Genomic DNA, 55,917 nt, shown 5'->3' with positions numbered 1-55,917 from the left:
GGTGCGCGTACACCGCACCTGCGGCGTCGTGCACCGGGCTCGCGCTGACGCCCTTGAGGACGAGAGTCGTGCCGATCACGCTGTGCCAGTCGCCGACCGTGAGGGCGCCGGCACCGAGCTGCGCGGCGCAGCCGTCCGTCGTCCCGGCGACGACCGGGGTCGCCGCGGGGATGCCGGTCTCGTTCGCCCAGGCGGTGCTGGTGACGCCCAGGACCGAGCCTGGCGCCACCACGTCCGGGAGCACGGCGGGATCGACGCCGAGCCGGGCGAGGACGTCGGCTGGCCACTCGAGAGCGAGCAGGTCGTACCCGCTCTTGAGGGCGTTGCTCCAGTCGGTCGCGACCAGGGTGCCCGTCATCGCGGAGGCGACCGCGTCGGTCTGATGGACGATGTGTGCGCCCGCAGGAAGACCCTCGCGGACGAGCCACACGATCTTCGGCAGCGCCCACGACGGCTGCATGCGGTAGCCGAGGCGTGACCACAGCGCGTGACCGGCGCTCGCCACCTCGTCGGCGAGCGTCGCCGCACGTCCGTCGTCGTACATGAGCCCGGGTCCGGTCGCCCGGCCGGCCTCGTCGAGCACGGCGAGGGTGCCGGACGTCCCGTCGAGGGCGATGCCAGCGATCCGCCCGGCCGCGGCGCCGAGGTCGCGAGCGAGCCCCGCCAGGGTCGTCCGCGCGGCGGCCACCCAGTCGGCGACGCGCTGCTCGTGACGGACGCCGTCGCGCGTGCCCGCGATCGGTGCCTGGGCCGAGGCGTTCACCACTCCGGCCTCGTCGACGGCGACCGCCTTCGCGCTCTGCGTCCCGAGGTCGAGCCCCACCCACAGTGCGTCGCTCATGACGCCGCCCCCAGACCGGACGACTCGTGGCCCCACGACGTACGGGCGAGGGCGAGGTCGTCGAGGTAGCGACGGTAGCCGGTCTCGTAGCCGGGCGCCGCGGCCGAGGGACGGACCACGTCACGGTCGGCGCGCCACGCCTCGACGTCGACGGCGACGCCGAGGGAGTTCCAGGCGACGAGGGCGGCACCGCGGGCACCGACCAGCGGTTCGCGGGGGACGTGGACGTCAGTGCCGAGGACGTCGGCGAAGATCTGCAGCCAGCCCTGCGAGCGGGTGCCGCCGCCGCACGCGGCCACCTCGCCAGAGAGCCCGAGACGGTCGAAGCAGTGCCGCGCCGCGTACGCGACGGACTCGCAGACCGCCCGGACGAGGTCGGCGGGGGTCGTCGCCAGCGTCATGCCGTCCAGCCGGCCCCGGGCGCGGGGGTCGACGAACGGTGCCCGCTCGCCCGCACCGGAGTAGTAGGGGAGCGCACGTACACCGCCGGCACCGGGCGTGCTGTCGGCGAGGAGGCCGTCGAGCGCGCCGACCTCGAGGCCGAGCGTGCGCAACGCCCAGTCGACCCCTGCGGTGCCCACCATCGAGGGCATGACGTGCAGGTACGTGGCGGGGTCGGGCGTGCAGAGCCACATGCCCGCAGGCTCGTCGCCCGGCCGTACCGTCGCGTCGGTCGTCAGGACCTGGCACGCGAGCGTGGTGCCCACGACCATGGTCGCGTCGCCCTCGTCCACGGTGCCGGAGCCGAAGCCGCACGCCTGGAGGTCGTACGGCCCCGCGGTGACCGGGGTGCCGACGGGCAGGCCGAGCATCTCGGCGCCCGCGGCGTCGAGCGCGAAGACGGTGCCCGGGGGAGCGGGCTCGGCCAGCAGGTGGCGCCACGGCGCGACCCCGCAGAGCTCGAGCGCCTCGTCCACGTAGGCCCGGCGACGGACGTCGAGGAACGGCAGGGACGCGTCGGAAGCATCGACGGACACCACGCCGGTGAGACGCTGGAGGACGGCGTCGATGCAGTAGCCGGCGACCGTCGCGCGGTGCAGCGAGTCCGGCTCGTGGGCGGCGAGGTGGGCCAGGAGCGCAGCGTGAGAGCCGGGGAACAGCCCCGAGCCGGTCAAGGCGAAGACCCTGGCCATGACGCCGTCCGGGTCACCCTCGGCCCGCCACTGCTCGACGAGCGCCGACGCGCGCCCGTCCTGCCACGAGATCGGCGGCCGTACGGCGCGCCCCTCGGCGTCACGCAGCCACAACCCGTCACCCTGGCCGGTGAGGGCGACCGCGTCGACCGGGCCGTCGAGCCCGGCGCAGACCTCGCGGACGACCGAGGCGACCGTGCTCAGCACGTCCTCGAGGTCCTGCTCGACCTCGGTGCCGCGCCGCACGAGGCGTGACGGCGCGGCCGCCGAGCGTACGGAGCGCCCGTCGGTGCCGATGAGCGCCGCCTTCGTGACGGTGGTCCCGACGTCGACCCCGACGATCACGAGCGCCCGCTCTCCAGCCGGTCGAGCACCTCCGGGTTGGCGACGTGCAGGCAGCGCTCGCCGCGCAGGAAGCGCGCGGTCTCGTCTGCCGTGATCGCTGCGGCCCGCATCGCCGTCTGGCGGGTGGCGCCGGCCAGGTGCGGCGACAGCACGACGCGCGGACTGCTGAGCAGGGGCCAGTCGGCCGGCGGCGGCTCCACGTCGTAGACGTCGAGCGCGAGCGCGCCGAGACGTCCGCTCTCGAGCATCTCGGGGAGCGGCGCGTAGTCGAGCAGGCCGCCGCGGGCGGTGTTCACGAGCACCGCGCCGTGGGGGAGGAGCGCGAGGCGCCGGCGGTCGATGAGGTGCCGGGTCTCGTCGGTCAGGCGCGCGTGGAGGCTGACGACGTCGCTGCGGCGCATGAGGTCGTCGAGGTCGACGAGCTCGACCCCGTCGGCGTCCGCGGCCTCGACGTACGGGTCGTACGCGAGCACCTCGGCGCCGAACGCGCGGAGGATGCGGGCGACGAGGCGGCTGATCGCGCCGTAGCCGACCAGCCCGACGGTCGAGTCCCCGAGCTCGGTGCCGGCGTTGGCGTACGTGTAGTAGTCGCCGCGCCAGATGCCGGCGTGCAGCTCTGCGTCGGCGCTGGTCAGGCGGCGCATCGCGGCCAGGATCATGCCGACGGCGAACTCAGCCGCGGCGGCGGCGTTGCGGCCGGGCGTGAAGGACACGACGACGCCGGCCTCGGTGGCGGCGGCGAGGTCGACGTTGACGGGCCCTCCTCGGCACACCCCGACGAAGCGGAGCTGGGGGCACGCACGGAAGACCTCCGCGGTGAAGGCACCCATCTGGGTCACGGCGATCTCGGCGTCGCCGAGGGCTGCGATGATGTCCGCCGCCGTCCCGCTGGCCTCGAGCACACCGTCGACGGGGCCGAAGGGCTCGATCGGCCACTCGAGCGTGAGCGGGACGACCTCCACGTCACCGGCGACCCTTGCACGCAGCGCCTCCTCGAACATCTCGGGGAGGACGAAGTGGTCTCCAGCGGCGAGGATGCGTGTCATCGGCTTCTCCTTCTCCGGATCCCCGGAGTCCCTTGTGACGTACGTCGCGCACCGTAACATAGGGGATGTTAAAGATCCCAAACTGCACGTGAGGACGTCCGTCTTCTGCTAGGCAGGGTTCACGCCAACGCAGCGACGTGTACGCGGGTCTGCTCACGCATGGCCTGCAAGACGGTCGGCGGAGCGTCGTCGGTGACGATGACGTCGGTGAACTCCGAGAGCGCGACGAAGCGGTGGAGGCTCGTACGCCCGGTCTTGCTGCCGTCGATCATGAGCACCCGGCGCGTGCCCGCCCGCAGCATCACCCGCTTCATCACGACGACGTCCTGCTCCTGGTGGTAGGCGGTGGCCCCGTCGACCGTCGAGGTCGACTGGAAGACGATGTCGACGGCGTAGGCGTCCAGGCCCGTGTCGCTGGGTGGGCCGATGAACGAGTCGTGCGTGCGCGAGTACTGGCCGCCGATCGCGATGAGCTGGATGTCCGGCTCCTCGCGCAGCGTCTCCATGGCGAGGCGGTAGTTCGTGAGGACGGTCAGCGGCGCGGTCTGGGGGAGCAGGCCGGCGAGGGCGAGGACGGTGGTCGAGTCGTCGAGGAGGACCGACATCCCGGGCTCGACGAACTCCAGCGCAGCCTTCGCCAGCGCCGCCTTGGCCTCGGCGTTGCGCTGCAGACGGAAGTCGGAGCTCGACTCGAACACGCTCGTGGGAAGTGCGGAGACGCCCCCGTGCAGCTTCCTCACCAGACCGCGGGCGGCGAGGTCGTCGACGTCGCGGTGCACGGTCATCGCGCTCACGCCGGTCATCTCCACGAGCTGGGCGATGCTGGCGAAGCCCGACGCCAGGACCGTGTCGATGATCTGGCGCTGCCGCTGCGTCCGGGACGGACGGGACGACTTCTGGTCGGGCATCGCTTCTCCTCGTTCAGGCATGGCCTCGGTCGTACAGCGGACCGCGTCTTAACACCTTCGTTGACAGGTATAACGTACGTGATGTTAGGATCCCGGCCATTGTTGTGATGGCCCTCACAGGCTGTCCACATCATCCACGAACGAGGCCGATTTGGTCGGTGACTCGAAGGAGCGTCAATGAAGAAGTTTCCTACGCGGATCGCCGCGCTGAGCGGGGCCGCGGTGCTCGCAGCGGTGGGCGTCACGGCCTGCGGGTCGGACGATGACGGCGGCTCCGGCAGCGGTGACGCGGCCGGCAAGATCGCCTTCCTGATGCCGGACCGCGCGTCGACCCGCTACGAGGAGCAGGACTCGCCGCTGTTCAAGAAGAAGGTCGCCGAGCTCTGCGACGACTGCGAGGTCCTCTACCAGAACGCCGACTCCGATCCCGCGAAGCAGCAGCAGCAGGTCGAGTCGATGATCGCCCAGGGCGTGAAGGTCATCGTCCTGGACCCGGTCGACTCCAAGGCCGCGGCCGCGATGGTGACGCAGTCGCAGGGTGCCGACATCCCGATCGTCACCTACGACCGCCCGGTCACCGACGTCCCGGCCGACTTCTACGTCTCCTTCGACAACGAGGCCATCGGTCGTTCGATCGCCGAGTCGCTGGTCACGCACCTCGAGAGCACCGGCGCCACCGGCGGCGTGCTGATGGTCAACGGCTCGCCCACGGACCGTGCGGCCGGCCTCATCAAGCAGGGCGCCGAGGACGGGGTGGGTGACACCAAGGTCCTCGCCTCGTTCGACACCCCCGAGTGGGACCCCCAGAAGGCCCAGGACTGGGTGAGCGGCCAGATCACGAAGTACCGCGACCAGATCGCCGGCGTGGTGGCGGCCAACGACGGCACCGCCAGCGGCAGCATCGCGGCCCTCAAGGCGGCGGGCGTGACCCCGCTCCCGCCGGTGACCGGCAACGACGCCGAGGTGGCCGCGATCCAGCGCGTCATCGCGGGCGACCAGTTCAACACCATCTCCAAGCCGATCAAGACCGTGGCCGACGCCGCGGCCGAGGTCGCCGTCGCCCTGATGAAGGGTGAGGAGCCGGAGGCGACCACCGAGCTCTTCGACACGCCGTCGCAGCTCTTCGAGCCGACCGTCGTGACGCAGGAGAACGTCAAGGAGGTCATCTTCGACGGCGGCATCTACACGGCCGAGCAGATCTGCACGGCCGAGTACGCGGCCGCGTGCGCCAAGCTGCAGATCCAGTAGCACCATCAGGGCTCGGCCCCCACGCGCTCGTGGGGGCCGAGCCCTGCAGGACGAGAACGAAGGGACGCAGATGTCTTCACGACCGGTGATCCAGCTCCGGGGCGTGTCCAAGAGCTTCGGTGCGGTCGCGGCGCTCACCGACGTCGACCTCGAGGTGTCGGCCGGTGAGGTGCTCGCGCTCGTCGGCGACAACGGCGCCGGCAAGTCGACGCTGGTCAAGACGCTCGCCGGGGTGCACGCGCCCGACTCCGGGACGATCGAGTTCCTCGGCGACGAGGTGACGATCCCCGGTCCGAACGCTGCGCTCAACCTGGGGATCGCGACCGTCTTCCAGGACCTCGCTCTGTGCGACAACCTCGACGTCGTCAGCAACCTCTTCCTCGGCAGCGAGATCCGCGGGACGCGCCTCAACGAGGTCGAGATGGAGGTCCGGTCGTGGGAGCTGCTGCGCCAGCTCTCGGCGAAGATCCCGTCGGTACGGATCCCGATCGCCTCGCTGTCGGGCGGTCAGCGCCAGACCGTCGCGATCGCGCGGTCGCTGCTGCGCGACCCGAAGCTGATCATCTTGGACGAGCCGACGGCTGCCCTCGGCGTCGAGCAGACCGCGGAGGTCCTCAACCTGGTCGAGCGGCTCCGTGAGAACGGGCTCGCCGTCATCATGATCAGTCACAACATGGCGGACGTGCGGGCCGTGGCAGACCGGGTCTCGGTGCTGCGGCTGGGGCGCAACAACGGCACGTTCGCCGTCGCCGACGTGTCCCAGGAGGACATCGTCTCCGCGATCACGGGCGCCACCGACAACGCGGCCTCCCGTCGGATCGCCGCCTCGACCAGGACCGAGCAGGAGTGAGCAGCGTGAACGAACCCAGCTCCACGACTATCGCACGCGAGCTCGAGGACCAGTCCGTCCGCGAGCAGCAGGACCTCCGCGGACTCCTCTCCGGCACCTGGGGGCGGATCCGCAGCGGTGACCTCGGGGCCTTCCCGGTCCTCGTCGGCCTGGTGATCATCGCGGTGATCTTCCAGTCGCTGAACTCCAACTTCCTCTCGTCGGCAAACCTGGTGAACCTGCTCCTGCAGTCCGCCGCGGTCGGGGTCATCTCCCTCGGCATCGTCTGCGTGCTGCTCGTCGGGCAGATCGACCTGTCCGTCGGCTCGGTGAGCGGCCTGGCCGCGGCCGTCTTCGCGACGCTCTTCGTCAAGGAGGGGTGGCCGCTGGTGCTGGCGGTGGTCGGCGCGGTGGCCGTCGGCCTCGTGATCGGCTGGGTGTACGGCCAGATCTTCAACCGGTTCGGGGTCCCGTCGTTCGTGATCACGCTCGGCGGCCTGCTCGGCTTCCTCGGCCTCCAGCTCTTCGTGCTCGGTCCCTCGGGCACCATCAACCTCCCGTACGACTCGTGGCTGGTGCAGTTCGGCCAGCTCTCCTTCGTGCCGGCCTGGCTGTCGTACGTGCTCGTGGTCGTCGCGAGCGGCGGCTACTTCGTCTCGCAGTGGCTGCTGGCGCGCGAGCGCAGGCGTCGGGGGCTGGTCGCCAAGTCCGTCCAGGTGATGGCCGTCCAGGCGGGCGTGCTGCTGGTCGCGCTGCTGTTCGCCGTCTGGTACCTCAACCAGTCGCGCGGTGTCGGCTGGATGTTCGTCTTCTTCGTGGCGCTGGTCCTCGTGATGCACTACGCCCTCACCCGTACGAGCTGGGGCCGCCACGTCTACGCCGTGGGTGGCAGCGTGGAGGCGGCGCGTCGCGCCGGCATCAACGTGCGCCGGATCTACACGTCGGTGTTCGTGATCTGCTCGACCCTTGCCGCTGTCGGCGGCCTGCTGGCTGCAGGCCGGATCGCCGCCGCGTCGCAGAGCAGCGGCACGGGCGACGTGAACCTCAACGCGATCGCCGCCGCGGTGATCGGCGGCACGAGCCTCTTCGGCGGCCGGGGGTCGGCGTTCTCGGCCCTGCTCGGGATCCTGGTGATCCAGGCGATCTCGAGCGGTCTGATCCTGCTCAACCTGAACTCGTCGCTGCGCTTCATGGTGACGGGAGCGGTGCTCGTGCTCGCGGTGATGGTCGACTCGCTGTCGCGTCGCAGCCGCAGCGAGCACGGGAGAGGATAGTCACGGTCGACCTGCGGGCCTCCCGTTTGACTCCTTCGAACATGTGTTCGAACATGGAGGCGTGACGGGTGCAGCACTTCTCGACCAGCTCGCCGCGCGGGTCCGCGCGATGGAGGGCACAGCCCCTGCGCGTGACCCGCTGCCGACCCTTCCGGCGCTGAGCCGGGTCGTCCCCGGAGGCCTCCTCCGGGGCGCGACGTACGAGGTCGCCGCGTCGCTCAGCCTCTCCACCGCGCTCCTCGCCGGTCCGTCGGCCGCCGGGGGATGGTGCGCCGTCGTCGGGGTCCCCGAGCTGGGGGCCGAGGCGGCCGCCGCCCTCGGGGTCGCGCTGGAGCGGACCATCCTCGTCCCGAGCCCCGGGGAGCACTGGCCCCACGTCGTGGGCGCGCTGGCCGACGTGACCGACGCGATCCTGCTGCGCCCGCCCCTGGCCGTACGCGACGGCGAGGCGCAGCGGGTCGCCGCCCGGCTCCGTCAGCACCGGACCACCCTCGTCGTGCTCGCCGACCGTCCCGGGGTGTGGCCGCGGCCGCAGGGGCGGCTCGAGGTCAGCGAGAGCAGCTGGACCGGCGTGGGCGAGGGCCACGGCCACCTGCAGCGCCGGCGGGTCACCGTCTCGGCGACCGGACGCGGAGGGCGTCCGCACCGCACCCCGCTCTGGCTGGACACGATGGTCGAGCCGGACGCCCCTGTCGTCACGCTCCCCGGCCGGCTCGAGGTGGCGAGCTGATGACGCGCACCCTCGTGCTGTGGTGCCCGGACTGGCCGGTCCGGGCGGTGACGCACACCGGGGCCGGGGTCGATCTCCCGCGCGGGGCGCCGATCGCGCTGTTCGAGCACGGAGAGGTGCGGGCGTGCTCGGCCTCGGCGCGCGCCGACGGGGTGCGCCGCGGTCAGCGGATGCGTGACGCGCAGGCCCGGTGCCCCGACCTCGTGACCCTCGACTACGACCCTGCTCTGGACGTCCGCGCGTTCGAGCCGGTGCTGGCCGCCGTGGAGGAGATCGCGCCCGGGGTCCAGCCGCTGCGCCCGGGGACGTGCGCCGTGCGGGTGACGGGCCCGGGTCGCTACTTCGGCGGCGAGGAGCATGCGGCGGCGGTGCTGGCGGAGCGGCTCGTCGAGCTCGGTGTCGACGACGTCCGGTTCGGTGTCGCCGACGCGGTCTTCGCCGCCGAGCAGGCGGCACGCCAGGCGCTCCCGCAAGACTGCGTGGTCGTCCCGCCGGGGGAGGCGGGGGCGTTCCTGCGCGACCTGCCGGTGGGTGTGCTCGACCGGCCCGAGCTGGTGAGCCTCCTGCAGCGGCTCGGGCTGCGTACACTCGGTGCGTTCGCCGCGCTGCCGCCGACCGACGTCCGCACCCGGTTCGGCGACGACGGTGCGCTCGCGCACCGGCTCGCCCGCGGGGTCGACGACCGGCCCTTCGCGGGACGGCGCCCGCCGTCGGACCTCGAGCGCGAGGTCAGGTTCGAGCCGCCGCTGGAGGACGCGGAGGCGGTCGCCTTCAGCGTGCGGCGTACGGCGGAGGCGTTCGTGTCCGCGATCGCCGCGCGGCAGATGGTGTGCACCAGCGTCTGGATCGAGGTGCACACCGAGCAGGGCGAGACCGCCGAGCGGCAGTGGCTGCACCCGCGGTGGTTCGACGCCGGCGACCTCGTCGACCGCGTGCGCTGGCAGCTGCAGGCACGTCCGGGGCCGGCCGGTGCGGTGTCGGCGGTGGGCGCGCCGGTGAGCGCGGTGCGGTTCGTCCCGGCCGACGTCGCCCCGGTCACCGACCACGCCGAAGGCCTGTGGGGGAGCGGTGCCGACGCACGCGTCCACCGCGCGGCGTCGAAGGTGCAGAGCATGCTGGGCCGGGAGGCGGTGGTGTCGGCCGTCGTGGGCGGCGGGAGGAGCCCGTCGGACCGGCAGACGCTGGTGCCCTGGGGCGACCCGCTCACCGCCGAGCGGTCGCCGGTCCCGCCGTGGCCGGGAAGCCTGCCCGCCCCGGCTCCGGCCACCGTGTACGACCCGCCCCGTCCGGCTCGGGTGGTCGGGGCCTCGGGCCAGCAGGTCGCCGTGAGCGAGCGGGGGATGGTGACGGCGGCGCCGGCGCGCTTCGGCGTCGAGGAGCGGCTGCAACCCGTCGCGGCGTGGACGGGGCCGTGGCCGGTCGACGAGCGCTGGTGGGACGCCGAGCAGGCGGTGCGTGCGGCACGGTTCCAGATCGTCGGCGTCGACGGCAGCGCCTGGCTGCTGCGGGTCAGCGACGGCGCCTGGTGCGTGGAAGCCCGCTACGACTGAGCGGAGCCACGTCGGGACGTCATACGCAACGGGGGTCCCGACCCGCTGAACGTATGACGTCAGGAGGGAGGAGGTGACCTGACCTATGGGGTTCAACAACCCGGACATGCCCTGGTCGGAGCTCGAGCGCCGGCTGTCGGGACGGCTGCTGCCGGAGGAGCACCCGGCGCCCGAGGGCTTCGACGTACCCGACGGCGGGGACGGCCCGGCGTTCTCGCGCAAGCGCGCCCCGTACGCACCGACCGAGGCGCTCGAGGTGCCCGCACCCGACGAGCCGTACGTCGGGTACGCCGAGCTGCACGCGCACTCCGACTTCAGCTTCCTCGACGGCGCGAGCAGCCCCGAGGCGCTGGTGGAGGAGGCGGTGCGGCTGCGGCTGGCCGGGCTGGCGCTGACCGACCACGACGGGTTCTACGGAGTGGTCCGGATGGCGGAGGCGGCTGCGGTGCACGGTCTGCCGACGGTGTTCGGGGCGGAGCTGTCGCTCGGCCTGTCCGGGCCCCAGAACGGCGCCGCCGACCCCGAGGGCACGCACCTGCTCGTGCTGGCCCGGGGGCAGGAGGGCTATCACCGCCTCGCCGGTGCGCTCACCGCTGCGCACCTCGCCGGAGGGGAGAAGGGCAAGCCGGCGTACGACCTCGACGACCTCGCGGACCGGCTCGGCCGGCACGCGGTGGTGCTGACCGGCTGCCGCAAGGGCGCCGTACGCCGCGCGCTCGTAGGACCGTCCGGCACGGACGTCGACGACGTGGCTGCCGAGAAGGAGGTGCGGGCGCTGCTCGACCGGTTCGGCGCCGACCAGGTCCTCGTCGAGCTCACCGACCACGGCGACCCGTACGACTCGGTGCGCAACGACGCGCTCGCGGCGATCGCCGAGCGGCTCGGCCTGCCCGTCGTGGCGACCGGCAACGTGCACGCGGCGACACCCGAGGACCGGCGGCTCGCGGGGGCGGTCGCCGCGGTCCGGGCGCGGCGCAGCCTGGACGCGATGGACGGCTGGCTGCCCGCGGCCGGTCCGCCGCACCTGCGTTCCGGCGCCGAGATGGCGCGCCTGTTCGCCCGCTACCCCGGCGCGGTCGAGCGGACGGCGGAGGTGGCCGCGGACCTCGCGTTCGAGCTGCGGCGCGCCAAGCCGCGGCTGCCGAAGCAGAAGGTCCCGGCCGGCCACACGCCGATGTCGTGGCTGCGCGAGCTCGTACGCCGAGGTGCCGCGGAGCTCTACCGCGACGCCCCGCCCAGCACGTACGAGCGGCTCGAGGCCGAGCTCGCGGTGATCGAGGAGCTCGACTTCCCGGGCTACTTCCTCATCGTCCACGACATCGTCGCGTTCGCGAAGAGCCGCGGGATCCTCTGCCAGGGCCGAGGCTCGGCGGCGAACTCCGCCGTCTGCTACGCGCTCGGCATCACCGCGGTCGACTCGGTGAAGTTCGACCTGCCGTTCGAGCGGTTCCTGTCGGCCAGCCGCGAGGAGGAGCCGGACATCGACGTCGACTTCGACTCCGACCGGCGCGAGGAGGTGATCCAGTGGGTGTACGCGCAGTACGGGCGCCACAACGCCGCGCAGGTCGCCAACGTCATCTCGTACCGGCCGAAGTCGGCCGTCCGTGACATGGCCAAGGCGCTCGGCTACTCCCAGGGGCAGCAGGACGCGTGGTCCAAGCAGATCGACCGCTGGAGCAGCCTGCCGCGTGACGAGGCGACCGAGGACGTCCCCGAGCCGGTGCTCGACCTGGCCGACCAGCTCCTCAAGGCACCGCGCCACCTCGGCATCCACTCCGGAGGGATGGTGCTCACCGACCGGCCGGTGGGGGAGGTGTGCCCGATCGAGCACGCCCGCATGGAGGACCGCACCGTCCTGCAGTGGGACAAGGACGACTGCGCCTGGATGGGGCTGGTCAAGTTCGACCTGCTCGGCCTCGGGATGCTCGGCGCCATCCAGCACACGTTCGACATCGTGGCCGAGCACGTGGGCGAGCAGTGGAGCCTGGCGTCGATCCCGAAGGAGGAGAAGGGGGTCTACGACCAGCTCTGCCGCGGCGACTCGGTCGGGGTGTTCCAGGTGGAGAGCCGGGCGCAGATCGGGACGCTGCCCCGGCTGAAGCCGCGCGAGTTCTACGACCTGGTCTGCGAGATCGCGCTGATCCGGCCGGGGCCGATCCAGGGCGGTGCGGTGCACCCGTTCATCCGGCGGCGGACGGGGGAGGAGGCGATCACCTACCTCCACCCGGCGCTCGAGCCGGTGCTGCGCCGCACGCTCGGGGTGCCGCTGTTCCAGGAGCAGCTCATGCAGATCGCGATGCAGATCGGCGGCTGCACCGGCGACGACGCCGACCTGCTGCGGCGGGCGATGGGGTCCAAGCGGGGTGTCGAGAAGATCGAGCGGCTCCGGGCGAAGCTGTACGCGGGGATGGCCGCGCACGGCATCACCGGCGACCTCGCCGACGAGATCTACCTGCGGATCGAGGCGTTCGCGAGCTTCGGGTTCGCCGAGTCCCACTCGATCAGCTTCGCGCTGCTGGTGTACGCGAGCACGTGGCTGCGGCTGCACTACCCCGGCGCCTTCCTCGCAGGGCTGCTGCGGGCGCAGCCGATGGGGTTCTACTCGCCGGCGAGTCTCGTCGCGGACGCCCGGCGCCACGGCGTGGAGGTGCTGCGCCCGGACGTGAACCTCTCCGGCGCCCAGGCCGACCTCGAGCCCGCGAGCCACTCCGCGCGCACCCGCGAGTCACTCCTCGCGCACTCGCGGGTGACTCGCGAGGCGTCCGGCCATGACTCCTGCCTCCTGCAGGACCAGCCGCCGGTCGGCGACTTCGACCCGGACGCGCCGTTCGACCACGTGTGGCACCGCCGCGACGGACGGTTCGTCGTACGGCTCGGGCTCGCGGGCGTCACCTCGGTGGGTGAGGACGCGGCGGAGCGGATCGTCGCCGAACGCGCCCGCGGCGGAGCGTACGCGTCGATGACCGACCTCACGCGTCGGGTCGCCCTGACGTCGGCGCAGGTGGAGGCGCTGGCGACGGCGGGGGCGTTCGAGGGGTTCGGGCTGTCGCGGCGCGAGGCGTTGTGGTCGGCGGGCCCGGCCGCGCAGGAGAGCCCCGGTCAGCTCGAGGGGACGACGGTGCTCAGCGAGGCGCCGATGCTGCCGGGGATGAGCGACGCCGAGGTCACGATGGCCGACCTGTGGGCGACCACGATCGCCCCGGACAGCCACCCGATGGACCACGTCCGCGACGCGATGCGCGTACGCGGGGTGCTGCGGGTCGCGGACCTCGCGGGGGTGGAGCCGGGGTCGCGCGTCGAGGTCGCGGGGCTGGTGACGCACCGGCAGCGGCCGGCGACCGCCGGGGGAGTCACGTTCCTCAACCTCGAGGACGAGACCGGCATGCTCAACGTGATCTGCACGGCCGGACTGTGGTCGCGCTACCGACGGGTGGCCCGTGACTCCAGCGCGCTGATCGTCCGGGGGATCGTGGAGCGGCGCGACGGCGCGACCAACCTGCACGCCGACCGGCTGGAGCGGCTGCCGATCACGATGCGCACGGTGTCGCGGGACTTCCGGTGAGCACGCGTCGGGCCCGCGGATGTGGTCTGGCACACTGAGCCGCGTGCCTTAGGTCACACCGCCTGTACCGCCCCCGAGGAGCCCTCGTGACCGACCTCGCTCTGCTCGCCGCCGGCGACGTCGACGCGATCAGCATCACCTTCAACGAGTCGTCGCTGACGCTGCTCAAGATCGTCATCGGCACGATCCTGTTCGGCATCGCGCTCGACACCCGCCTCGAGGACTTCCGGGCCGCCGCCCGCAAGCCGCTGGCGATGGGCGTCGCGATCGCCGGCCAGTTCTTGCTGCTCCCGGCGATCACCTTCGTCCTGACCCTGGCGCTCAACGTCCGGGGCTCGGTCGCGCTCGGCATGATCCTCGTGGCGTGCTGCCCGCCCGGCAACGTCTCCAACATCCTCACGCACCGCGCCCGCGGCGACGTCGCGCTCTCCGTCGCGATGACCTCGGTCGGCAACGTGCTGGCGATCTTCCTCATGCCGCTCAACTTCGCGTTCTGGGGCGGCCTGCACCCCAGCGGCAAGGACTTCCTCGAGACCATCGAGGTGACGCCCTGGGACATGCTGAGCGAAGTCGTGCTCGTGATCGGCCTGCCGTTCGTCCTCGGCATCACCGTCGCGCGCCTGTGGCCGGGCCTCGCCGCCCGCGCGCACGGGATCGTCAGCAAGGTCGCGTTCCTCGCCCTCGGCGCGATCATCCTCGTCGGCATCTCGACGAACTGGGACATCTTCGTCGCCTACATCGGCGTCGTGGTGATCGCGGTCTTCCTGCACGACGCGCTGGCGATGGCCCTCGGGTACGGCATCGCGCGGAGCGCTCGCCTGCCCGACCGGAGCACGCGCGCGATGACCTTCGAGGTCGGCATCCGCAACGCCGGGCTCGGGCTGCTGCTCGTGTTCGAGTTCTTCGACGGCCTCGGCGGGATGGCGCTCGTCGCCGCCTGGTGGGGGATCTGGGACATCATCGCCGGGCTCGTCGTCGCCTCCCTGTGGGCACGACGGCCCGTACGTGAGGAGCGGACGGAGGTCGCCGCATGAGCCGTCGTGTGCTCGTCACGGGCGGCTCCGGGTTCCTCGGCTCCTCGGTCGTCCCGGGGCTCGCCGCCGATCCCGGGGTAGCGCTGGTCGTCAGCGCTGATGTCCGCGACCCGCGTGAGCGCGTCGCGGGGGTGACGTACGAGACCGTCGACGTCACCGACGCCCAGGCGGTCTCCGACGCGGTCGCCTCGTACGAGATCGACACGGTCGTCCACCTCGCCTCGATCGTGAATCCGCCGCCGGGGATGACCGACGACCTCGCGTTCCGCGTCGACGTCGACGGCACCCGCCACGTCCTCGACGCGGCCCTCGCCCACGGCGTACGCCGGCTGGTCGTCTCCTCCAGCGGCGCCGCGTACGGGTACCACGCCGACAACCCTGCGTGGATCACCGAGGACCAGCCGGTCCGCGGCAACGACGCCTTCGCGTACAGCCGCCACAAGCGGCTCGTCGAGGAGATGCTGGCCGACGCGCGCCGCGACCATCCCGAGCTCGAGCAGACCGTGCTGCGCATCGGCACGATCCTGGGGGAGCGGGTCGACAACCAGATCACCGACCTGTTCCGCAAGAAGCGGCTGCTCAAGATCGCCGGGTCCGACTCGCCGTTCGTGTTCGTCTGGGACACCGACCTCACCGCGATCGTCGTCCGGGCGGTGACCGCCGACGTGTCGGGGGTCTTCAACGTGGCCGGTGACGGGGCGCTGACGATCGACGAGATCGCCGCGCGTCTCGGCCGGGGCACCCTGCCGATCCCCGAGGTGGTCCTGCGCGCGGGGCTCGCCGTCGCCAAGCCGCTGCGCCTGACGCAGTACGGCCCGGAGCAGACGAAGTTCCTCCAGTACCGGCCCGTCCTCGACAACACCCGCCTCAAGACCGTCTTCGGCTACGTGCCGGCGTACACGTCTGTGCAGGCGTTCGACGCGTGGAGGGCCGCGCAGGGGCTGTGACGACCCGCGCTACAGCGCGGCGGCCGGCTCGACGACGTGGTCGACGACCCCGCGCGCGAACGCGACCAGGTCCGCCTCCATCGGCATCACGAACACCTCGTCGACCCCCACCTCCGCGTACGAGGCCAAGGTGTCGGTGAAGGAGCCGTCGAAGGGCACGGGACCGTTCCACAGGATGGTCTTGCGGACCTCCTCGTACGGGCGCCCGAGCGCGTCGCAGTGGTCGCGCAGCACCGCGAGCTTGTGCCGGACGCCGTCGGTCCCGGACCCGGGCTGCGCGAACAGGTTGCACGCGTCGGCGTACTGCGCGACCAGCCGCAACGTCTTGCGCTCGCCGCCGCCACCGACCATGACCGGCACCGGGCCGAGCGGCTTCGGCTCGCAGAGCGTCTCCGCGAGCCTGTAGTAGCGCCCCTCGTACGGGCCGTCGTCGTCGCCGAACATCTGCGCGACGATCTGCAGCGTCTCCTCGAGCCGCGCGAGCCGCTCGGCCGCCGGCCACACCGGGATGCCGAGCCCGAGCTGCTCGCGCTCGTACCACCCCGCGCCGATCCCGAGCGTGGCGCGACCTCCGCTGAGCACGTCGAGCGTCGCGACGATCTTCGCGAGCAGACCGGGATGCCGGTACGGGACGCCGGTGACCAGGACCTGGAGCCCCACGCGCTCGGTCCGCCCGGCGAGGAACCCGAGCGTCGTGTACGCCTCGAGCATCGGGTCGGTGGGGCCGCCCGCGTAGTGCTCCATCTGGAAGTAGTGGTCCATCACCGACAGCGTGCGCACCCCGCCGCCGTCGGCGATCGCGCCGACCTCGGCGTACGTGGGGGCGACCGCGGCGGCACCGCCCGCGACGTCGAACCGCGGAAGGTGCATCGACACGTCCATGTCAGGCCGCCGCGTCGAGCTCGGCCACGGTCTCGGCGTCGAGCACGAGGTCGGCCGCCGCCATGTTCTCCTCGAGGTGCGCGACCGAGCCCGTCCCCGGGATCGGCAGCATCACCGGCGAGGTCTGCAGCAGCCAGGCGAGGGCGACCTGCGCGGGCGTGGCGTCGTACGCCTGGGCGGCACGGGCGACCGGCCCGTCCTGCGCGGCGAGCTCGCCGGCGTCCACCGGTGCCCACGGGATGAAGCCGATGCCGTGCTCCGTGCAGTAGTCGAGGACGTCGGCCGAGCTGCGGTCGACGAGGTTGTAGCGGTTCTGGACCGTGACCACCGGGACGTAGCGCTGGGCCTCCTCGATGTCGGCGACGCTCACCTGCGACAGGCCGACGGCACGCACCTTGCCGTCCTCCCGGAGCTGCGCGAGCGTCTCGAACTGTTCCTCGCGAGGGGTCTTGGCGTCGATGCGGTGGAGCTGGAAGAGGTCGAGGACGTCGGTCCGCAGCCGGCGCAGGCTCATCTCGACCTGCTGCTGGAGGTATTCGCGGCGCCCGACCGGCCACCACTCGTCGGGGCCGGTCCGGACCAGGCCCGCCTTGGTCGCGATCCGCACGCCGGAGTCGTACGGCGCGAGCGCCTCGGCGAGGATCTCCTCGCTCACGTACGGCCCGTACGAGTCGGCGGTGTCGATGAAGTCGGCGCCGAGCTCGACGGCACGGCGGGCGACCGTGCGCGCGACCTCCCGGTCGGCAGGCTCTCCCCAGATGCCGGGACCGGTGAGGCGCATCGCGCCGAACCCGAGTCGGTTGACCGTGCCCAGTCCCTCGATGTCGAACGTGCTCATCTCACTCCTCGTCGCTGGCGGCGAGCGTCTCGTAGTACGCCCGTCCCGCAGGGTAGTAGGAGTCCCAGCCAGGTTCGACCTCTCCGGCGATCCGCGCGACGAGCCGGTCCAGCAGGTAGTCGCCGCGTGGTCCTCGCTCTCCCAGCATGGACGCGTCGACGTCGTGCAGCACCAGCTGGAGGTCGGTGGCCCCGTCGTCGCGCCCACGCAGGTAGACGTCCATGACCGCACCTTCGCCCGCACCTTCGCCCTCGCCGATGCGCACGGTCGCGTGCTCGGGCGGCTCGCTGGCGACCGCCGTGGCGTCGTCGTCGCCGAACGGGGGATCCGACATCGTCTGGTCCCAGGCCTGGGCAGGCGGCGCCGGGAGGATCCGGGTGTACACGATGTCCGCGTGGTCCTCGTGCCGGCGCATCCGTCCTGTGGGGAGGTGCTTCATCCACCCAGCCTGGCACCCGGCAGGCGTACGTACACGACAGGTGGCCGACTAGTCTGGATTCGTCATGACTTTCGCGCAGAGCCCGATCTCCTACCTCGACCACGCGGCGACCACGCCGATGGTTCCCGAGGCGATCGAGGCGATGAACGCGACGATGCTGCAGGGTGGCAACCCCTCGTCGTTGCACGGTTCGGGTCGGGCCGCCCGGCGTACGGTCGAGGAGGCCCGCGAGCTCGTCGGGCGGTTGCTGGGAGCCAGGCCCAGCGAGGTCGTCTTCTTGTCCGGCGGCACCGAGGCCGACAACCTCGCCGTCAAGGGCCTGTACTGGTCGCGGCGCACGGCCGACCCGGCGCGCCGCCGCGTGATCACCTCTGTCGTCGAGCACCACGCCGTGCTCGACCCCCTGACGTGGCTGGCCAAGGACGAGGGCGCGGTCGTCGACCTCGCCGCCGTCGACCGCGAGTGTCGTCTCGACCTCGACGCGTTCGGTGCCCAGCTCGAGCACATGCCTTCCGACGTGGCGCTCGTGAGCTGTATGTGGGCCAACAACGAGGTGGGGACGGTCCAGCCGGTCGCGGAGGTGGTCGCACGCGCCGCCGAGCACGGCATCCCGGTCCACAGCGACGCGGTCCAGGCGGTCGGCTACCTGCCGGTCGACTTCGCCGCGAGCGGGCTCGACGCGATGAGTGTCTCGTCGCACAAGATCGGCGGGCCGACGGGTGTCGGGGCGCTCGTCGTCCGCCGCGAGGTCGAGGCCGTCCCGCTGCTGCACGGTGGTGGGCAGGAGCGCGACCTGCGCTCCGGCACCCTCAACACGGCGGCGATCGCCGCGTTCGCCGCCGCGCTCGAGGTCACCGTCGGCCGGCGGGTCGCAGAGTCGGCACGCCTCGAGGCGCTGCGGCAGCGTCTCGTCGACGGACTCCGTACGGCCGTCCCGGAGGCGGTCGTCAACGGTGACCCGCAGGCGGGCCCGCAGCACCGCCTCCCGCACGTGGCGCACGTGACGTTCCCCGGGGCCGAAGGCGACTCGCTCCTCATGCTCCTCGACGCCCAGGGCATCGAGTGCTCCACTGGATCGGCCTGCACGGCGGGAGTCCCGCAGGCCAGCCACGTCCTCCTCGCTATGGGCATGGAGGAGCCCGCGGCACGCGGTTCGCTGCGCTTCAGCCTCGGGCACACGACCACCGAGGCCGACGTCGACCGGCTGCTGGCCGCCCTTCCCGGCGTGTACGAGCGGGCGTGCGCCGCCGCCCGCGTGGGGGTGAGGACCTGATGCGTGTGATCGCTGCGATGTCCGGCGGGGTCGACTCCGCCGTGGCTGCGGCACGGGCGAAGGACGCCGGGCACGACGTCACCGGCGTGCACCTCGCGCTGTCGCGCAACCCGAAGTCGTACCGGACCGGCGCCCGCGGCTGCTGCTCGATCGAGGACAGCAACGACGCGCGCCGCGCCGCCGACGTGATCGGCGTCCCGTTCTACGTGTGGGACATGAGCGAGGAGTTCCACGCCGACGTCGTCGAGGACTTCCTCGCCGAGTACACCGCGGGCCGCACCCCCAACCCGTGCCTGCGCTGCAACGAGAAGATCAAATTCGCCGCGGTGCTCGACCGTGCCCTCGCGCTCGGGTTCGACGCGGTCGTGACGGGCCACTACGCCCGGCTCGAGACCGGACCCGACGGGACGGTCGCGATGCACCGCGCAGTCGACCATGCCAAGGACCAGTCGTACGTGCTGGGTGTCCTCACCGCGGACCAGCTGGCGCACTCCCTCTTCCCGCTGGGCACCGACACGAAGGACGAGGTGCGCCGGGAGGCCGAGCGCCGTGGTCTCCAGGTCGCCCACAAGCCCGACAGCCACGACATCTGCTTCGTCGCCGACGGGGACACCCCGGGCTGGCTGCACGACAAGCTCGGCACCAAGCCCGGCGTGATCGTCGACGAGGAGGGCGAGGTCCTGCGCGAGCACGACGGCGCCTTCGCGTACACGATCGGGCAGCGCCGCGGGCTGCGGCTCGGTCGACCCGCCGCCGACGGACGTCCCCGTTTCGTGCTCGACATCGAGCCGGTCTCCGGCACCGTCACGGTCGGCCCGCGCGAGCATCTCGTGGTCGAGAAGATCGAGGGCATCCGCCCGCTGTGGTGCGCGACACCGCCGGCGGGTCGGGTGTCGTGCACCGTCCAGCTGCGTGCGCACGGCGACGAGCACCGCGCGACCGTGGAGGTCGAGTCCCGCGACGACGGCGACCGTGTCCACATCACCCTCCACGACCCCGCGTACGGGATCGCGCCGGGGCAGGCGGCCGTGCTGTACGACGGGAGTCGGGTCGTCGGGTCGGCGACCATCGCGGCGACGACCCGCGCCGCCACCGCAGGGCGCGCATGAGGGCCACCGGTGTCGGATCGATGCCGGGGGAGGACTTCCGCGGCGTCGTGCGCTTCGTGGTCGAGACCTTTGCCGGGCTCCCGTTCCTGCCCGAGCTCCCCGCCCGCGGCGACAGCGCCGGGATGGTCGCACGAGGCGCCGCCCTCCTCGACGGCCTCGGCGCCGACCTCCAGCCCGCGGGCTGGAGGTTGACGGACCGTCCAGGACTCGACCAGCGGAGGGCCCGCTCGCTGCTCGCGCACGACCTGGACGTCCTCGAGGAGGAGCTCCAGGGGTACGAGGGCGACCTGAAGATCCAGGTTGCCGGCCCGTGGACGCTCGCTGCGACGATGGAGCGACCCCGCGGCGACCGCATCCTCGCCGACCACGGGGCCCGCCGCGAGCTCGCCCAGTCGCTCGCGTCCGGGGTCGCCGACCATGTGGTCGAGGTGAGCCGCCGTGTCTCCGGCGCCTCGGTCCTCGTGCAGGTCGACGAGCCCGCACTGCGGGCCGTCCTCGACGGACAGGTCCCGACCGCCAGCGGGATCGGTCGGCACCGGCGCGTCCACGACCCGGAGGCGGATGAGGCGCTCGCCGAGGTCGTCCGGGGGATCCGTGGTGCCGGTGGCCGCCCGGTCGTGCACACCTGTGCGCCGGACGTTCCCGTCGCGCTGCTCGGCGGCGCCGGGTTCGCGGCGATCTCCTTCGACCTGGACCTCGTCGCCTCCACGTCGTACGACGCCTTCGCCGCCGTCTTCGAGGCCGGCGTCGACCTGTGGCCCGGCGTGGCCGCACCCCGCCAGGACGCGAGCGACGTACGTCGGCGGGTGGACAAGTTCTTCGCGGCGTTGGGCTTCGGAGAGGCCGACACGGTTCCGCGTGCGGTCGTCTCCCCGCCCTGCGGTCTCGCCCTGGACAGCCCTGACCAGGCACGACGCACGCTCGCTACTCTGGAAGAGGCGACGCGCCTCTGAGTCTTTCCGAGTCGCGGCTCGGAGAGGCTCACGTACCCTGCCTGGAGGGAACACACGGCTGGGGGAGCCCTCGATGACGTCTCGGACCAAGACCGCACTTGCCGTGCTGCCGACGATGGTGGCCGGTCTCGTCGCCGTACCGGTGATCGCGTGGAACGACGCGGTCGTCGTGGGGACGACACCCGATCCGCACCGCTACGCGCTCGCGGCGTACGCCGTCGACGGCGCGGACGCGGAGCCTCCGAGCACCGAACCTCCGGTCGAGGGAGCGCTCGCGCAGGACGGGACGCCCGCACCCGACCCGACCGACGAGGTGGCGACCGCGGTCGAGACACCCACGCTGCCCACCGACGAGTTCCGTGTCGCCGGGGTGACCTGGGACGCAGGCTCAGTCGACGGCGAGGTCCTCACCTACGTGCGGACGCGCGAGGAGAGCGGGTGGACCGACTGGTACCGCCTCGACGACGTCTCGGACGACGGTCCGGACCCCGGCTCGCGCGAGGCCGCCAAGGCCCGTGCCGGCACCGCTCCGCTGATCGTCGGCCCGTCGGACGCCGTCCAGGTGAAGGTCGCCACGGCCGACGGGGACGCCCCGGCCGACGTCCAGGTGGACCTGCTCGACCTCGGCACGACCACGACGACGAAGGAGTCGAAGCCGCTGGCGGCTGCGCAGGCCGCCACGCCGATGCCGACGATCCGCTCGCGCGCCGCGTGGGGGGCCGACGAGAAGATCCGCGACAAGTCCGCGCCGGACTACGGCAAGGTCCAGGGCGCCGTCGTCCACCACACGGCGGGCTCCAACTCGTACTCCAAGGCCGAGGTGCCCTCGGTGATCCGGGCGATCTACGCCTACCACGTGAAGGCGCTGAAGTGGCGCGACATCGGCTACAACGTCGTCGTCGACAAGTGGGGTCGCGCGTGGGAGGGCCGCTGGGGCGGACTCACGCGCAACGTCGTGGGCGCGCACGCGCTCAACAACAACTCGACGACCTTCGGCGTCTCGGTGCTCGGCAACTTCGAGTCCGCCGCCGCCTCGGCCGCCGTCGTCGAGACCGTCTCACGCGTCATCGCGTGGAAGTTCTCGCTCAACCACGTCGTCCCGACCGGCACCCGGACGTTCACCACCAACACCGGCAAGAAGGTCGTCAAGCCGAAGGTCGTCGGTCACCGCGACGTCGGTCAGACCGCCTGCCCGGGGCGCAACCTGTACGCGAAGATGGGCACCATCCGTACGCGGGTGAACGCCGTCATGAAGAACTCCGGCTTGAAGCCGACGATCAGCGCGTCCGCGGTCCCGACCACGTACACGGTCGGCGGCAACCGCACCGACGTCGCCGTCGCGGTCACCTCGTCCGGGCGGGTGCCGACCGGGTCCGTCCAGATCGTCGACACCGAGCGCGGCGACGTCCTGGGTGAGGCGACCCTCGACACGGCGGGCAAGGCCTCGATCAAGCTGCCGAAGCTCATGCATGCCGGCGCGCGGCGGCTGGCCGTCCTCTACAGCGGAGACTCCGCTGTGGCGTGGGGGCAGAGCGGAACCTTCGTCGTCACCGTGGTCCGGGCCGCCACCACGACCACCGCGACGTACGACAAGACGTCGGTGACCTCAGGTGACCAGGTGACCGCGCGCGTCCGGGTCGACGGGGCGAACGTGAAGCCACGCGGGACCGTGACGGTCCGGTCCGGCTCGACCGTGATGGGCCGGGCGTCGCTCACGCTGTCGTCGACCGGCGACTTCTCGACCGCCACCGTGCGACTGCGACGCGACCTCCGGGCGGGGACGCACCGGCTCGTCGCGCGCTACGACGGGCACTACGCGATCGCTCCTTCGTCGGCGACGCGCGCGGCGACCCTCGCGGTCGCGAAGGGCCGCAGCACGCTGTCGGCCTCGTACGTCGGCGTTCCGCGGTGGCGCGCGAAGCCGGTGCTGCGGGTGCGCGCCCGAGCCAACGGCCAGCACCCGACCGGGACGGTCGTCGTCCGGGAGGGCGGGACGGTCGTCGGCAAGAAGACGCTGTCCAGCGGCGTGGCCGACGTCCGGCTGACCGCCAGCCGCACCAAGCGGCGTACGGTCACGATCTCGTACGGAGGGTCGGCGAACCTCTACGCGGCACCGTCGATCGCGAAGACGGCGACCATCCACAAGGCGAAGATGAAGGTCACCCGCAAGCTCAGCGACAAGCGCGTCAAGCGGGGCCAGAAGGTCGTGCTGCGGGTCAAGGCGAAGGCGCCGGGATACACGCGCATCACCGGTCGCGTCTCGGTCTACCGCAGGGGCAAGGTGCTGCGTTCGGCGGCGATGACGAAGAGCCTCAAGAGCAAGGTGACGATCCGTATCCCGACCTCTAAGCGCGGGACGCAGAAGCTGCGGGTGCAGATCGTGCCGAACGGCTACGTCCTCCCGTACCGCTCGAAGACGCTGACGCTCAAGGTCCGCTGACCGGGCCGGGGCTGACGGCGACACCGAGCGACAGCGCGGCGAAAAACCTCGGGACGCCGTCGTCGTAGAAGGAGTCGACCGCGGCGAGCGTGAACCCGGCGGCGGTGATGCTGCCGACGATCTCGCGGGTGAGATGACAACCGCCGGCCACGCGCTTCTGGACCGGCTCGAGACGACGCTGCCAGCGGCGTACGGACGCGTCCGGGGCGAGTCCATGCTCGACGAAGTGGAGGGTGCCGCCGGGGCGCAGGACGCGGCGCAGCTCAGCGAGCGCGGCGTCGAGGTGGGGGATCGTGCACATCGTCCAGGTGCTCAGCGCCGCGTCCACCGACCCGTCGGCGAGCGGCAGCGCCTCGCCGTCGAGCCCGACCCGCCGGATCGGGACGGGGGACGCCTGGACGCGAGGCTGGGCAAGCCGCCACGCGAGGTCGGCCGGCTCGACGGCCGCGACCGAGCGTACGGCCGGAGGGTAGTAGGGGGTGTTGAGCCCGCTGCCGAAGCCGATCTCCACGACGTCGCCCGACAGCCCGTCGCACACCCGCTCGCGGGAGGCGACGGTGTTCTTCGTGCCGCAGGCGACGTCGACGAGGCGGGGGACCACGTGCTCCCGATACCAGCCCATCGCTGCCTCCTCCGGCCCCATTCTCCTCAAACCGCTGTCGGAGTCCAGAGGTAGATTGTCGCCCGTGCCCAGCATCGACGAACCCGACACGGATCAGCGCATCGAGAGCCCTCCCGACGAGGCTGCCGCACGCGCGCGCCACGCGGAGCTGAGCGAGCGCATCGAGCAGGCCCGCACCCGCTACTTCGTCGAGGACACGCCGACGATCTCCGACGCGGAGTACGACCAGCTCATGGTCGAGCTGCGCGAGATCGAGGAGGCGTTCCCTCAGCTGAGGACCCCCGACTCCCCGACGCAGACCGTCGGCGGCACGGTCTCCACCGCCTTCTCGCCGGTCCGCCACCGGCGCCGGATGGAGAGCCTCGACAACTGCTTCTCCTTCGAGGAGCTGGCCGCCTGGGGCGCGCGGGTCGAGAAGGAGGCCGGCACCGAGAGCGACTTCCTGGTCGAGCTCAAGGTCGACGGGCTCGCGATCAACCTCACGTACGAGGAGGGTCGTCTCGTCCGCGCGGCGACGCGCGGCGACGGCACCATCGGCGAGGACGTCACGGCCAACGTCCGGACCATCGAGGGCATCCCGCACCGGTTGAGCCCCTCGGGCGAGCACCCGGTGCCCGCGCTGCTTGAGGTGCGAGGCGAGATCTTCTTCCCGACGCAGGCCTTCGAGGAGTTCAACACCGCGTGGAGCGAGGCAGGCAACACGCCGTTCTCCAACCCGCGCAACGCCGCGGCAGGGTCACTGCGCCAGAAGGACCCGCGGGTCACCGCGACGCGTCCACTTCGGATGGTCTGCCACGGCATCGGTGACCGCGAGGGCTACGTCCCCGAGCGGCAGTCCGAGGCGTACGCGGCGCTCGCGGCGTGGGGTCTGCCGACCAGCGACCGGGTCAAGGTGCTGGCCACGATGGGTGAGGTCGAGGAGTTCATCGGCTACTACGGCGAGCACCGCCACGACGTCGAGCACGACATCGACGGCATCGTCGTCAAGGTCGACCAGATCGCGCTCCAGCGGGCACTGGGCTCGACGTCGCGGGCGCCCCGGTGGGCGATCGCCTACAAGTACCCGCCCGAGGAGGTCAACACCACGCTCCTCGAGATCCGCGTCAACGTCGGTCGTACGGGACGCGTCACCCCGTACGGCGTGATGGAGCCGGTCCTGGTGTCGGGCTCGACGGTGGAGATGGCGACGCTGCACAACGCCTCTGAGGTCGCACGCAAGAACGTCCGCCCCGGTGACACGGTGGTCCTGCGCAAGGCCGGTGACGTGATCCCCGAGATCGTCGGACCGGTGCTCGCGCTGCGCCCGGACGACGCCGAGCCGTGGGTGATGCCGACGACCTGTCCCTCGTGCGAGACGCCGCTGGCTCCCGCCAAGGAGGGTGACGCCGACCTGCGCTGCCCCAACACGCGCCACTGCCCGGCTCAGCTGCGCGAGCGGCTCTTCCACGTCGGCAGCAGGGGAGCGCTCGACATCGAGGTGCTGGGCTACGAGGCCGCCAGCGCGCTGCTCGACGCCGGGGTGCTCGAGGACGAGGGCCGCCTGTTCGCCCTCGGTGAGGACGACCTGCTGCGCGTCCCGCTGTTCACGCGCGCAGCCAAGAAGGCCGAGAAGGAGGCCGGTGCGGGCGACCGGGTGCTGTCGGCCAACGGGCGCCGGTTCCTCGACAACCTCGGCAACGCCAAGCAGCAGCCCCTGTGGCGCGTGATCGTCGCGCTGTCGATCCGGCACGTCGGGCCGACCGCTGCGCGGGCGCTCGCCGCCGAGCTCGGCAGCATGGACGCGATCCGGAAGGCCGACGTCGAGACGCTCGCCGCGGTCGACGGGGTCGGTCCCACCATCGCCGCCTCGGTCGCGGAGTGGTTCACCGTCGACTGGCACCGCGAGATCGTCGAGCAGTGGGCGGCGGCGGGCGTTCGCATGGCCGACGAGCGGGACGAGTCGATCACCAGGACCCTCGAGGGCCTGACCATCGTCGTCACCGGATCGCTCCAGGGCTTCACGCGTGACGAGGCGAAGGAGGCGATCCTCGCCCGCGGCGGCAAGTCCGCGGGGTCGGTCTCCAAGAAGACCAGCTTCGTCGTGGTCGGTGAAGCCGCCGGTTCGAAGGCCGCCAAGGCCGAGGAGCTGGGGCTGACGATCCTCGACGAGCAGGGGTTCGTGGACCTCCTGCGCGACGGTCCGCCGGCGGCCGCGGACGCCTGAGCCCAGGCGTCCGCGGTCCCGCGCGGCCTGCGGGCCTCGGGGTCAGCGCTTGACGACGCGCACGACCACCGTCCCCTTGGAGGAACGGACCGTGCTGCTGCCGGCGTACACGACGCGCAGCTTGTGCTTGCCTGCCTTCAGCGACTTCTTGCGCAAGGTGACAGAGGCCTTGCCGTGGGCGAGCCGCTTGGTGGCCAGCAGCTTCTTGCCCTTGTAGATGCGGACCGCGCCTGTCGCCGTACGCGACGACCGCACCGCGACCTTGACCTTGCCGGCCTTGCCGTAGGTGACCTTCTTGGCGCTGGCCTTCAGCGAGGAGGCGACCTTGGCGACGGCCGTCGGCTTCGGCGCGGGAGAAGGTGCCGGTGCCGGGCTGGGCAGCGTCGTGATCGGACCGACCATCAGGTCCAGCGTGTTGCCGTCGCCGCCCATGAGCGCGTTGAGCGCCCAGTTGCTCAGCGGGATCGTGAGGAACTTCGGGCAGCCCGAGATCTCGGGGATCGTGAAGGTCGCCTTCATCGGGAAAGCCTCGGTGAGGCTCAGCGGCTCGGTGCTGGTGAGCGTCGTCGAGATGACGTCGGTCTTGCAGTCGGGTCCACCGAGGTTGAGCTTGTCGGCCAGCGGGAGGTCGCTGCGGACCTCGGGCAGGGCGATGCGGAAGCTGGTGCGGGCCTCGATGTACCCGCCCTCGATGCTGCGGGCCTCGGTCTTGCCCACGGGCTCCAGCACCACGGTCGAGGTCGTGTCGCCGAGCACCGGGATGCCGAGCGCACGGACCTTCGCCGTGATCGGCGGGATCACCATGTCGCCGACGAGCAGGGGATCGCGGAAGATGTCGAGACTCCCGGCGAGCTGGGCGCCGGCCGGCATGTCGAGCACGGCGCCCCCGGCGAGCGGGTTCGCCAGAGAAGTCGTGCCGGTGATCGGCAGGACCACCTGGCTGTCGGCGTTCGCGGCCGGGGCGCCGGCGAGTCCGCCGGTCACGAGCGCGGCGGTCGCCAGAGCGGCGAGGACGGGCTTACGCATGTCTGTCCCTCCCAAGACGTGGCACCGGGGGCGGGGGCGCCCCAGCGCGTGCGAACGTGAGGTTACTGGTGAGTTGCACGGTTTGTCACTGGCCGCTTTCCGCTGCGGTGAGGGACCCGTGCGAGGGATGGACCGCGGGGTGTCCACAATGGAGCGCCACCCTTGCCCCCGGAGGATCGATGTCGCACCCGAACGGCCCCCGACCGCCCGTCCCTCCGCAGGGACCCCCGCCGCCGGGCTGGACTCCTCCGCAGGGGCCTCCGCCGCCGGGCTGGGCTCCTCCGCAGGGGGCTCCGCCGCAGGGCCCACCGCCGCAGGCGTGGGGCCCGCCACAGGCTCCGTACGGACCTCCCGGCCAGGGTCAGCCCGGTTATCCGCCGCACCCTGCGTACGGGGGTCAGGGATGGCCGCCTCCGCCCCAAGGTGGAGGCGGCGGCAACAGCCGACGCAACCTGGTCCTCATCATCGTGGGGGTCGTCGTCGCGCTCGCCCTCGTCGCTGCCGCCGTCGTGGTCGGGATCAGCGTCCTCAGCAAGGACTCGGAGTCGAACGAGTCCGGGTCGAACGAGTCCGGGTCGAGCTCCGGTGGATCCGAGAAGCCCGTCCCCGCCGGGGAGGGCGAGGCGTTGAGCGAGGGTGCAGTGGCGCGCCTGACGGCCGCGCTCGGCGAGCAGGACGGCTGGTCCTGCTACACCACGGTCGCCGGTTCCCTGGTGCGGTGCCACTACTTCGTCGCCGGCGAGGATCCGCAGCGCGCGACGCTGCGTGTGGACCTCGCTGACGGGGCCATCACCAACGTGGAGCTCGCCGCGTTCCTCGTCGACGACCCGGCCTCGGTCACCAAGGTCGCTGCGACGGTGGTCGGCGACACGCTGCTCGACGGCCGGGGGCAGGCGCTCGCGGAGGCCGCAGCTGCGGAGGGTGAGCTCGGCTCCAGCGCGCTCGGGGCCGACGCCTCCTTCACCACGTACGGCGAAGGATTCCAGCTCCGGGTCGGCGACGCGCCTGTCACGCCGGCCGGCGGCCCGTCGCCGGCGAGCACCGCGACGCTGGAGCCGAAGCTCGAGGCCAGAGGATTCTCCTGCGAGCGCGACGACGCCGAGACGCTCTCGTGCGAGAAGACCGACGGGGGTGCGTCCGTCCGCGTGCTCGGCATCGACCTCGAGGCGGAGGTGGCCGGGTGGACGGTCTCGGCCCGCGGCGCCTCGTACGACGCGCCGCTCGGCGAGAAGGATGCCCGTGCCGTCGTGGCGCAGGAGCTGGTCGCCCTCGGCCTCAGCGACGACGCCGGCGCGACGTGGGTGGCGGCTGCCGCGGACCGGCAGCACGGTGACTTCGCGGGGTACGTGCTGGAGTTCGGTGTCTACACGTCCGGTCAGGACGCGAGCGTGGTGGCGTCGGTGCGGCAGGTCCGGTGACCGTACGGGGCCGGTGCGGGGCGACGCCCTAGGATGGATCGGTAATCCCCACCCACGCTCGAAGGGACTCTCCGTTGTCCGACGGGATCTCGCGCGCTGACGTCGCCCACCTGGCGAACCTCGCGCGCATCGACCTCACCGACGCCGAGCTCGACCGGCTCACCCCGGAGCTCACGGTCATCCTCGAGTCCGTCGCCCAGGTGGCGGAGGTCGCCGACGCCGACGTGCCGCCCACCTCGCACGCCGTGCCGCTGTCCAACGTCTTCCGCGAGGACGTCGTCACGCCCGGGCTGACGCCGGAGCAGGCGCTCGCCGGAGCACCGGCGGTCGAGCAGCAGCGCTTCGCCGTGCCGCGGATCCTCGGGGAGGACGCATGAGCACCATCCGCCTGAGCGCCGCCGAGATCGCCGAGAAGCTCGCCGCGGGCGAGGTCTCGTCGGCCGAGGTCACGCAGGACCACCTCGACCGGATCGCCGCCGTCGACGGTGACCTCAACGCCTTCCTCGCCCTCGACCCCGAGGGTGCGCTCGCGACCGCGCGCGACGTCGACGCGCGCCGCGCGGCGGGCGAGCAGCTCCACCCGCTGGCCGGGGTGCCGATCGCCGTCAAGGACGTCGTCGCCACGGAGGGGATCGCCACCACCGCAGGCTCGAAGATCCTCGAGGGCTGGGTGCCCCCGTACGACGCGTTCCTGACTCGCCGCATCCGCGCCGCCGGCCTGCCGATCCTCGGCAAGACCAACATGGACGAGTTCGCGATGGGCAGCTCCACCGAGCACTCCGCGTACGGCCCCACCCGCAACCCGTGGGACCGTGACCGCATCCCCGGCGGCTCCGGCGGCGGCTCGGCCGCGGCCGTCGGCGCGTACGAGGCTCCGCTCGCGATCGGCACCGACACCGGCGGCTCGATCCGCCAGCCGGCCGCCGTCACCGGCACCGTCGGCGTGAAGCCCACGTACGGGGGCGTGTCGCGCTACGGCCTGATCGCGCTGGCGTCGTCGCTGGATCAGGCGGGCCCGGTCACGCGGACCGTCCTCGACGCCGCGCTGCTGCACGAGCTGATCGGCGGGCACGACCCGCTCGACTCCACGAGCATCGACGCACCCGTGCCGCCCGTGGTCGAGGCCGCTCGGCGTGCTGACGTCTCCGGACTGCGCATCGGCATCGTCCGCGAGCTCGGTGGCGAGGGCTACCAGGCAGGCGTGCGCGCGCGCTTCGACGAGGCCGTCGCGCTGCTCACGAAGGCCGGCGCCGAGATCGTCGAGGTCTCGTGCCCGAGCTTCGCGTACGCGCTGTCGACGTACTACCTGATCCTCCCGGCCGAGGCGTCCAGCAACCTCGCGAAGTTCGACGCGATGCGGTACGGCCTGCGGGTCAACCCGTCGGGCGTCGCGGCCCCGAGCGCCGAGCAGGTGATGGCGGCGACCCGCGAGGCCGGCTTCGGCGACGAGGTGAAGCGCCGCATCATCATCGGCACGTACGCGCTGTCGAGCGGCTACTACGACGCGTACTACGGCTCCGCGCAGAAGGTCCGCACGCTCATCGCGCAGGACTTCGCCCGCGCGTTCGAGCAGGTCGACGTGCTCGTCTCGCCGACGTCGCCGACGACGGCGTTCCCGCTGGGGAGCAAGCTCGACGACCCGATGTCGATGTACCTGCAGGACGTCGCCACGATCCCGGCGAACCTGGCCGGCATCCCGGGCCTCTCGCTGCCGGTCGGCGTCACCGACGAGGACGGGCTGCCGGTCGGCATGCAGGTCCTCGCGCCTGCGATGGCCGACGACCGTCTCTACAACGTCGGAGCCGCCCTCGAGCGGCTGCTGCTCGAGCAGTGGGGGGCGCCGCTGCTGAGCCGTGCACCCGAGCTCGTCGCGACGCCCCAGGAGGAGAGCAAGTGACCGCCACCCGTACGGAGCTGGTCCCGTTCGACCAGGCGCTCGAGACGTACGACCCCGTGATGGGGCTCGAGGTCCACGTCGAGCTCAACACCGCGTCGAAGATGTTCTGCGGATGCTCGACCGTGTTCGGCGCGGAGCCCAACACGCAGGTCTGCCCGACCTGCCTCGGGCTCCCCGGAGCGCTTCCCGTCGTCAACGGCAAGGCCGTCGAGTCGGCGATCCGGATCGGGCTGGCGCTGAACTGCTCGATCGCGCCGTGGTCGCGTTTCGCCCGGAAGAACTACTTCTACCCGGACATGCCGAAGAACTTCCAGACGTCGCAGTACGACGAGCCCATCGCGTACGACGGCTGGACCGAGGTGACGGTCGAGACCGACGAGGGGCCGCAGGTCTTCCGCGTCGACATCGAGCGTGCGCACATGGAGGAGGACACCGGCAAGTCGCTGCACGTGGGCGGCGCGACGGGCCGCATCCACGGTGCCGACTACTCGCTGGTCGACTACAACCGTGCCGGCATCCCGCTGATCGAGATCGTCACGAAGCCGATCGTCGGCGCCGGCAAGTACGCCCCGCAGGTCGCGCGTGCGTACGTCGCCCACCTGCGCGAGCTCGTCAAGGCGCTCGACGTCTCCGACGCCCGGATGGAGCAGGGGTCCATGCGCTGCGACGTCAATCTCTCGCTGATGCGCAAGGACGCCGACGTCTTCGGGACCCGCTCGGAGACCAAGAACGTCAACTCGCTGCGCTCGGTGGAGCGGGCGGTGCGCTACGAGGTCGAGCGGCACGCGGGCGTTCTCGACTCCGGCCAGAAGATCGTCCAGGAGACGCGTCACTGGCACGAGGACACCGGCGTCACGACGTCGGGCCGTGAGAAGTCCGACGCCGAGGACTACCGCTACTTCCCCGAGCCCGACCTTGTCCCGGTCGCGCCGTCGGAGGAGTGGATCGAGGAGCTTCGCGCGACCCTGCCCGAGCCGCCGGCCCAGCGCCGCGCGCGCCTGCAGGGGGAGTGGGGCTACTCCGACCTCGAGATGCGTGACGTCGTGGGCGCGGGTGCGCTCGACCTCATCGAGGCGACGGTCGCCGCGGGTGCGAGCCCGACGGCCGCCCGCAAGTGGTGGCTCGGCGAGCTCGCCCGTCGCGCGAACGACACCGGCACGCCGATCGACGCGCTGGGCGTGACGCCCGCGCACGTCGCCGAGGTGCAGGCGCTCGTCGACGCCAAGCGGATCAACGACAAGCTCGCCCGCCAGGTCTTCGACGGGCTCGTCGCCGGGGAGGGGACGCCTGAGGAGATCGTGGTGGCCCGCGGGCTCGAGGTCGTCTCGGACGACGGCGCGCTCACCGCAGCGGTCGAGCGTGCGATCGAGGCCAACCCGGACGTCGCCGCGAAGATCCGCGACGGCAAGGTCGCGGCCGCCGGTGCGCTGATCGGTGCCGTCATGAAGGAGATGCGCGGACAGGCCGACGCCGGTCGCGTCCGCGAGCTCATCCTCGACAAGCTCGCCTGACCGCTCGCGAGTCAGGAAGGGACCCGGCGGAGGAGGGCGAGGAGCTCGGCGTGTACGGCCTCGGGATGCTCGAGGGTCACGAAATGGGACGCGCCGAGCTCGACGTACCGTGCCCCCGCGATGCGGTCGGCGGCGGTGCGCATCGAGCGCGCTCCGGCGAAGACGTCCCAGCGACCGCCGATCAGCGTCGTCGGCTGGGTGACCTTCGACAGGCTCACCCGCGGGTGCCGCGCCGCGTGCCGGGCGAGATGGGTGTACCAGCGCCACTCGAGGGCGAAGAACGCCGTGAGCGTCTCCGCCGCCGCCTCGGGGTCGGCCTTCGGGAGCATGAGGCCGGTGTAGCGCGCGAGGTCGAACAGGTACGGCACCTGGTGGAACCGCTGCGTCACCGGGTTGAGCGCCGGACCCGCCACCTGGGCGAGCCGGACGACAGACAGCGCGGTCGCGCGGGCGACCGGTCCGGGCAGTCGTGCCGGACCGAGCATGGTCGCGAACGTGTCGCCGGGGACGCCTGCGACACCCAGCACGGCGTCGACCCGCTCAGGCCACCTCACGGCGAGCTCGAACGCGAGGTTGACGCCGATCGACCAGCCCACGACCGTGGCGTGCTCGATCTCGAACGCGCGCATCACGGCGAGCGCGTCCTCGAGGTGGGCGTCGACGTCCACCCGCGTACGGTCGCGAGGACGCTCGGAGCCGCCGATGCCGCGGTGGTACCACGAGACGACCCGCACGCCGCAGTCTGGCTCGAGCAGCGCCGGCCACGCGTACGGGCTGGTGCCGAGGCCGTTGCAGAGCAGCACCGTCGGCCCGTCGGCGCCGTTGGTCCACGCACGGATGCGGGTGCCGTCGTCGCTGAGCACGTCGTGGTGCTGGACGCGAGGCGTCGGTGTCGTCGTCGACACGCGCATTCTCACCCTTCAACGTTACAGGACCGCTGTCGCAGTCTTGGTGTCACCGGCCCGCCTCTAGGGTGTTCCCCATGCCGCTCGTCCTGTCTCCGTTCGCCCCCGACGCCTTCGAGGTCCCGCCTGGTGTCGACCTCGTCTCCTACTCCGGCGCGACCGCCGACCTGCCCTCGGACGACGTGCTCGCCGACGTGACGATGTGGGTCTTGCCGTACGACCTGTCCGCCGACCTGCGGTCCACCACGTCGCGGATGCCGCGGCTGGAGGTGATCCAGGCCCAGTCGGCCGGTACGGACGGGATCGTCGCGCAGATCCCTGACGGCGTGCGGCTGTGCAACGCCCGCGGCGTCCACGACGCGGCGACCGCCGAGCTCGGCGTCGGGCTGATCCTCGCCTCGCTGCGCGGGATCCCGGCGTTCGTCCGGGCGCAGGACGAGCAGCGCTGGCTGGCGTACCGGTGGTGGGACGCGCTCGCCGACAAGACCGTGATGATCGTCGGGTACGGGAGCATCGGGCAGGCGCTGGAGAGGCGGCTCGCCGGCTTCGAGGTGGACGTCGTACGCGTGGCGCGGCGTGCCCGTGACGGGGTGCACACCACGTCCGAGCTTCCCGACCTCCTCCCGTCTGCCGACGTCGTCGTGCTGCTGACACCGCTGACCGACCAGACGCGACACCTCGCCGACGCCGGGTTCCTCGCGGCGATGAAGGACGGCGCCCTCCTCGTCAACCTCGCGCGCGGACCCGTCGTGGACTCCGACGCTCTCCTCGCCGAGGTGGAGACCGGTCGTCTCCGGGCGGCGCTCGACGTGACGGACCCGGAGCCGCTCCCGCCGGGGCATCCGCTGTGGAGCGCCCCGGGGGTGCTGATCAGCCCGCACGTCGCAGGCGGGACGACAGCGATGCGTCCGCGCATGCTCGCGCTCGTCCAGGAGCAGGTCAGGCGGCTGGCCGCCGGTGAGGAGTTGGCCAACGAGGTGCCGCTCGGGCGTTGAGCGTCAGCTCGGCGGCCGCATCGCCCACCGGATCGTCCGCGTGGCAGCGCCGCCTGCCGCGCGGAACGCGGTGCCCTCGACGATCGGCAGCCACGGCAGGCGCAGCGGTCGGCGCGCCCACACCGGCAGCAGGCCGACGGCGGCCGCGCCGAGCGCCGTGTAGCCGGGACGCAGCGACCACGGCACCGGCGGGGTCAGCAAGATGAACCGCGCCGCCTCACGGGCGGCCGCCGTCGAGGCGAGCTCGGGCCGGAACGCCTCCAGCCGGGACGCCAGCCCGTCGGTGTCGGTCGGTGGGTCGTCCGCGCCGAGCGCGTACGCGACCTCCGCCGCCTGGGCGACGTAGGTGTCGCGCTCGGACCGGCTGAGGCGGCGCGCGCCGTAGCGGTCGTGAGCCCGCAGGAAGCTGTCGACCTCCGCGACGTGCACCCACGTCAGCAGGTGAGGGTCGTCGGCGGCGTACGGTCGCCCGTCCGGTGCCGTGCCGCGGACCCGCCCGTGGATCGCCCGGACGATCCGCACCGCCCGCTCCGACGTCTCGACCGTGCCGAATGTCGTCTCGGCGATGAAGCCGCTCGTGCGTTGGAGCCGGCCCCATGGGTCGCCCCGGTAGCCGGAGTGCTGATCCACCGCCGCCATCGCCAGCGGGTGCAGCGACTGGAGGAGCAGCGCGCGGATGCCGCCGACGAACATCGACGCGTCGCCGTGGACCGCCCAGATCGGGTCGTCGGGTCCGAAGCGTCGCGGCCCCTCGTCGCCGTGGATGCGCGCACGTCGGCCCGCGCCGTCGTCTCCGGCGACGCGGGAGAAGACTGCCTCCGCGAGGACCTCTCGGACGCTCATGGAGCCAGCGTACGGGCGGGTTCCGTCAGACGCGGCCCATCGAGGTCACCGACGCGGTCACGGCGCGCGCGAACGTCTCCGCGGCACCCTCGACGCAGGGGAGGAAGAGTGCCGGCTCCGTGAGCTCCAGCTCGATGACCTGTGGCTTGCCGTCGGCGCCCGTGACGAGGTCGACCCGCGCGTACAGGAGGTCGAGTCCGCCGCCCAGCGCCTTGCGCGCGGCCCGCAGCGCCTGCCCGGCCACGGTGAGCTGGTCGGCAGTCGGCGTCGTGGGGGTGAGGCGCTCGCGGGCGTCGCGGTTGTCGCGCACACCCTCACCGGGCGCGAGCATCGCGCCCTTCATGACCGCGTGCGAGAACTCTCCTCCGGCGAACAGCAGCGCCGTCTCGCCCTCCGCGTCGACCGACGCCACGTACGGCTGGAGCATGGAGGTCCGCCCGGCGGCGACCAGCTCGCGGCTGTGCGCGAGCGCGCTGGCCGCGTCCGCCCAGCGGCCGGTGTCGGCCGAGCCTGCCGAGACGGCCGGCTTGACGACCCACTCGACGTCGTCGACGGCGATCCCGAGCGCGGCCGCGTGGGCGGCGAGCGCCTCCTCGTCGGTTACGTCCCACGCCGTCGGGATCACCGGGCAGCCGTGGACGGCGAGGTCGCGCAGGTAGGTCTTGTGGGTGTTCCACGTGAGCACGTCGGCGCGGTTGCGCAGGCGCGGGACCTGTCGCGCCCACGCGAGGAACTCGTCGCGGCGCGGCGTGTAGTCCCATGTCGTCCGCACGACCGTCAGCGCGTAGCGGTGCCAGTCGACGTCGGGGTCGTCCCAGACCTCGACACCGACCTCGTGGCCCAGGGCGACGAGCGCTTCGCTCAGCAGCTTGATCTCGGGGTCGTCGGTCGTGGTGGCGGCGCTTGCCAGGGCGATGAGGGCCACGGTGATCCTTCGTGCGGGACTGCAGGGACGGGTACGACGCTACGTGACGGGTCCACCGTCACCGTCAGCCACCTGCTTGCGCAGGTCTTCGGAGATCGCGCGCTCGCTGGCGAAGTAGGCGAGTCCCCACTCGGCGACACGCGCCGGTGAGCGCAGCCGCGCGTCGTCGCCGAGCATCTCCCGTACGGCCCGCAGCTCGGTCGTACGCTCCTCGAGCTGGGCGATGTAGGTGGCCAGCCAGCGCTCGACCTGCTCGGGCTCGACCATGTGGCCGAACATGAGGCGCAGGGCGACCGGGTGCTTGAGGACGGGGAAGTCCGGCTCGCTCGTGGTGAGCCAGGTCAGGAGCCGCTCGCGTCCGGCGTCGCTGAGGGCGTACCGGCGGGTGCTGCGGCGTCCGGTGCCCTCTTCGGTCACGTCGACGAGCCCGAGGCGGTCGAGCCGGGCCAGCTCGGTGTAGATCTGGCTGGTCGCGGGGGAGACCCAGTAGTAGCGCATGGTGAAGTCGCAGCGCTGCTTGAGCTCGTAGCCGGTCAGTCCCTCCGCAGGGTCGTCGGGGTCGAGCGCGAGCAGTCCGAGGAGCGCGTACGAGGTCGTTGACAGGTCTGCCGCCATGTCCCTAGCGTAGCGAGTATTCCAATTAGGAATACGGCGTGAGGAGGGCGTGATGGGCACGGTGCTGCTGATCGGGACACGCAAGGGACTCTGGATCGGCCGCTCCGGCGACCGCGTCTCGTGGGAGCTGGAGGGTCCGCACTTCCCGATGACCGCCGTCTACGCGACGTGCATCGACACCCGCGGCGACCGCCCGCGCCTGCTGGTCGGGACGATGAGCGAGCACTGGGGTCCCCAGGTCAGCTGGTCCGACGACCTCGGAGCGACGTGGTCGGAGACGCCCGGGGGCGGCGTCCGCTTCCCCAACGGGACGGACGCGGCGCTCGAGCAGGTGTGGCAGCTCACGCCGGGGGTGCAGCCCGACGAGGTGTGGGCGGGGACGCAGCCGTCCGCGCTGTTCCGCTCGACCGACCGAGGGGAGACGTTCACGCTCGTGCAGGGCTTGTGGGACCACCCTCACCGCCCCGAGTGGGGTGCGGGATTCGGCGGACAGGCAATCCACACGATCGTTCCCGACCCGGCGGACCCGGCGCGGGTGACGGTCGCTATGTCGACTGGTGGGGTCTACCGCACCGAGGATGCGGGCGCGTCGTGGTCGCCTCACAACACGGGCATCTCGGCCTACTTCTTCCCCGACCCGTGGCCGGAGTTCGGCCAGTGCGTCCACAAGGTCGCGATGCACCCGTCGCGCCCGGACATGCTCTACGCGCAGAACCACCACGGCGTCTACCGCTCCGACGACGGCGGCGACTCGTGGACCTCGATCGCCGAGGGGCTCCCGAGCGACTTCGGGTTCCCGATCGTCGTCCACCCCGGCCGTCCGGAGACCGTGTACGTGTTCCCGCTGGTCGCCGACTCCGACCGCATGCCTCCCGGAGGGGCGCCTCGCGTGTGGCGTTCGGACGACGCGGGCCGGACGTGGCGCGAGCTTGGCAAGGGGTTGCCCGAGACCTCGTACGCCGCCGTGATGCGGGACGCGTTCAGCGCTGACGACGGGCCGGCCCACGGCCTCGCGGCCGGTCTCTACCTCGGCGCCCGGGACGGGTCCGTCTTCGCGAGCGACGACGAGGGCGAGTCGTGGCGCGAGGTGGCCTCGCACCTTCCCGACGTGATGAGCGTGCGTGCTGCTCTGGTCTGAGGACACCGACCGTCAATGATGGTAGATTGATCACAGGCAATCAATCAACGGCAGTTGATCCTTTCTGATCAATGCCTCACCATTGAGGAGCCGCGATGTACGTGATGACGCTGGATCAGCGCGGCAGCCGCCGCGGGAACGACGCGGTCCCGGAGCTGCTGGAGGACCTGGCCACCACGGTCGAGCCCGTCCGTGCCTTCGAACGCACCGCGGGCGACGAGGTCCAGGGCCTCCTCGACTCCCCGGACGACGTGGTCCGTGTCGTGGTCCGCGCGCTGCGCGACGGCCGTTGGTGGATCGGAGTCGGCGTCGGGGAGGTCGAGGGGCCGCTCCCGGCCACGACGCGAGCCGGCCGCGGCCCGGCGTACGTCCGAGCCCGTGCGGCGGTCGAACGGGCCAAGGTCGAGCCGCAACCCGTGGTGGTCCGCGCGGAGGAGGGGGAGCTGGCCGAGGACGCCGAGTCCGCGCTCTGGCTGCTCGCGAGCCTGCTGGGGCGCCGCAGCGAGGCCGGCTGGGAAGCCGTCGACGCGATGGGGCATGCCGGCTCACCGCACCCGCCGACGCAGCGGGAGGCGGCCAGCGCCCTCGGCATCTCCGCACAGGCGATGAGTCGCCGACTCGCGGTTGCGGGGTGGACCGAGGAGCGTCGGGGTCGTACGCTCGCCGCGCGCCTGTTGGCCGCGAGCGACCCCGAGCAGAAGGCGAGTCGATGAGGACGGACCCCGGATGACCGCGTACGTGATCGTGATCGCCGCTGCGGCGGTGGCCCTCGTCGGGTGGGCGTTCGCGCGCACGACGACGGTACGGCTCGTCACCGGGGGAGGGCTCGCCGTCGCGCTCGCACTGGCGGTCGTCGCCACGATCTTCGAGGACCCCGTCACCGGCTCACGCCACGACGTCCTGGTGCTCTTCGCTCTCGTGCTCGCCGTGTGCGGCGGAGCGGTGGTGACCACGGCCGCGTTCGAGGCGATCGACTCCGGTCGCCCGGCCGAGCCCGAGGGTGCGACCGTCAGGGCGGCTGCCGAGGTCCTGCGAGGGGGTGCCTGGATCGGCGCGCTGGAGCGGCTCGCGGTGTTCGGTGCGCTGGCCGCCCGGTGGCCGGAGGGCGTCGCGATCGTGCTCGCCGTCAAGGGGCTCGGACGCTACCCGGAGCTGCGCGCGCAGGAGACCGCCCGACCGCGCGGCGTCCCGCACTCCGGCGCTGCCGAGCGCTTCATCATCGGGACGATGGTCAGCGTGATCTGGGCGGTCGCGTGCGTCTACGTCGCGTACGCGCCGTACGTCCTCGACGCACGCTGAGCCCGGCGTCCCGCCCCGAGGCGAGAGCGCCGGTCCCGTACGTCAGGAGGCGCCGAGCGAGCGCCAGTACGCGTTGAGCGTGCCGTTGGTCTTGACGAACCACACGATCGGGCCGATGACGATGAAGCTGCCCGGGAAGTACCACAGCCCCGTCGCGCCGCTGACCGGCTTGCGCTCGCCGCGGCGCTCGTACAGCCCGCCGACCTCGCTCGAGCTGACGAAGGCCATGACGAACGGGACGAAGATCGCGAGGATCAGGGCGACGGGGCCGCCCACGCCGGCGCCGCTGTGCCGCTTCATCTCGTTGTGCGTCTTGAACCACCAGACCCACGTGTAGATGCCGAAGGTGATGATCGCGAGGAGGATGCAGATGCCGGTGGAGCGCACGTTGCCGAGAGGGCCGTGCGACGGCGGCGGCGCGTACGCCACGGAGGCGCCGGGCGCACCTGCCGGGGGCGCAGCCGCGGCGTAGGAGCCGGGGGGTGCCTGCGGGTGGGGGGTCTGAGCGGGGGTGTCGTTCACAGCCGTCCTTCGTGAGGTCCGTCTACAGGGTCGAACGGACCGTAGCGGCCGGAGCGGTCACGGGGACGGGTTTTCGCAGAGCGTCTTCTCGCGGAGCGGTCCCGCGGGTCACGACGCTGCGCGACGGTCGTAATCTTGCATACATGGCCTCCGAGACTCCCGACATCAAGCCGCGCAGCCGCGACGTCACCGACGGACTGGAGAGCGCCGCGTCGCGCGGCATGCTCCGGGCAGTCGGCATGGGCGACGAAGACTGGGAGAAGCCCCAGATCGGCGTCGCCTCCAGCTGGAACGAGATCACGCCCTGCAACCTCTCCCTCGACCGACTGTCGGACGCGGTGAAGAACGGCGTGCACGCGGCGGGTGGCTACCCGCTGGAGTTCGGGACCATCTCGGTCTCCGACGGCATCTCGATGGGTCACGAGGGCATGCACTACTCGCTCGTGTCGCGCGAGGTCATCGCCGACTCCGTCGAGACGGTGATGATGGCCGAGCGGCTCGACGGGTCGGTCCTGCTGGCCGGCTGCGACAAGAGCCTGCCGGGCATGCTGATGGCGGCCGCGCGGCTCGACCTGTCCAGCGTCTTCCTCTATGCGGGCTCGACGATGCCGGGCCAGGTCGACGGCAAGGACGTCACGATCATCGACGCGTTCGAGGCGGTCGGTGCCTGCCTCAAGGGCCTGATCTCGCGAGACGAGGTCGACCGCATCGAGCGCGCGATCTGCCCGGGGGAGGGTGCCTGCGGCGGCATGTACACCGCCAACACGATGGCGTCCGTCGCCGAGGCGCTCGGGATGTCGCTGCCCGGCTCGGCTGCGCCGCCGGCCGTCGACAGCCGCCGCGACGGGTTCGCCCGCCGCTCGGGCGAGGCCGTCGTCAACCTGCTCCGCCAGGGCATCACGGCCCGCCAGATCCTCACCAAGCCGGCCTTCGAGAACGCGATCGCGGTGGTCATGGCCCTCGGCGGCTCGACCAACGCGGTGCTCCACCTGCTCGCGATCGCGCGCGAGGCGGAGGTCGACCTCACCCTCGCCGACTTCGTCCGGATCGGGGAGAAGGTCCCGCACCTCGGCGACCTCAAGCCGTTCGGCCGCTACGTGATGAACGACGTCGACAAGGTCGGCGGCATCCCCGTGATCATGAAGGCGCTGCTCGACGCGGGCCTGATGAACGGCGACACCCTCACGGTCACCGGCAAGACGATGGGCGAGAACCTCGCCGAGCTCGTCACGACCGCGGTCGACGGCGACGTGATCCGCAAGCTCGACAACCCGATCCACGCGACCGGCGGCCTCACGATCCTCGAGGGCACGCTGGCGCCGGAGGGTGCCGTCGTCAAGAGCGCGGGCTTCGACGAGACCGTCTTCAGCGGTACCGCGCGCGTCTTCGACGGCGAGAAGGCGGCGATGGCTGCCCTCGCTGACGGCACGGTGACCGCGGGCGACGTCGTCGTCATCCGCTACGAGGGCCCCAAGGGCGGTCCGGGCATGCGCGAGATGCTCGCCATCACCGGCGCGATCAAGGGGGCGGGCCTCGGCAAGGACGTCCTCCTGCTGACCGACGGCCGCTTCTCGGGCGGCACGACCGGCTTGTGCGTCGGCCACGTCGCGCCGGAGGCGGTCGACGGCGGTCCGATCGCGTTCGTCGCCGACGGCGACCCGATCACCCTCGACGTGGCGAACCGTCGCCTCGACGTCGAGATCGATCCCGACGAGCTCGCGCGCCGCAAGCAGGGATGGGCCCCGAAGCTTCCGGTCGTCCCGCCGCGAGGCGTCCTCGCGAAGTACGCCAAGCTCGTCGGCTCCGCGGCCGACGGCGCCGTCCTGGGGTGACGTACGCCCGTGATCGTCGTGAGACCGCCGTCATGTGGGACGGCGGTCTCACGATGTGAGATCGCAGGGTGGCTGGCTTGACCCGTAACGACCGGTCACGCACTCTTGTCTCGTGCGCAACCTCCTTCTCGTACGTCACTGACGCGCGACCGGTCACCGGTCCCGCGTCACCCCTCGAATGCCCAGGCGGGCCGAGGGGTTTTTTGTTGTCACGAATCAGGACACCCCGCACGAAGGGCACCCGCCCGACCCGATCTACCGGCGCCGGCCGGTCGGCATGAAGGGACAGCGATGAGCGAGCAGATCACCGGGGCTCAAAGCCTCGTCCAGGCGTTGGAGCACGCCGGGGTCGAGGTCGTCTTCGGCATCCCGGGAGGCGCGATCCTTCCGGCGTACGACCCGTTGATGGACTCCGAGAAGATCCGCCACATCCTTGTCCGTCACGAGCAGGGCGCGGGCCACGCGGCCCAGGGGTACGCGGTCGCGAGCGGCCGGGTCGGCGTCTGCATGGCGACCTCCGGGCCCGGCGCCACCAACCTCGTCACCGCGATCGCCGACGCGTACATGGACTCGGTGCCGATCGTCGCCGTGACCGGCCAGGTGACCAGCCGCGCGATCGGGACGGACGCCTTCCAGGAGGCCGACATCCGCGGCATCACGATGCCGATCACCAAGCACAGCTTCCTCGTGACGGACCCGGCCGAGATCCCGCGTGCGATCGCCGAGGCGTTCCACATCGCCTCGACGGGGCGTCCCGGTCCGGTCCTCGTCGACATCTCCAAGGACGCGCTGCAGGCCACGACGAGCTTCGCCTGGCCGACCGAGCTGCACCTGCCCGGCTACCGCCCGACCACCAAGCCTCACGGCAAGCAGGTGCGCGAGGCCGCGCGTCTGATCGCCGAGGCGCAGCGCCCCGTGCTCTACGTGGGCGGCGGCGTCGTCAAGGCCAACGCCTCGACCGAGCTCAAGGTCCTCGCCGAGATGACTGGCATCCCCGTCGTCACCACCCTGATGGCGCGCGGGGCGTTCCCCGACAGTCACCCGCTGCACCTCGGCATGCCCGGGATGCACGGCACCGTCGCCGCCGTCGGCGCGCTCCAGAAGAGCGACCTGCTGATCTCGCTCGGCGCCCGCTTCGACGACCGGGTCACCGGCGACCTCGGGTCCTTCGCTCCCGAGGCCAAGGTGATCCACGCCGACATCGACCCCGCCGAGATCTCGAAGAACCGCGTGGCCGACGTGCCGATCGTGGGTGACGCCCGCGAGGTCATCGCCGACCTCGTCGTGGCGCTGCAGGCCGAGTTCGCCGAGCACCCCGCCGACTACACCGCGTGGCAGCAGCAGATGCAGGAGGTCGCGCACCGCTACCCGCTGGGCTACGACGACCCCGAGGACGGCACGATGTCGCCGCAGCGGGTCATCCAGCGCATCGGCGAGATCGCCGGGCCCGACGCGACGTACACCGCCGGTGTCGGTCAGCACCAGATGTGGGCCGCCAACTTCATCGGTCACGAGCGCCCCGCACGCTGGATCAACTCTGGCGGCATGGGGACGATGGGCTTCTCCGTCCCGGCCGCGCTGGGTGCGCAGGTCGCTCGCCCGGGCGAGGTCGTCTGGGCGATCGACGGCGACGGCTGCTTCCAGATGACCAACCAGGAGCTCGCCACCTGCGCGCTCGAGGGCATCCCGATCAAGGTCGCGGTGATCAACAACTCCTCGCTCGGCATGGTCCGGCAGTGGCAGACGCTCTTCTACGAGGGCCGCTACTCCAACACCGACCTGCAGACGGGCTCCGACGCTGCGCGGATCCCAGACTTCGTCAAGCTCGCCGACGCCTACGGCTGCGTCGGGCTGCGCTGCGAGAGCCCGGACGACCTCGACGACGTGATCGAGAAGGCGATGTCGATCAACGACGTCCCGGTCGTGATCGACTTCGTCGTGCACCGTGACGCGATGGTGTGGCCGATGGTCCCCGCGGGACTCAGCAACGACCTGATCCAGATCGCACGCGACATGGCACCCGACTTCGGCGACGAGGAGATCTGAGCCACTCATGAGCAAGCACACCCTCTCCGTCCTCGTCGAGAACACGCCCGGCGTCCTGGCGCGCGTGGCGAGCCTCTTCATGCGGCGCGGCTTCAACATCGACTCGCTCGCCGTCGGTCAGACCGAGATCCCCGAGATCTCGCGGATGACGATCGTCGTGAACGTCGACGAGCTCCCGCTCGAACAGGTCACCAAGCAGCTCAACAAGCTCGTCAACGTCCTCAAGATCGTCGAGCTGGAGCCCTCGGCGGCAGTCGAGCGCGAGCTGATGCTGATCAAGGTCCGCGCGGACTCCCAGACCCGTGGCCAGGTCCTCGAGACCGTCCAGCTCTTCCGCGCCAAGGTCGTCGACGTGGCCGTCGACGCCGTCACCATCGAGGCCACGGGCGACCCGGGCAAGCTCTCGGCGATGCTGAGGGTGCTCGAGCCGTTCGGCATCCGCGAGATCGCCCAGTCCGGGCGGGTCGCGATCGGCCGCGGCGGACGGTCGATCACCGACCGCACCCTCCGTACCGTCCCTGGCGGGTCCAGCCAGACCGCCTGAGCGTACGGTCGAACCACGGCCGTACGTGTCTCACCACCGGCACCGACAGGTGTCACACGGCACCACCAAGAAGGAGTTTCCCGTGCCTGAGCTGTTCTACGACGACGACGCCGACCTGGGCGTGATCCAAGGCCGCAGCGTGGCCGTCCTCGGCTACGGCAGCCAGGGCCACGCCCACGCGCTGTCGCTGCGCGACTCCGGCGTCGACGTCCGCGTCGGCCTGCCGGAGGGCTCGAAGAGCCGCGCCAAGGCCGAGGCCGAGGGCCTGCGCGTGCTCGCGCCGGCCGAGGCTGCCGCCGAGGCCGACGTCATCGTCGTCCTCGCGCCGGACCCGGTCCAGCGCTCTCTGTACGCCGAGGCGATCGAGCCGAACCTCAACGACGGCGACGCGCTGATCTTCGGCCACGGCTTCAACATCCGCTACGGCTACGTGAAGCCGCCGGCCGGTGTCGACGTCGGCATGATCGCGCCGAAGGGCCCGGGTCACCTGGTCCGCCGCGAGTACGTCGAGGGCCGCGGTGTCCCGGTGCTCGTCGCCGTGGAGCAGGACGCGACCGGCAACGCCTGGCCGCTGGTGCTCTCGTATGCCAAGGCGATCGGTGGTCTGCGTGCCGGCGGCATCAAGACGACCTTCACCGAGGAGACCGAGACCGATCTCTTCGGCGAGCAGGCCGTCCTCTGCGGTGGCGTGTCGGCGCTGGTGCAGGCCGGCTTCGAGACGCTGACCGAGGCGGGCTACCAGCCCGAGGTCGCGTACTTCGAGTGCCTCCACGAGCTGAAGCTGATCGTCGACCTCATGTACGAGGGCGGCATCGCCAAGCAGCGCTGGTCGGTCTCCGACACCGCCGAGTACGGCGACTACGTGTCGGGTCCGCGGATTGTCGACGGGCGCGTCAAGGAGAACATGAAGGCTGTCCTGGCGGACATCCAGAACGGTGCCTTCGCCGAGCGCTTCATCGCCGACCAGGACGCGGACGCGCCGGAGTTCAAGAAGCTGCGTGCCGAGGGCGAGCAGCACCCGATCGAGGGCACCGGCCGCGAGCTGCGCAAGCTCATGGCCTGGGTGAAGAGCACCGACGACGACTACACCGAGGGCACCGCAGCGCGCTGACCCTCGTACGTCCGCACGGCCGGCGGTGAGTCCGGTCCCACGCGCAGCACCGGCGTGGGACCTGGCTCACCGCCGTCGGCGTCTCCGGGCCGGTGGGAGGTCTCCTGGGTAGATGAGGCGGGCGAGCCAGCGGCGGGACGCGAGATAGACCTCGCGCGCACCTCCGCGGCGCCACGCGCGACGGACGCGACGACCGGGAGCCATGCGTACCCCTCGGGGGAAGGAGCGGGTGGGTTGACCGCACGCTAGCGGTCCTCGCCACGGGGCGGAAGGGCCTCGACGCCGTCTGTTATCGTCGCCAGCAGTTGCAAGGCCGGGGTGCCCGAAGGGCTGAGAACACACCCGCCGAACCTGATCCGGGTCATACCGGCGAGAGGGAGCCTGATGCTCGAACCACGTACTGCTGTCCACGTCCACGACCAGCTCCGGGCGCACGGCCCGCTGGTGCAGGTCATCACCAACTACGTCTCGATGGACATCGCGGCCAACCTGCTCAACGCGGCCGGCGCGTCCCCGGCGATGGTCCACGACGCGCGCGAGGCCGGCGAGTTCGCCGGGATCGCCCAGGCCGTCGTCGCCAACATCGGCACGCTGTCCCCGCCGTGGGTCGACGGCATGCTGGCAGCCGTCGAGGTCGCCTCGGCCGCTGGCAAGCCCTGGGTCCTCGACCCTGTCGCGGTCGGCGCCACGGCGTACCGGCGCGAGTCCGCGGCCGCCCTCCTCGAGCACCACCCGACGGTCATCCGCGGCAACGCGAGCGAGATCCTCTCGATCGCCACCTCGACGGGCGCCGGACGAGGTGTCGACGCCGACGCCGACACCTCCGAGGTCCGTACGGACGCCGAGGCGCTCGCCTCCAAGCTCGAGACGGTCGTCGCGATGACCGGCGCCGTCGACGTCGTCACGGACGGCACGCGCACCACCGAGATCCGTGGTGGCGACGCGCGGGCACCGATGATCACCGCGCTCGGGTGCTCCGCGAGCGCCCTGGTCGCCGCCGCGTGCGCGGTGCACGACGACCCGTTCGAGGCGTCGGCGAGCGCACTGGCGATCCTCACCGCGGCGATCGAGCAGGCTGCCCCGCTCGCCGAAGGGCCGGGCTCGCTGCGCTGGCGCCTGCTGGACGCCCTGTCCACGCTGTCGTCGGACGCGGTTGCCGCGGTCGCCGCACGCTGATGCCCGCGCGCGCGACGGACCTGCGGCTCTACCTCGTCACCGGGCCGGTGCCGGACGGGGCCGACGTCGTCGGCGTCACTGCGGCCGCGGTCGACGGCGGGGTCACGGCGGTGCAGCTGCGCGACAAGACGTCGTCGCGCGACGACCTCGTCCGCACCGGCTCCCGCCTGGCCGCACAGCTGGCCGGGACCCCGGCGGTGTTCCTCGTCAACGACGACCTCGACGCCGCACGGGCGATCCCCGGGGCCGGGCTGCACGTCGGACCGGACGACCTGCACCCTGCGCGTGCACGCGAGGTGCTCGGCGACGACGCCGTGATCGGATGGTCGCTGCACGACCTCGGGCAGCTCGACGACGCCGAGGCGCTCGCAGCGTGCAGCTACGTCGCCGTCAGCCCGGTGTGGCCGACACCGACCAAGACGGACACGACTCCCCCGTGGGGTCTGGAGGGCGTACGGCGCCTGCGCGACGCCGTCCCCGCCGACCTGCCGCTGGTCGCGATCGGCGGGATCGCGGCGGACAACGCGGCGTCGGTCGTCGCCGCGGGAGCTGACGGCGTGTGCGTCGTGTCGGCCATCTGCTCGGCGCGCGACCCGCGCGAAGCCGCCCGGGCCCTGCGGGCCGAGGTCGACGGGGCGCTCGACGCCCGTACGGCGGCGCGGTGATGGCGACGGTGCCCGTGATGCTCTCGATCGCCGGGTCCGACCCGTCCGGTGGTGCCGGGATCCAGGCCGACCTCAAGACGGCCTCCGCGCTCGGCGTGTACGGGGCGGCCGCGCTGACCGCGCTCACCGTTCAGAACACCCGCGGCGTCACCGGCATCCACGCCGTGCCGCCGTCGTTCGTCGCCGACCAGGTCCGGGCGGTCCTCGCCGACCTCGAGGTCGGCGCGATCAAGATCGGGATGCTCGGCACGCCCGACGTCGTCGTCACCGTCGCGGAGGTGCTCGCCACCACGGAGGTGCCCGTGGTGCTCGACCCGGTGATGGTCGCGACCTCCGGCGACCGGCTGGTCTCTGACGAGACCGTCGACGCGATCCGGACGACGCTGCTGCCGAAGGTCGCCGTCGTCACGCCCAACGTGCCGGAGGCCGCGGTCCTGTCTCGTACGGAGGCGGCGACCGACGCCGCCGGGCTCGAGACGGCGGCCGTCGCGCTGCGCGAGACCGGGGCGGCCGCGGTGCTGGTCAAGGGCGGTCACCTCGGCGGTCCCACGAGCGTCGACGTGCTGGCGGACGCCGACGGTCTGCGGGTCTACACCGCACCGCGCGTCGACACCCCGAACACGCACGGCACCGGCTGCTCGCTGTCGTCGGCGATCGCCTCCGGGCTCGCGCTCGGACTGCCCCTACGGCAGGCGGTCGAGGAGGCGAAGGAGTATCTGACAGAGGCGCTGCGCAGCGGTGCCACCTTCTCCGTCGGTCAGGGCCACGGCCCGATCGACCACCTGTGGAGGGAGCGCCGATGACCTTCTCCGAGGACGCCTGGAAGCACGTCGGCGGCTGGTACGACGCGATCCTCGCCCACCCGTTCGTCGCCGGGCTCGCCGACGGGACGCTGCCCGAGGACGTCTTCACGCGCTACCTCGTCGACGACGCCCACTACCTCACCCGGTACGCCCGCGCGCTCGCGATGCTGGCAGCACGCGCCGGCGGTCCTGGCCTCTCGGCCGAGCTGGCGCGGGCGGCCGCCGAGGCCGTCGAGGCCGAGCGCCTGATGCACGAGGACTTCCTCGTGCCCCGCGGGCTCGACCCCGACGGCCCCGACGCCGCAGCACCCACCCCGACCTGCACGGCGTACGCGTCGAGCCTGCTCGCCGACGCTGCGTACGCGCCGGTCGAGATCGGGCTCGCCGGCATCCTGCCGTGCTTCCGCGTCTACCTCGAGGTGGGGCGGGCGGTCGCGGCGCAGGCGAGCGATCCCGACCACCCGTACGGGGCCTGGATCGCCACCTACTCCGACCCTGCCTTCGACGCCGCCGTCACCCGGATGGAGTGCTGGACCGATCGCCTCGCGGAGGCCGCCACCGACACGCGGCGCGACGAGATGCTCGCGGCGTACGAGCGGGCGACGCGGTTCGAGTGGATGTTCTGGGACGCCTCGTGGCGCGGCGAGGCCTGGCCGGAGGCCTGACGGCTCGCCTCACGGACACCCGGACCTCTCGCGGATCGTGAGCGTCGTAAGCCCGTCCGCCGCTGCCTCGGCGACGGCGCGCACACCGTCGGCGTACTCTCCTCGGGCGTCCATCGGCGCGAGCAGCGGCCACTCCCGACCGCTGGCCAGCGCCTCGCGGGCGGCCCGACTCGCGCCGGCATCTCCTGCCTCGTCGGCGCGCTGGAGCTCACCGGTCCATCCGCAGACCACGCGCTCGAGCACCTGAGCGCTCAGCTGGTAGCGGTCGTTGGTGCCGAGGTCGGCGAGGGCACCTCGGTCGAATCGAGGGGGGAGCGGGACTCCGGTGAGGAGCTCGTCGACCACCTCGGTCGCGCGGGCGGGCGTCACGATCTCGGGCGGCATCGCCTTCAGCCACGTGGTGACCGAGACGCCGCGGATGGTGTCGATGACCCGGACGATGTCGTCGCGGTCCTTCCATCCGCCGGTGCCCGTGCGGATCTCGACGAACGACCCGTCACGTGGAGGCAGCATCACGGCGAGGTCCTTCGACGAGTAGCGGAACTCGCTCCCGGTCCGGCCGTCGAGGGAGTACGGCCTCGGCTCGGAGACGTCGAGGCGGTCTTCGTAGTAGCCGTCATAGGCATCGTCGGGATACCAGGTCATCTCGAGCTGACGCTCGCCGTTCGCAAAGACGATGGTGCCTTCGTCGGCGCGGAACCCGTAGACGTCGGTCACCGTCCAGCCGGCCGCGCCGATCAGCAGACGAGGCTGACGTCGCGCAGCCTCCACGACGGCGGCCGCGTACGTGACAGGAGCCGTGACGACAGGTGGCTCGGAGGTGACCGGAGGCGCTGCAGGGGTCGAGTCAGGTGCGCCGTCCGAACCCACCCAGGCGGGGACCACGAGGGCGGTGGTGAGGACTGCGGCGGACGCGAGCGCTCCGGCCAGCGGGAGCCGCCAGGAACGGGCGGACCGAGTCCGGTGCGGGGGGCGAGATGCGGGCTGCGAAGCCCCTGGGTCCTCGGCCACGATCTCCTCGAAGAGAGCGTGGTCGGCGCCGTGCAGGTCGGAGAACGCGGCGGCGGCGTACGGGTCGGCGGTGCCGAGCAGACGGTCGAGCTGGTGGTCGTTCATCGTCCCTCCTGGGGACTCGGTGCGGTGCGGACACTCATCTCGTGTCCGGGAGCAGGGGACGCGTCACCGAGGGCATCGCGCAGCCGTCGGCGAGCACGGGACAGACGGGTCCGTACTGCGGTGGGGCTGATCTCGAGGACGTGGGCGATCTCGCGGGGCTCGAGGCCCTCCCATGCCGACAGCATCAGGAGCTCGCGGTCGTCAGGCCCCAGTCGCTGCAGCGCCGCGCGTACGGCGGCGTGCTCGGTGACGCGGACCGCCGGGTCGGGCACGAACGCGTCGGTGAGCTGCTGGCGCAACCGCTCGCCGAGGCGCTCGCGGCGACGGCCGCTGCGTTCGGCGTTCGAGCGGACGTGACGGGCCACCACGTACAGCCAGAGCCGGCTCTCGTCACCCGTCGGCAGCTCGTCGAGCCGGCGCCAGGCGACGAGGAAGGTCTCCGCGACCAGGTCGGCCGCATCGTCGGGATGTCGGGTCCGCCGCACCGCGTAGGCGAGCAGCGCATCGAAGTGGGCCGAGTACAGCGCGCGGAAGCGTTCCTCGCGCACCCGTTCTGAAGTCGTCACGTCCTGTCCATGTCCGGCTACCGCGCGACCGTGACAGGGCTACGCGGTGAGCACGGGCCGGCGTCGGGACGGAGCCGATGGGGTTGCGCGCCCGTCGAGGACGTCGTCCCAGGCCAGCGCCAGACGGTCCACCGCGTCGGCGAGGTCCTCCGACGTGCGGGCGTACGGGAGTCGCAACGAGGTCTCGCCGCCCCCGTCGGGGAAGAACCGCGGCCCGGCCGTCAGGAGCAGGTCGTGCGCCTCGGCGGCGACCGCGAGGCGGCTCGACGCACGCGCGGGGAGGCGGATCCACAGCGACAGGCCGCCGACCGGCGAGTTGACTCCCCAGTCCGGGAGCCGGTCGCGCAGGGCGGTGACGAGCTCGTCGCGCCGCGCACGCAGCCGCTCGCGGCGCCCCTCGAGGAGCTCGCCGCGGACCCGGAGCAGCTCGGCGACCGCGAGCTGCTCGAGCACGGCCGTGCCGATGTCGAACGTCTCGCGGGCGGCCACCAGCCGGGGCACGTCCGCATGAGGCGCTCGGATCCAGCCGATCCGCAGGCCGCCCCAGAACGTCTTGCTCGCCGATCCCACCGTGAGGGCGCCGGGGTGGTGCGCCGCCAGCGGCACCGGCATCGCCCGCTCGTCGACGTCGAGCGCGAGCTCGGCCATCGTCTCGTCGACGATCGGCGTGGTGGTGGAGCGGCGCAGGATGGAGGCGACGTCCTGCCGGGTCACGTCGTCCATGAGCGAGCCGGTGGGGTTCTGGAAGTCCGGGATCAGGTACGCCCACGCGACCGGCGCCGCGCGGACGGCCCCGGCCAGCGCGTCGAGGTCGAGCCGGTGGCCGTCGTGGGGGACGCCGAGGACCCGAAGGCCCGAGCGGCGCAGCGAGTCGATGGCGTTGGCGTACGTCGGGCTCTCCACGGCCACCCGGTCGCCGCGCGAGGCGAGCGTACGGGCGACCAGGCTGAGGGCGGACTGCGCGCCGGAGGTCACCAGGATCTGGTCAGGGTCGGTCGGGAGTCCTCGCTCTGCGTAGCGCTGCGCGAGGAGCTCGCGCAGCACGGGCACGCCGAGCGTCTCGTAGCCCGCCTGCGACAGGTACTCCGGGAGCTGCTCCAGCGCGCGTCCGTATGCCAGCCCGACGCCCGGCGCCGCCTGACCCGCCGCGATGGTCCAGCCGACCATGCTCGAGCCGGCGGCGGGCATGTACGGCGGGCGGGTGCCGCGGGGGAGCGTGACCACGCTGCCCGAGCCGCGCCGAGAGGTCAGCAGGCCCGCCTCGCGCAGCACGCCGTACGCGCGGGTGACCGTCGTCCGGCTGACGGGCAGCGCGTCGGTGAGCTCGCGCTCGCTCGGCATCCGCGTGCCGGCGGCGATGCGTCCGTCGAGGACGAGCAGGCGCACCAGGTCGGCGAGCTCGCGGTAGCCGGGAGGGTCGTCGGGTGCGAGGTCGAGCAGCGTCAGCATGCGGGCGGCGGACAACGTGGCAGCAGCCATGTAAGCCACTCTTCCACGATTGGCTATCGAAAGGTAGTCCAGTTGTTGCCATGATGGCGTCTATGGCCCGCGCTCCCTACACCCCGAACACCCAGTCGCCCTTCGAGCAGCTGCGCTCCGGCGGCCTCGGCCGACGGTTGCCTCAGCTGGTCTTCGGACTCCTGCTGTACGGGTGGTCGATGGCGCTGATGATCGAGGCCGGCCTCGGGCTCGACCCGTGGGACGTGTTCCACGAAGGGCTGACGCACTACCTGCCCCTCACCTTCGGGCAGATCACGATTCTCGTCGGTGCGCTCGTCCTCGTGCTGTGGATCCCGCTGCGGCAGTGGCCCGGCCTCGGGACGATCCTGAACGTCCTCCTCATCGGCATCGCCGTCGACCAAGGGCTCTGGCTCCTCGCGCAGCCCGACTCTCTCGCGCTGCGTGTCGTGATGCTGGTGGCGGGTGTGGTGCTCAACGGCCTCGCCGGCGCGCTCTACATCGGGGCGCACCTCGGACCCGGCCCGAGAGACGGACTCTTCCTCGGCCTCGTCCGTCGTGCCGGCTACAGCGTGCGGCTCATGCGGACGTCCGTCGAGGTCGCCGTCCTCGCCCTCGGGTGGGTCCTCGGCGGCACCGTCGGCGTCGGGACCGTGCTCTACGCGCTGGCGATCGGACCGCTCGTGCAGCTCTTCCTGCCGTTCGTCCAGGCGCGGGTGCCAGAGCGCGAGCCTGCGCCCGAGCCCGCGTGACGCCTCAGGTCAGACGCGGGTCGCGAGGATGACCGACGCGTCCTCGGCGACCATGACCTCGACGGCGATGAACCGCTCGTCGGTCAGCCACTGCTCGCGGACGACGTCCACGCGGCCCTCGTAGATCGGCGGCCAGGTGAAGGACGGCGTGAAGTCGTCGAGGACGGCGATGCCGCCGGGCTCCATGAGGTCGGCGACGAGGTCGACGCTGCGCTTGACGTCGCGCACGTCGACGAACAGCAGCGAGAACGGCGCGTGCTGCTCGAGTGCGCTCCAGTCTCCCGAGGTCACCTCGATCGACGGCGTGTCGGCGAAGAGGTCCTGCACGGCCTCGGCGAGCGACGGGTCGAGCTCGGCGCTGACGACCCGCGACCCCTTCGCGACTCCGCTCGACAGCCAGGCGGAGCCGACGCCGCACCCGGTGCCGAGCTCGGCGAGCGTGCCCGTCCGGGAGGCCGCGAGCGCAGCGAGCAGGCGACCGGTCTCGTTGCGCGTGGCCGTGATGAAGCCCTTGCGCCTCGAGAGGTCGAGGGCACGCGCGACGAGAGGGGGTACTTCGGTGGGGGCGCTCACAGGGCGAGTCTTTCACATGTCAGGGCTCGGACAAGAGTCTCAATCGGCGAGATCCTTGCCAGAACCGCTGGCACGATCGCCTCGACGCGCCTACAGTCGACAGCATCATGCGGACGCAGGTCGTATTCCTCCTTTGCCGCGGCGAGGCCCACTAGGCCGACACCTCGCCGCGGTGCTTGGCGTTGGCCGACGACCCGCAGCGAGGATCCCGCAGCACCGCTCCTGATCTCTCCCGTCCCGGGGACTCGGTTCTCAGCCGTTCGGCCGCCGCTTCCCTCCGGCGCCACGTGCGCCCTCTTCTGACAGGAGAAGACCGATGTACGAGATGCAGTACTCCGAGTGGGGCCCGAGCCGCCACTGGTCCGACAGCTCCATGAGCGACGACGCGCGCGCCGACGGCCCGCGCAACCCCGTCCAGACCGCCCTGGACCTGCGGGACAACGGCGGGCCGCGCCCCGACGACAACTGACCCGCCAGTCTGACCGGATCGTGAGATCCCAGTATCAGATGCTGGGACCCGTACGAGTAGAGTGCGAGACATGACACGCAGCTTCTCCCTGGCCGTCATCCCCGGAGACGGGATCGGCCCCGAGGTCGTCGCGGAGGCGACCCGCGTCCTCGACGAGGTCGCGCGCGTCCACGACGTGACGTTCGCGCAGACGACGTACGTGCTCGGAGCCGAGCACTACCTCGACACGGGAGAGGTCCTTCCTGACGCGACGCTGGCCGAGATCCGCGGCCACGACGCCATCCTTCTCGGCGCGATCGGTGGCAAGCCGGGCGATCCCCGACTGCCTGCCGGCCTCCTGGAGCGCAACCTCCTGCTCCGTCTTCGCTTCGAGCTCGACCACTACGTGAACCTGCGTCCCACGAAGACGTACTCACAGGTGGACTCCCCGCTCCGCGACCCCGGCGACGTCGACTTCGTCGTCGTGCGCGAGGGCACCGAGGGCCCGTACGTCGGCAACGGCGGCAGGCTCCGGGCCGACACCCCGCACGAGGTGGCGACCGAGGTCAGCCTCAACACCGCCTTCGGCGTGGAGCGCGTCGTCCGTGACGCCTTCGCGCGTGCGCAGGCCCGCCGCAAGAAGCTCACGCTCGTCCACAAGACCAACGTCCTCGTGCACTCCGGCAACCTCTGGTCGCGCATCGTCGCCGCCGTCGCGCCGGAGTTCCCCGACGTCACCGTCGACTACCTGCACGTCGACGCGGCGACGATCTTCCTCGTGACCGACCCTGCGCGGTTCGACGTGATCGTCACGGACAACCTCTTCGGCGACATCCTCACCGACCTCGCCGGAGCCATCTCCGGAGGCATCGGCCTCGCAGCGAGCGGCAACGTCAACCCCGACCGTACGGCTCCGAGCATGTTCGAGCCGGTCCACGGCTCCGCGCCGGACATCGCGGGCCAGGGCATCGCGGACCCGACGGCCGCCATCGGGTCCGTCGCGCTGATGCTCGACCACCTCGGGCTGTCCGAGGCCGCCGCTCAGGTCGACCGTGCGATCGCCGCCGACATCACCTCCCGTACGGGCAAGCGCACCACCAAGGAGGTGGGGGAGGCCATCGCGGCGCGCGTGGCCGGTGACGTATCCGAGGTGTGACCCAGGTCCCCTCTCGTCACCGTCCGAAAGGTCAAGTACCGTGCCAACCATGACCACCTCCGCCGACGCCACGTTCTCGTACGCGCTGGAGCCGACGCCCTCGCCCGTGCCCGAGCAGCGTCGCGCCGAGATCCTCGCCAACCCCGGGTTCGGGGTGCACTTCACCGACCACATGTTCACCGCCGAGTGGACGCCGCAGACCGGATGGACCGCGCCCACGGTCAAGCAGTACGGCCCGCTCCAGCTCGACCCGGCGACCGCTGTCCTGCACTACGCGCAGGAGATCTTCGAGGGCCTCAAGGCCTACGCGCACGCCGACGGCTCGATCTGGACGTTCCGTCCGGAGGCGAACGCCGAGCGGTTCGCGCGGTCCGCCCAGCGCCTGGCGCTTCCCGAGCTCCCGACCGACTGGTTCATCGGGTCGATCGACGCCCTCGTCCAGACCGACCGGGCATGGGTCCCGACCGGCGGTGAGACCAGCCTGTACCTGCGGCCGTTCATGTTCGCCTCCGAGGCGTTCCTCGGTGTCAGGCCGAGCAAGCACGTCACGTACTGCGTGATCGCGTCGCCCGCCGGCGCGTACTTCTCCGGCGGCGTGAAGCCGGTCAACATCTGGCTGTCGCGCGAGTACGCCCGTGCCGGCGCGGGAGGCACCGGCGCCGCGAAGTGCGGCGGCAACTACGCCTCGAGCCTCCTCCCGCAGCAGATCGCCGCCGAGCACGGGTGCGAGCAGGTCGTCTTCCTCGACTCCGAGCAGCACACCTACATCGAAGAGCTCGGCGGGATGAACCTCTACTTCGTCCACGACGACGGCACCATCGTCACGCCGGCGAGCGACTCGATCCTCGAGGGCATCACCCGCGACGCGCTCGGCACGATCGCGACCGACCTCGGCTACACGGTCGAGCAGCGCCGCTTCAGCATCGACGAGTGGATCGACGGTGTCACCAGCGGCCGGGTCACCGAGGTGTTCGCCTGCGGCACCGCGGCGGTCGTGACGCCCGTCGGCTCCCTGCGCTGGGACGGCGGCGAGGTCGTCAGCAGCGACGGCGACGGCGGCAAGGTCACCATGGCGATCCGCGAGGCGCTCATCGACCTGCAGTACGGTCGTACGCCCGACTCGCACGGGTGGATGCACCGCGTCGCCTGACCCGGAGAGGCTCAGGCGAAGAGGGCGACGGCGGGATCGTCGTGCAGCGTCACGACGATCCGCTCGTCCTCGGCGTCGTACGTCAGGGTGACGTCGACGCTGCGCGCCAGCGTCGGGTCGTCCCCGCCGGCGGACGCGTCGCCGTATCCGCGCGCGACGTCGCGCAACGTGATCGTGGCCGGCCCGACGGGGTCGTTGTCGGGCCACTCCTCGACGATGCGTTGCGCGACACCGGTGAGCACCGCGTCGTACATCGGCAGGCGCCCGTCCTCGACGTCGGTGACCACGAGCTCCGGCAGCCCGAACCGCGTCAGCCCGTGCGTGGTGGACACGTCGTCGCTCGGGTGCTCCAGGACGAACCAGTCGCTCGCGCGGACGAGGTCAGGGTGCGACGGGGACGTGAGCAGGCGGGGCACCGCGGCATCGACGACGACGCCGACGTGCTCCGCCGCGAGGGCGCGCGCCGCCGCCTGCGTACGCCGCTGTGTCTCGACCGCCTCGCTCGGCGACGAGTCGGCTGTGACTGCGGTCGCGTACGGGAGCGACTCGGCGAACC

At 72.0% G+C, this 55,917-nt stretch carries 52 protein-coding genes and 1 riboswitch (2 of these 53 cut by a window edge); of the genes, 33 read left to right on the top strand and 19 right to left on the bottom strand.

The features are described from left to right. The 4 genes from NYZ95_RS04970 to NYZ95_RS04955 all read right to left on the bottom strand — a co-directional run. Window positions 1-841, bottom strand: the 5' portion of a protein-coding gene (locus NYZ95_RS04970) for an FGGY-family carbohydrate kinase (protein WP_262849315.1). Its footprint begins 641 nt before the window's first position; 841 of the gene's 1,482 nt are visible here — the first part of the coding sequence; its start codon is at window positions 839-841; its stop codon lies off the left edge, out of view. Beyond that, window positions 838-2,319 carry an FGGY-family carbohydrate kinase gene (locus NYZ95_RS04965; RefSeq protein WP_262849313.1) on the bottom strand — a complete coding sequence of 494 codons (1,482 nt, stop codon included), beginning with the start codon at window positions 2,317-2,319 and terminating at the stop codon, window positions 838-840. The genes NYZ95_RS04970 and NYZ95_RS04965 overlap by 4 nt, the downstream gene beginning before the upstream one ends. After that, window positions 2,316-3,365, bottom strand: coding sequence for a 2-hydroxyacid dehydrogenase (locus NYZ95_RS04960; protein ID WP_262849310.1), 1,050 nt, complete (start codon window positions 3,363-3,365; stop codon window positions 2,316-2,318). The genes NYZ95_RS04965 and NYZ95_RS04960 overlap by 4 nt, the downstream gene beginning before the upstream one ends. Window positions 3,366-3,484: 119 nt before the next feature. Continuing rightward, entirely contained in the window at window positions 3,485-4,273 is a 789-nt protein-coding gene (locus tag NYZ95_RS04955) for a DeoR/GlpR family DNA-binding transcription regulator (protein ID WP_262849308.1), read from the bottom strand. Window positions 4,274-4,450: 177 nt separating this feature from the next. On the opposite strand from NYZ95_RS04955, the gene NYZ95_RS04950 reads away from it, so the two are divergent. The 8 genes from NYZ95_RS04950 to NYZ95_RS04915 all read left to right on the top strand — a co-directional run bounded on the left by NYZ95_RS04950 (window position 4,451) and on the right by NYZ95_RS04915 (window position 15,447). Next, window positions 4,451-5,521, top strand: coding sequence for a substrate-binding domain-containing protein (locus NYZ95_RS04950; protein ID WP_262849306.1), 1,071 nt, complete (start codon window positions 4,451-4,453; stop codon window positions 5,519-5,521). Window positions 5,522-5,591: 70 nt separating this feature from the next. After that, window positions 5,592-6,371: an ATP-binding cassette domain-containing protein gene (locus NYZ95_RS04945; RefSeq protein ID WP_262849303.1), complete on the top strand. Its 780-nt coding sequence runs from the start codon at window positions 5,592-5,594 to the stop codon at window positions 6,369-6,371. A 5-nt stretch (window positions 6,372-6,376) separates the two neighbouring features. Next, on the top strand, window positions 6,377-7,624 hold the full coding sequence (locus NYZ95_RS04940) for a sugar ABC transporter permease (RefSeq protein WP_262849301.1): 1,248 nt from the start codon (window positions 6,377-6,379) through the stop codon (window positions 7,622-7,624). Window positions 7,625-7,685: 61 nt separating this feature from the next. Beyond that, a complete protein-coding gene (imuA', locus tag NYZ95_RS04935) occupies window positions 7,686-8,354 on the top strand; it encodes a DnaE2-dependent mutagenesis accessory factor ImuA' (RefSeq protein ID WP_262849298.1) in 669 nt (222 codons plus the stop codon). After that, a complete protein-coding gene (locus NYZ95_RS04930; RefSeq protein ID WP_262849296.1) occupies window positions 8,354-9,904 on the top strand; it encodes a DNA polymerase Y family protein in 1,551 nt (516 codons plus the stop codon). The genes imuA' and NYZ95_RS04930 overlap by 1 nt, the downstream gene beginning before the upstream one ends. Before the next feature lie 85 nt (window positions 9,905-9,989). Beyond that, window positions 9,990-13,466 carry an error-prone DNA polymerase gene (locus tag NYZ95_RS04925; protein ID WP_262849293.1) on the top strand — a complete coding sequence of 1,159 codons (3,477 nt, stop codon included), beginning with the start codon at window positions 9,990-9,992 and terminating at the stop codon, window positions 13,464-13,466. Window positions 13,467-13,552: 86 nt separating this feature from the next. After that, window positions 13,553-14,500, top strand: a complete 948-nt coding sequence (locus NYZ95_RS04920) for a bile acid:sodium symporter family protein (RefSeq protein WP_262849290.1) — start codon at window positions 13,553-13,555, stop codon at window positions 14,498-14,500. After that, window positions 14,497-15,447, top strand: coding sequence for an SDR family oxidoreductase (locus tag NYZ95_RS04915; protein ID WP_262849288.1), 951 nt, complete (start codon window positions 14,497-14,499; stop codon window positions 15,445-15,447). The genes NYZ95_RS04920 and NYZ95_RS04915 overlap by 4 nt, the downstream gene beginning before the upstream one ends. Before the next feature lie 9 nt (window positions 15,448-15,456). Here NYZ95_RS04915 and NYZ95_RS04910 read toward each other — a convergent pair whose 3' ends face one another. The 3 genes from NYZ95_RS04910 to NYZ95_RS04900 are packed head-to-tail and all read right to left on the bottom strand — an operon-like array spanning window position 15,457 to window position 17,606. Further along, on the bottom strand, window positions 15,457-16,317 hold the full coding sequence (locus NYZ95_RS04910; protein ID WP_262849286.1) for an LLM class F420-dependent oxidoreductase: 861 nt from the start codon (window positions 16,315-16,317) through the stop codon (window positions 15,457-15,459). A gap of 13 nt (window positions 16,318-16,330) precedes the next feature. Continuing rightward, window positions 16,331-17,167 carry an aldo/keto reductase gene (locus tag NYZ95_RS04905; protein WP_262849284.1) on the bottom strand — a complete coding sequence of 279 codons (837 nt, stop codon included), beginning with the start codon at window positions 17,165-17,167 and terminating at the stop codon, window positions 16,331-16,333. A gap of 1 nt (window position 17,168) precedes the next feature. Further along, on the bottom strand, window positions 17,169-17,606 hold the full coding sequence (locus tag NYZ95_RS04900; protein WP_262849282.1) for a hypothetical protein: 438 nt from the start codon (window positions 17,604-17,606) through the stop codon (window positions 17,169-17,171). Window positions 17,607-17,670: 64 nt separating this feature from the next. On the opposite strand from NYZ95_RS04900, the gene NYZ95_RS04895 reads away from it, so the two are divergent. The 4 genes from NYZ95_RS04895 to NYZ95_RS04880 all read left to right on the top strand — a co-directional run bounded on the left by NYZ95_RS04895 (window position 17,671) and on the right by NYZ95_RS04880 (window position 23,381). After that, window positions 17,671-18,879 carry a cysteine desulfurase family protein gene (locus tag NYZ95_RS04895; protein WP_262849280.1) on the top strand — a complete coding sequence of 403 codons (1,209 nt, stop codon included), beginning with the start codon at window positions 17,671-17,673 and terminating at the stop codon, window positions 18,877-18,879. Further along, window positions 18,879-19,988 (top strand): tRNA 2-thiouridine(34) synthase MnmA, encoded by a 1,110-nt coding sequence (gene mnmA / locus NYZ95_RS04890; RefSeq protein ID WP_262849278.1) that lies wholly within the window; start codon window positions 18,879-18,881, stop codon window positions 19,986-19,988. The genes NYZ95_RS04895 and mnmA overlap by 1 nt, the downstream gene beginning before the upstream one ends. Further along, entirely contained in the window at window positions 19,985-20,941 is a 957-nt protein-coding gene (locus NYZ95_RS04885) for a uroporphyrinogen decarboxylase/cobalamine-independent methonine synthase family protein (protein WP_262849276.1), read from the top strand. The genes mnmA and NYZ95_RS04885 overlap by 4 nt, the downstream gene beginning before the upstream one ends. A 73-nt stretch (window positions 20,942-21,014) precedes the next feature. After that, window positions 21,015-23,381 carry an Ig-like domain repeat protein gene (locus NYZ95_RS04880; protein ID WP_262849275.1) on the top strand — a complete coding sequence of 789 codons (2,367 nt, stop codon included), beginning with the start codon at window positions 21,015-21,017 and terminating at the stop codon, window positions 23,379-23,381. Here the strand turns inward: NYZ95_RS04880 and NYZ95_RS04875 are convergent. Further along, complete coding sequence (locus tag NYZ95_RS04875; RefSeq protein ID WP_262849273.1) at window positions 23,368-24,003, bottom strand: class I SAM-dependent methyltransferase; 636 nt, start codon at window positions 24,001-24,003, stop codon at window positions 23,368-23,370. The genes NYZ95_RS04880 and NYZ95_RS04875 overlap by 14 nt on opposite strands. Before the next feature lie 64 nt (window positions 24,004-24,067). Between NYZ95_RS04875 and ligA the strand changes: the two genes are divergently transcribed. Next, window positions 24,068-26,206 carry an NAD-dependent DNA ligase LigA gene (ligA, locus tag NYZ95_RS04870; RefSeq protein WP_372500453.1) on the top strand — a complete coding sequence of 713 codons (2,139 nt, stop codon included), beginning with the start codon at window positions 24,068-24,070 and terminating at the stop codon, window positions 26,204-26,206. Between the two features lie 42 nt (window positions 26,207-26,248). Here the strand turns inward: ligA and NYZ95_RS04865 are convergent, their stop codons facing one another. Continuing rightward, window positions 26,249-27,232 carry an Ig-like domain-containing protein gene (locus NYZ95_RS04865; protein ID WP_262849272.1) on the bottom strand — a complete coding sequence of 328 codons (984 nt, stop codon included), beginning with the start codon at window positions 27,230-27,232 and terminating at the stop codon, window positions 26,249-26,251. A gap of 467 nt (window positions 27,233-27,699) precedes the next feature. On the opposite strand from NYZ95_RS04865, the gene NYZ95_RS04860 reads away from it, so the two are divergent. From NYZ95_RS04860 to gatB, 4 genes are all read left to right on the top strand, one after another. Continuing rightward, entirely contained in the window at window positions 27,700-28,650 is a 951-nt protein-coding gene (locus NYZ95_RS04860) for a hypothetical protein (RefSeq protein WP_262849270.1), read from the top strand. Between the two features lie 74 nt (window positions 28,651-28,724). Beyond that, a complete protein-coding gene (gene gatC / locus NYZ95_RS04855; protein ID WP_262849268.1) occupies window positions 28,725-29,027 on the top strand; it encodes an Asp-tRNA(Asn)/Glu-tRNA(Gln) amidotransferase subunit GatC in 303 nt (100 codons plus the stop codon). Continuing rightward, window positions 29,024-30,547, top strand: a complete 1,524-nt coding sequence (gatA, locus tag NYZ95_RS04850) for an Asp-tRNA(Asn)/Glu-tRNA(Gln) amidotransferase subunit GatA (RefSeq protein ID WP_262849266.1) — start codon at window positions 29,024-29,026, stop codon at window positions 30,545-30,547. The genes gatC and gatA overlap by 4 nt, the downstream gene beginning before the upstream one ends. Continuing rightward, window positions 30,544-32,058 (top strand): Asp-tRNA(Asn)/Glu-tRNA(Gln) amidotransferase subunit GatB, encoded by a 1,515-nt coding sequence (gatB, locus tag NYZ95_RS04845; RefSeq protein ID WP_262849264.1) that lies wholly within the window; start codon window positions 30,544-30,546, stop codon window positions 32,056-32,058. Before gatA ends, gatB begins: the two co-directional genes overlap by 4 nt. An 11-nt stretch (window positions 32,059-32,069) precedes the next feature. Here the strand turns inward: gatB and NYZ95_RS04840 are convergent, their stop codons facing one another. Continuing rightward, window positions 32,070-32,969 carry an alpha/beta fold hydrolase gene (locus tag NYZ95_RS04840; protein ID WP_262849956.1) on the bottom strand — a complete coding sequence of 300 codons (900 nt, stop codon included), beginning with the start codon at window positions 32,967-32,969 and terminating at the stop codon, window positions 32,070-32,072. Window positions 32,970-33,040: 71 nt separating this feature from the next. On the opposite strand from NYZ95_RS04840, the gene NYZ95_RS04835 reads away from it, so the two are divergent. Continuing rightward, complete coding sequence (locus tag NYZ95_RS04835) at window positions 33,041-33,958, top strand: 2-hydroxyacid dehydrogenase (RefSeq protein ID WP_262849261.1); 918 nt, start codon at window positions 33,041-33,043, stop codon at window positions 33,956-33,958. Window positions 33,959-33,961: 3 nt separating this feature from the next. Here the strand turns inward: NYZ95_RS04835 and NYZ95_RS04830 are convergent, their stop codons facing one another. From NYZ95_RS04830 to NYZ95_RS04820, 3 genes are read right to left on the bottom strand one after another with little or no spacing between them, the layout of a single operon-like run. After that, window positions 33,962-34,801 carry an oxygenase MpaB family protein gene (locus tag NYZ95_RS04830; RefSeq protein WP_262849259.1) on the bottom strand — a complete coding sequence of 280 codons (840 nt, stop codon included), beginning with the start codon at window positions 34,799-34,801 and terminating at the stop codon, window positions 33,962-33,964. 25 nt (window positions 34,802-34,826) lie between these two features. After that, on the bottom strand, window positions 34,827-35,726 hold the full coding sequence (locus tag NYZ95_RS04825) for an ATP-grasp domain-containing protein (RefSeq protein ID WP_262849256.1): 900 nt from the start codon (window positions 35,724-35,726) through the stop codon (window positions 34,827-34,829). Window positions 35,727-35,765: 39 nt separating this feature from the next. Further along, window positions 35,766-36,341 (bottom strand): PadR family transcriptional regulator, encoded by a 576-nt coding sequence (locus tag NYZ95_RS04820; protein ID WP_262849254.1) that lies wholly within the window; start codon window positions 36,339-36,341, stop codon window positions 35,766-35,768. Between the two features lie 52 nt (window positions 36,342-36,393). Here NYZ95_RS04820 and NYZ95_RS04815 point away from each other — a divergent pair, with 52 nt between their 5' ends. From NYZ95_RS04815 to NYZ95_RS04805, 3 genes are all read left to right on the top strand, one after another. Beyond that, window positions 36,394-37,479: a WD40/YVTN/BNR-like repeat-containing protein gene (locus NYZ95_RS04815; RefSeq protein ID WP_262849253.1), complete on the top strand. Its 1,086-nt coding sequence runs from the start codon at window positions 36,394-36,396 to the stop codon at window positions 37,477-37,479. Window positions 37,480-37,574: 95 nt separating this feature from the next. Then, entirely contained in the window at window positions 37,575-38,192 is a 618-nt protein-coding gene (locus NYZ95_RS04810) for a SatD family protein (protein ID WP_262849250.1), read from the top strand. Between the two features lie 13 nt (window positions 38,193-38,205). After that, on the top strand, window positions 38,206-38,778 hold the full coding sequence (locus tag NYZ95_RS04805; protein ID WP_262849248.1) for a hypothetical protein: 573 nt from the start codon (window positions 38,206-38,208) through the stop codon (window positions 38,776-38,778). A gap of 42 nt (window positions 38,779-38,820) precedes the next feature. Here NYZ95_RS04805 and NYZ95_RS04800 read toward each other — a convergent pair whose 3' ends face one another. After that, on the bottom strand, window positions 38,821-39,300 hold the full coding sequence (locus NYZ95_RS04800; RefSeq protein ID WP_262849246.1) for a DUF4234 domain-containing protein: 480 nt from the start codon (window positions 39,298-39,300) through the stop codon (window positions 38,821-38,823). Between the two features lie 143 nt (window positions 39,301-39,443). Here NYZ95_RS04800 and ilvD point away from each other — a divergent pair, with 143 nt between their 5' ends. The 8 genes from ilvD (at window position 39,444) to NYZ95_RS04760 (ending at window position 48,142) form a co-directional block, all read left to right on the top strand. After that, window positions 39,444-41,132, top strand: a complete 1,689-nt coding sequence (gene ilvD, locus NYZ95_RS04795) for a dihydroxy-acid dehydratase (RefSeq protein WP_262849245.1) — start codon at window positions 39,444-39,446, stop codon at window positions 41,130-41,132. A 291-nt stretch (window positions 41,133-41,423) separates the two neighbouring features. Continuing rightward, the gene (locus tag NYZ95_RS04790; RefSeq protein WP_372500452.1) at window positions 41,424-43,178 is read left to right on the top strand and encodes an acetolactate synthase large subunit; all 1,755 of its coding nucleotides are present in this window, start codon (window positions 41,424-41,426) and stop codon (window positions 43,176-43,178) included. A gap of 7 nt (window positions 43,179-43,185) precedes the next feature. Next, window positions 43,186-43,722 carry an acetolactate synthase small subunit gene (gene ilvN / locus NYZ95_RS04785; RefSeq protein WP_262849243.1) on the top strand — a complete coding sequence of 179 codons (537 nt, stop codon included), beginning with the start codon at window positions 43,186-43,188 and terminating at the stop codon, window positions 43,720-43,722. An 82-nt stretch (window positions 43,723-43,804) separates the two neighbouring features. Then, complete coding sequence (gene ilvC, locus NYZ95_RS04780; protein WP_262849242.1) at window positions 43,805-44,833, top strand: ketol-acid reductoisomerase; 1,029 nt, start codon at window positions 43,805-43,807, stop codon at window positions 44,831-44,833. Between the two features lie 304 nt (window positions 44,834-45,137). Further along, window positions 45,138-45,229: riboswitch (TPP riboswitch) on the top strand. After that, entirely contained in the window at window positions 45,218-46,009 is a 792-nt protein-coding gene (thiM, locus tag NYZ95_RS04775; protein ID WP_262849241.1) for a hydroxyethylthiazole kinase, read from the top strand. Its footprint overlaps the riboswitch before it by 12 nt. Further along, complete coding sequence (gene thiE / locus NYZ95_RS04770) at window positions 46,009-46,674, top strand: thiamine phosphate synthase (protein WP_262849240.1); 666 nt, start codon at window positions 46,009-46,011, stop codon at window positions 46,672-46,674. The genes thiM and thiE overlap by 1 nt, the downstream gene beginning before the upstream one ends. 17 nt (window positions 46,675-46,691) lie before the next feature. Then, the gene (gene thiD, locus NYZ95_RS04765; protein WP_262849238.1) at window positions 46,692-47,477 is read left to right on the top strand and encodes a bifunctional hydroxymethylpyrimidine kinase/phosphomethylpyrimidine kinase; all 786 of its coding nucleotides are present in this window, start codon (window positions 46,692-46,694) and stop codon (window positions 47,475-47,477) included. Further along, window positions 47,474-48,142 (top strand): TenA family protein, encoded by a 669-nt coding sequence (locus tag NYZ95_RS04760; RefSeq protein WP_262849236.1) that lies wholly within the window; start codon window positions 47,474-47,476, stop codon window positions 48,140-48,142. The genes thiD and NYZ95_RS04760 overlap by 4 nt, the downstream gene beginning before the upstream one ends. 9 nt (window positions 48,143-48,151) lie before the next feature. Here the strand turns inward: NYZ95_RS04760 and NYZ95_RS04755 are convergent, their stop codons facing one another. Genes NYZ95_RS04755 through yczR form a run of 3 tightly spaced genes read right to left on the bottom strand, consistent with a single transcriptional unit; the run spans window position 48,152 to window position 51,303 of the window. Continuing rightward, window positions 48,152-49,258 (bottom strand): hypothetical protein, encoded by a 1,107-nt coding sequence (locus NYZ95_RS04755; RefSeq protein WP_262849234.1) that lies wholly within the window; start codon window positions 49,256-49,258, stop codon window positions 48,152-48,154. Further along, entirely contained in the window at window positions 49,255-49,824 is a 570-nt protein-coding gene (locus NYZ95_RS04750; protein ID WP_262849232.1) for an RNA polymerase sigma factor, read from the bottom strand. The genes NYZ95_RS04755 and NYZ95_RS04750 overlap by 4 nt, the downstream gene beginning before the upstream one ends. A 39-nt stretch (window positions 49,825-49,863) precedes the next feature. Then, on the bottom strand, window positions 49,864-51,303 hold the full coding sequence (gene yczR, locus NYZ95_RS04745; RefSeq protein ID WP_262849230.1) for a MocR-like transcription factor YczR: 1,440 nt from the start codon (window positions 51,301-51,303) through the stop codon (window positions 49,864-49,866). 62 nt (window positions 51,304-51,365) lie between these two features. On the opposite strand from yczR, the gene yczE reads away from it, so the two are divergent. Beyond that, a complete protein-coding gene (gene yczE / locus NYZ95_RS04740; protein ID WP_262849228.1) occupies window positions 51,366-52,034 on the top strand; it encodes a membrane protein YczE in 669 nt (222 codons plus the stop codon). 9 nt (window positions 52,035-52,043) lie between these two features. Here the strand turns inward: yczE and NYZ95_RS04735 are convergent, their stop codons facing one another. Then, window positions 52,044-52,607 carry an O-methyltransferase gene (locus NYZ95_RS04735; protein ID WP_262849226.1) on the bottom strand — a complete coding sequence of 188 codons (564 nt, stop codon included), beginning with the start codon at window positions 52,605-52,607 and terminating at the stop codon, window positions 52,044-52,046. A 316-nt stretch (window positions 52,608-52,923) separates the two neighbouring features. Here NYZ95_RS04735 and NYZ95_RS04730 point away from each other — a divergent pair, with 316 nt between their 5' ends. The 3 genes from NYZ95_RS04730 (at window position 52,924) to NYZ95_RS04720 (ending at window position 55,361) form a co-directional block, all read left to right on the top strand. Continuing rightward, entirely contained in the window at window positions 52,924-53,076 is a 153-nt protein-coding gene (locus tag NYZ95_RS04730) for a hypothetical protein (RefSeq protein ID WP_262849224.1), read from the top strand. A gap of 70 nt (window positions 53,077-53,146) precedes the next feature. Beyond that, window positions 53,147-54,211: a 3-isopropylmalate dehydrogenase gene (locus NYZ95_RS04725; protein WP_262849222.1), complete on the top strand. Its 1,065-nt coding sequence runs from the start codon at window positions 53,147-53,149 to the stop codon at window positions 54,209-54,211. 49 nt (window positions 54,212-54,260) lie between these two features. Beyond that, window positions 54,261-55,361, top strand: coding sequence for a branched-chain amino acid aminotransferase (locus tag NYZ95_RS04720; protein WP_262849220.1), 1,101 nt, complete (start codon window positions 54,261-54,263; stop codon window positions 55,359-55,361). Between the two features lie 11 nt (window positions 55,362-55,372). On the opposite strand, the gene NYZ95_RS04715 is transcribed toward NYZ95_RS04720, so the two are convergent. Beyond that, window positions 55,373-55,917 carry the 3' portion of a hypothetical protein gene (locus NYZ95_RS04715; RefSeq protein WP_262849218.1) on the bottom strand. The gene runs 145 nt beyond the window's last position, so only the last 545 of its 690 coding nucleotides appear in the window; its start codon lies beyond the right edge, outside the window; the stop codon is at window positions 55,373-55,375.

The sequence above is a fragment of the Mumia quercus genome (genome assembly GCF_025506335.1).
Lineage (GTDB): Bacteria > Actinomycetota > Actinomycetes > Propionibacteriales > Nocardioidaceae > Mumia > Mumia quercus.
The sequence above is the reverse complement of the archived record's forward strand: the minus strand, read 5'-3'. Positions and strand labels throughout refer to the sequence as shown.

Coding starts and splice junctions, on each gene's coding strand:
- NYZ95_RS04815 (WP_262849253.1), top strand. CDS start 36,394: ATGGGCACGGTGCTGCTGATCGGGACACGCAAGGGACTCTGGATCGGC.
- NYZ95_RS04720 (WP_262849220.1), top strand. CDS start 54,261: ATGACCACCTCCGCCGACGCCACGTTCTCGTACGCGCTGGAGCCGACG.
- thiE (WP_262849240.1), top strand. CDS start 46,009: ATGCCCGCGCGCGCGACGGACCTGCGGCTCTACCTCGTCACCGGGCCG.
- NYZ95_RS04930 (WP_262849296.1), top strand. CDS start 8,354: ATGACGCGCACCCTCGTGCTGTGGTGCCCGGACTGGCCGGTCCGGGCG.
- NYZ95_RS04955 (WP_262849308.1), bottom strand. CDS start 4,273: ATGCCCGACCAGAAGTCGTCCCGTCCGTCCCGGACGCAGCGGCAGCGC.
- yczR (WP_262849230.1), bottom strand. CDS start 51,303: ATGGCTGCTGCCACGTTGTCCGCCGCCCGCATGCTGACGCTGCTCGAC.
- NYZ95_RS04865 (WP_262849272.1), bottom strand. CDS start 27,232: ATGCGTAAGCCCGTCCTCGCCGCTCTGGCGACCGCCGCGCTCGTGACC.
- thiD (WP_262849238.1), top strand. CDS start 46,692: ATGCTCTCGATCGCCGGGTCCGACCCGTCCGGTGGTGCCGGGATCCAG.
- NYZ95_RS04725 (WP_262849222.1), top strand. CDS start 53,147: ATGACACGCAGCTTCTCCCTGGCCGTCATCCCCGGAGACGGGATCGGC.
- NYZ95_RS04760 (WP_262849236.1), top strand. CDS start 47,474: ATGACCTTCTCCGAGGACGCCTGGAAGCACGTCGGCGGCTGGTACGAC.
- NYZ95_RS04835 (WP_262849261.1), top strand. CDS start 33,041: ATGCCGCTCGTCCTGTCTCCGTTCGCCCCCGACGCCTTCGAGGTCCCG.
- NYZ95_RS04805 (WP_262849248.1), top strand. CDS start 38,206: ATGACCGCGTACGTGATCGTGATCGCCGCTGCGGCGGTGGCCCTCGTC.
- NYZ95_RS04830 (WP_262849259.1), bottom strand. CDS start 34,801: ATGAGCGTCCGAGAGGTCCTCGCGGAGGCAGTCTTCTCCCGCGTCGCC.
- NYZ95_RS04905 (WP_262849284.1), bottom strand. CDS start 17,167: ATGAGCACGTTCGACATCGAGGGACTGGGCACGGTCAACCGACTCGGG.
- NYZ95_RS04910 (WP_262849286.1), bottom strand. CDS start 16,317: ATGCACCTTCCGCGGTTCGACGTCGCGGGCGGTGCCGCCGCGGTCGCC.
- NYZ95_RS04915 (WP_262849288.1), top strand. CDS start 14,497: ATGAGCCGTCGTGTGCTCGTCACGGGCGGCTCCGGGTTCCTCGGCTCC.
- NYZ95_RS04900 (WP_262849282.1), bottom strand. CDS start 17,606: ATGAAGCACCTCCCCACAGGACGGATGCGCCGGCACGAGGACCACGCG.
- NYZ95_RS04895 (WP_262849280.1), top strand. CDS start 17,671: ATGACTTTCGCGCAGAGCCCGATCTCCTACCTCGACCACGCGGCGACC.
- gatA (WP_262849266.1), top strand. CDS start 29,024: ATGAGCACCATCCGCCTGAGCGCCGCCGAGATCGCCGAGAAGCTCGCC.
- NYZ95_RS04730 (WP_262849224.1), top strand. CDS start 52,924: ATGTACGAGATGCAGTACTCCGAGTGGGGCCCGAGCCGCCACTGGTCC.
- NYZ95_RS04945 (WP_262849303.1), top strand. CDS start 5,592: ATGTCTTCACGACCGGTGATCCAGCTCCGGGGCGTGTCCAAGAGCTTC.
- NYZ95_RS04810 (WP_262849250.1), top strand. CDS start 37,575: ATGTACGTGATGACGCTGGATCAGCGCGGCAGCCGCCGCGGGAACGAC.
- NYZ95_RS04960 (WP_262849310.1), bottom strand. CDS start 3,365: ATGACACGCATCCTCGCCGCTGGAGACCACTTCGTCCTCCCCGAGATG.
- mnmA (WP_262849278.1), top strand. CDS start 18,879: ATGCGTGTGATCGCTGCGATGTCCGGCGGGGTCGACTCCGCCGTGGCT.
- thiM (WP_262849241.1), top strand. CDS start 45,218: ATGCTCGAACCACGTACTGCTGTCCACGTCCACGACCAGCTCCGGGCG.
- NYZ95_RS04820 (WP_262849254.1), bottom strand. CDS start 36,341: ATGGCGGCAGACCTGTCAACGACCTCGTACGCGCTCCTCGGACTGCTC.
- NYZ95_RS04875 (WP_262849273.1), bottom strand. CDS start 24,003: ATGGGCTGGTATCGGGAGCACGTGGTCCCCCGCCTCGTCGACGTCGCC.
- NYZ95_RS04755 (WP_262849234.1), bottom strand. CDS start 49,258: ATGAACGACCACCAGCTCGACCGTCTGCTCGGCACCGCCGACCCGTAC.
- ilvD (WP_262849245.1), top strand. CDS start 39,444: ATGGCCTCCGAGACTCCCGACATCAAGCCGCGCAGCCGCGACGTCACC.
- NYZ95_RS04790 (WP_372500452.1), top strand. CDS start 41,424: ATGAGCGAGCAGATCACCGGGGCTCAAAGCCTCGTCCAGGCGTTGGAG.
- NYZ95_RS04925 (WP_262849293.1), top strand. CDS start 9,990: ATGGGGTTCAACAACCCGGACATGCCCTGGTCGGAGCTCGAGCGCCGG.
- ilvN (WP_262849243.1), top strand. CDS start 43,186: ATGAGCAAGCACACCCTCTCCGTCCTCGTCGAGAACACGCCCGGCGTC.
- yczE (WP_262849228.1), top strand. CDS start 51,366: ATGGCCCGCGCTCCCTACACCCCGAACACCCAGTCGCCCTTCGAGCAG.
- NYZ95_RS04950 (WP_262849306.1), top strand. CDS start 4,451: ATGAAGAAGTTTCCTACGCGGATCGCCGCGCTGAGCGGGGCCGCGGTG.
- NYZ95_RS04885 (WP_262849276.1), top strand. CDS start 19,985: ATGAGGGCCACCGGTGTCGGATCGATGCCGGGGGAGGACTTCCGCGGC.
- NYZ95_RS04840 (WP_262849956.1), bottom strand. CDS start 32,969: ATGCGCGTGTCGACGACGACACCGACGCCTCGCGTCCAGCACCACGAC.
- NYZ95_RS04880 (WP_262849275.1), top strand. CDS start 21,015: ATGACGTCTCGGACCAAGACCGCACTTGCCGTGCTGCCGACGATGGTG.